The organism is Streptomyces sp. NPDC059874 (genome assembly GCF_042731135.1).
Classification (GTDB): Bacteria; Actinomycetota; Actinomycetes; order Streptomycetales; family Streptomycetaceae; genus Streptomyces.
The window spans coordinates 1-52,327 of sequence record NZ_JBHWJY010000061.1 but is presented as its reverse complement, the minus strand read 5'-3'; the positions used below and the strand labels follow the sequence as shown (position 1 = coordinate 52,327).

Annotated in this window: 51 protein-coding genes, 3 tRNA genes and 2 pseudogenes; 30 read left to right on the top strand and 26 right to left on the bottom strand. The window is 72.0% G+C overall.

Features of this window, described 5'->3' with window-relative positions; all coding sequences use genetic code 11:
- Positions 1 to 193: 193 nt before the first annotated feature.
- The 3 genes from ACFV9H_RS29005 to ACFV9H_RS28995 form a co-directional block, all read right to left on the bottom strand.
- Positions 194 to 565 (bottom strand): hypothetical protein, encoded by a 372-nt coding sequence (locus tag ACFV9H_RS29005; protein ID WP_385403820.1) that lies wholly within the window; start codon positions 563 to 565, stop codon positions 194 to 196.
- A complete protein-coding gene (locus tag ACFV9H_RS29000) occupies positions 529 to 969 on the bottom strand; it encodes a delta-60 repeat domain-containing protein (RefSeq protein WP_385403815.1) in 441 nt (146 codons plus the stop codon). Before ACFV9H_RS29000 ends, ACFV9H_RS29005 begins: the two co-directional genes overlap by 37 nt.
- Before the next feature lie 199 nt (positions 970 to 1,168).
- Positions 1,169 to 1,870: an NAD(P)-dependent oxidoreductase gene (locus tag ACFV9H_RS28995; protein ID WP_385403812.1), complete on the bottom strand. Its 702-nt coding sequence runs from the start codon at positions 1,868 to 1,870 to the stop codon at positions 1,169 to 1,171.
- A gap of 118 nt (positions 1,871 to 1,988) precedes the next feature.
- Here ACFV9H_RS28995 and ACFV9H_RS28990 point away from each other — a divergent pair, with 118 nt between their 5' ends.
- Positions 1,989 to 2,723, top strand: a complete 735-nt coding sequence (locus ACFV9H_RS28990; RefSeq protein ID WP_385403811.1) for a TetR/AcrR family transcriptional regulator — start codon at positions 1,989 to 1,991, stop codon at positions 2,721 to 2,723.
- Positions 2,724 to 2,736: 13 nt separating this feature from the next.
- On the opposite strand, the gene ACFV9H_RS28985 is transcribed toward ACFV9H_RS28990, so the two are convergent.
- Positions 2,737 to 3,117, bottom strand: coding sequence for a DUF6223 family protein (locus ACFV9H_RS28985; RefSeq protein ID WP_385403808.1), 381 nt, complete (start codon positions 3,115 to 3,117; stop codon positions 2,737 to 2,739).
- A 218-nt stretch (positions 3,118 to 3,335) separates the two neighbouring features.
- On the opposite strand from ACFV9H_RS28985, the gene ACFV9H_RS28980 reads away from it, so the two are divergent.
- Both ACFV9H_RS28980 and ACFV9H_RS28975 read left to right on the top strand, forming a co-directional pair.
- The gene (locus tag ACFV9H_RS28980; RefSeq protein ID WP_385403805.1) at positions 3,336 to 4,478 is read left to right on the top strand and encodes a sensor histidine kinase; all 1,143 of its coding nucleotides are present in this window, start codon (positions 3,336 to 3,338) and stop codon (positions 4,476 to 4,478) included.
- Complete coding sequence (locus ACFV9H_RS28975) at positions 4,475 to 5,137, top strand: response regulator (RefSeq protein ID WP_385403802.1); 663 nt, start codon at positions 4,475 to 4,477, stop codon at positions 5,135 to 5,137. The genes ACFV9H_RS28980 and ACFV9H_RS28975 overlap by 4 nt, the downstream gene beginning before the upstream one ends.
- A gap of 19 nt (positions 5,138 to 5,156) precedes the next feature.
- Here the strand turns inward: ACFV9H_RS28975 and ACFV9H_RS28970 are convergent, their stop codons facing one another.
- Positions 5,157 to 6,731 carry a glycosyltransferase family 2 protein gene (locus ACFV9H_RS28970; protein ID WP_385403799.1) on the bottom strand — a complete coding sequence of 525 codons (1,575 nt, stop codon included), beginning with the start codon at positions 6,729 to 6,731 and terminating at the stop codon, positions 5,157 to 5,159.
- A 64-nt stretch (positions 6,732 to 6,795) separates the two neighbouring features.
- Here ACFV9H_RS28970 and ACFV9H_RS28965 point away from each other — a divergent pair.
- The 3 genes and pseudogenes from ACFV9H_RS28965 to ACFV9H_RS28955 all read left to right on the top strand — a co-directional run.
- Positions 6,796 to 7,017, top strand: a pseudogene (locus tag ACFV9H_RS28965) (GNAT family N-acetyltransferase); the annotation flags it as partial.
- 116 nt (positions 7,018 to 7,133) lie between these two features.
- Positions 7,134 to 7,637, top strand: coding sequence for a PLAT/LH2 domain-containing protein (locus ACFV9H_RS28960; RefSeq protein ID WP_385403796.1), 504 nt, complete (start codon positions 7,134 to 7,136; stop codon positions 7,635 to 7,637).
- A 52-nt stretch (positions 7,638 to 7,689) separates the two neighbouring features.
- Complete coding sequence (locus ACFV9H_RS28955) at positions 7,690 to 8,244, top strand: hypothetical protein (RefSeq protein ID WP_385403794.1); 555 nt, start codon at positions 7,690 to 7,692, stop codon at positions 8,242 to 8,244.
- Positions 8,245 to 8,263: 19 nt separating this feature from the next.
- Here the strand turns inward: ACFV9H_RS28955 and ACFV9H_RS28950 are convergent, their stop codons facing one another.
- A complete protein-coding gene (locus ACFV9H_RS28950; RefSeq protein ID WP_385403791.1) occupies positions 8,264 to 9,859 on the bottom strand; it encodes a beta-N-acetylhexosaminidase in 1,596 nt (531 codons plus the stop codon).
- Positions 9,860 to 9,911: 52 nt separating this feature from the next.
- Here ACFV9H_RS28950 and ACFV9H_RS28945 point away from each other — a divergent pair, with 52 nt between their 5' ends.
- The 3 genes from ACFV9H_RS28945 to glmS all read left to right on the top strand — a co-directional run bounded on the left by ACFV9H_RS28945 (position 9,912) and on the right by glmS (position 13,107).
- Positions 9,912 to 10,841, top strand: a complete 930-nt coding sequence (locus ACFV9H_RS28945; RefSeq protein ID WP_385403789.1) for a DUF4429 domain-containing protein — start codon at positions 9,912 to 9,914, stop codon at positions 10,839 to 10,841.
- Positions 10,842 to 10,948: 107 nt separating this feature from the next.
- The gene (locus ACFV9H_RS28940) at positions 10,949 to 11,224 is read left to right on the top strand and encodes a hypothetical protein (protein WP_385403787.1); all 276 of its coding nucleotides are present in this window, start codon (positions 10,949 to 10,951) and stop codon (positions 11,222 to 11,224) included.
- Between the two features lie 65 nt (positions 11,225 to 11,289).
- Entirely contained in the window at positions 11,290 to 13,107 is a 1,818-nt protein-coding gene (gene glmS, locus ACFV9H_RS28935; RefSeq protein ID WP_385403784.1) for a glutamine--fructose-6-phosphate transaminase (isomerizing), read from the top strand.
- Positions 13,108 to 13,178: 71 nt separating this feature from the next.
- Here the strand turns inward: glmS and ACFV9H_RS28930 are convergent, their stop codons facing one another.
- Entirely contained in the window at positions 13,179 to 13,745 is a 567-nt protein-coding gene (locus tag ACFV9H_RS28930) for a GPR1/FUN34/YaaH family transporter (RefSeq protein WP_385403782.1), read from the bottom strand.
- A 98-nt stretch (positions 13,746 to 13,843) separates the two neighbouring features.
- A complete protein-coding gene (locus ACFV9H_RS28925; RefSeq protein WP_329385214.1) occupies positions 13,844 to 14,377 on the bottom strand; it encodes a universal stress protein in 534 nt (177 codons plus the stop codon).
- A 438-nt stretch (positions 14,378 to 14,815) separates the two neighbouring features.
- Here ACFV9H_RS28925 and ACFV9H_RS28920 point away from each other — a divergent pair, with 438 nt between their 5' ends.
- The 4 genes from ACFV9H_RS28920 to ACFV9H_RS28905 all read left to right on the top strand — a co-directional run bounded on the left by ACFV9H_RS28920 (position 14,816) and on the right by ACFV9H_RS28905 (position 17,599).
- Positions 14,816 to 15,136: a hypothetical protein gene (locus tag ACFV9H_RS28920; protein WP_385403817.1), complete on the top strand. Its 321-nt coding sequence runs from the start codon at positions 14,816 to 14,818 to the stop codon at positions 15,134 to 15,136.
- 376 nt (positions 15,137 to 15,512) lie between these two features.
- Positions 15,513 to 16,685: a helix-turn-helix domain-containing protein gene (locus tag ACFV9H_RS28915; RefSeq protein ID WP_385403780.1), complete on the top strand. Its 1,173-nt coding sequence runs from the start codon at positions 15,513 to 15,515 to the stop codon at positions 16,683 to 16,685.
- A gap of 144 nt (positions 16,686 to 16,829) precedes the next feature.
- Complete coding sequence (gene orn, locus ACFV9H_RS28910) at positions 16,830 to 17,432, top strand: oligoribonuclease (RefSeq protein WP_385403777.1); 603 nt, start codon at positions 16,830 to 16,832, stop codon at positions 17,430 to 17,432.
- 94 nt (positions 17,433 to 17,526) lie between these two features.
- Positions 17,527 to 17,599, top strand: a tRNA-His gene (locus ACFV9H_RS28905).
- A gap of 49 nt (positions 17,600 to 17,648) precedes the next feature.
- Here ACFV9H_RS28905 and ACFV9H_RS28900 read toward each other — a convergent pair.
- Positions 17,649 to 18,713: a LacI family DNA-binding transcriptional regulator gene (locus ACFV9H_RS28900; protein WP_385403774.1), complete on the bottom strand. Its 1,065-nt coding sequence runs from the start codon at positions 18,711 to 18,713 to the stop codon at positions 17,649 to 17,651.
- A gap of 103 nt (positions 18,714 to 18,816) precedes the next feature.
- On the opposite strand from ACFV9H_RS28900, the gene ACFV9H_RS28895 reads away from it, so the two are divergent.
- The 4 genes from ACFV9H_RS28895 (at position 18,817) to ACFV9H_RS28880 (ending at position 23,558) form a co-directional block, all read left to right on the top strand.
- A complete protein-coding gene (locus tag ACFV9H_RS28895) occupies positions 18,817 to 20,148 on the top strand; it encodes an ABC transporter substrate-binding protein (RefSeq protein ID WP_385403771.1) in 1,332 nt (443 codons plus the stop codon).
- Between the two features lie 214 nt (positions 20,149 to 20,362).
- Positions 20,363 to 21,355, top strand: a complete 993-nt coding sequence (locus tag ACFV9H_RS28890) for a carbohydrate ABC transporter permease (protein WP_385403768.1) — start codon at positions 20,363 to 20,365, stop codon at positions 21,353 to 21,355.
- Positions 21,352 to 22,176 (top strand): carbohydrate ABC transporter permease, encoded by an 825-nt coding sequence (locus ACFV9H_RS28885; RefSeq protein WP_385403766.1) that lies wholly within the window; start codon positions 21,352 to 21,354, stop codon positions 22,174 to 22,176. The genes ACFV9H_RS28890 and ACFV9H_RS28885 overlap by 4 nt, the downstream gene beginning before the upstream one ends.
- Complete coding sequence (locus tag ACFV9H_RS28880) at positions 22,173 to 23,558, top strand: GH1 family beta-glucosidase (protein WP_385403763.1); 1,386 nt, start codon at positions 22,173 to 22,175, stop codon at positions 23,556 to 23,558. The genes ACFV9H_RS28885 and ACFV9H_RS28880 overlap by 4 nt, the downstream gene beginning before the upstream one ends.
- On the opposite strand, the gene ACFV9H_RS28875 is transcribed toward ACFV9H_RS28880, so the two are convergent.
- From ACFV9H_RS28875 to ACFV9H_RS28850, 6 genes are all read right to left on the bottom strand, one after another.
- Positions 23,506 to 23,802, bottom strand: a complete 297-nt coding sequence (locus tag ACFV9H_RS28875) for a DUF3303 family protein (RefSeq protein WP_385403761.1) — start codon at positions 23,800 to 23,802, stop codon at positions 23,506 to 23,508. The two genes, ACFV9H_RS28880 and ACFV9H_RS28875, sit on opposite strands and share 53 nt — an antisense overlap.
- Positions 23,803 to 23,924: 122 nt before the next feature.
- Entirely contained in the window at positions 23,925 to 24,629 is a 705-nt protein-coding gene (locus ACFV9H_RS28870) for an NADPH-dependent F420 reductase (protein ID WP_385403759.1), read from the bottom strand.
- A gap of 109 nt (positions 24,630 to 24,738) precedes the next feature.
- Positions 24,739 to 25,380 (bottom strand): disulfide bond formation protein B, encoded by a 642-nt coding sequence (locus ACFV9H_RS28865; RefSeq protein ID WP_385403757.1) that lies wholly within the window; start codon positions 25,378 to 25,380, stop codon positions 24,739 to 24,741.
- Between the two features lie 11 nt (positions 25,381 to 25,391).
- Positions 25,392 to 25,556: a DUF5993 family protein gene (locus ACFV9H_RS28860; protein ID WP_365171527.1), complete on the bottom strand. Its 165-nt coding sequence runs from the start codon at positions 25,554 to 25,556 to the stop codon at positions 25,392 to 25,394.
- Positions 25,557 to 25,608: 52 nt separating this feature from the next.
- The gene (locus ACFV9H_RS28855; RefSeq protein ID WP_385403754.1) at positions 25,609 to 27,012 is read right to left on the bottom strand and encodes a sensor histidine kinase; all 1,404 of its coding nucleotides are present in this window, start codon (positions 27,010 to 27,012) and stop codon (positions 25,609 to 25,611) included.
- A gap of 10 nt (positions 27,013 to 27,022) precedes the next feature.
- Positions 27,023 to 27,712: a response regulator transcription factor gene (locus tag ACFV9H_RS28850; RefSeq protein WP_385403751.1), complete on the bottom strand. Its 690-nt coding sequence runs from the start codon at positions 27,710 to 27,712 to the stop codon at positions 27,023 to 27,025.
- A gap of 79 nt (positions 27,713 to 27,791) precedes the next feature.
- Between ACFV9H_RS28850 and ACFV9H_RS28845 the strand changes: the two genes are divergently transcribed.
- On the top strand, positions 27,792 to 28,328 hold the full coding sequence (locus ACFV9H_RS28845; protein ID WP_385403749.1) for a hypothetical protein: 537 nt from the start codon (positions 27,792 to 27,794) through the stop codon (positions 28,326 to 28,328).
- 61 nt (positions 28,329 to 28,389) lie between these two features.
- Here ACFV9H_RS28845 and ACFV9H_RS28840 read toward each other — a convergent pair whose 3' ends face one another.
- From ACFV9H_RS28840 to ACFV9H_RS28830, 3 genes are all read right to left on the bottom strand, one after another.
- Positions 28,390 to 29,016 carry a class I SAM-dependent methyltransferase gene (locus tag ACFV9H_RS28840; protein ID WP_385403747.1) on the bottom strand — a complete coding sequence of 209 codons (627 nt, stop codon included), beginning with the start codon at positions 29,014 to 29,016 and terminating at the stop codon, positions 28,390 to 28,392.
- Between the two features lie 140 nt (positions 29,017 to 29,156).
- Complete coding sequence (locus tag ACFV9H_RS28835; RefSeq protein ID WP_385403745.1) at positions 29,157 to 30,047, bottom strand: spermidine synthase; 891 nt, start codon at positions 30,045 to 30,047, stop codon at positions 29,157 to 29,159.
- 17 nt (positions 30,048 to 30,064) lie between these two features.
- Entirely contained in the window at positions 30,065 to 30,496 is a 432-nt protein-coding gene (locus ACFV9H_RS28830) for a hypothetical protein (RefSeq protein WP_385403744.1), read from the bottom strand.
- 249 nt (positions 30,497 to 30,745) lie between these two features.
- Here ACFV9H_RS28830 and ACFV9H_RS28825 point away from each other — a divergent pair, with 249 nt between their 5' ends.
- Positions 30,746 to 32,092, top strand: coding sequence for a tetratricopeptide repeat protein (locus ACFV9H_RS28825; protein ID WP_385403742.1), 1,347 nt, complete (start codon positions 30,746 to 30,748; stop codon positions 32,090 to 32,092).
- A gap of 313 nt (positions 32,093 to 32,405) precedes the next feature.
- Positions 32,406 to 34,013: a collagen binding domain-containing protein gene (locus tag ACFV9H_RS28820; RefSeq protein WP_385403739.1), complete on the top strand. Its 1,608-nt coding sequence runs from the start codon at positions 32,406 to 32,408 to the stop codon at positions 34,011 to 34,013.
- A 94-nt stretch (positions 34,014 to 34,107) separates the two neighbouring features.
- On the opposite strand, the gene ACFV9H_RS28815 is transcribed toward ACFV9H_RS28820, so the two are convergent.
- Positions 34,108 to 34,716, bottom strand: a complete 609-nt coding sequence (locus ACFV9H_RS28815; RefSeq protein WP_385403737.1) for a histidine phosphatase family protein — start codon at positions 34,714 to 34,716, stop codon at positions 34,108 to 34,110.
- Between the two features lie 149 nt (positions 34,717 to 34,865).
- Between ACFV9H_RS28815 and ACFV9H_RS28810 the strand changes: the two genes are divergently transcribed.
- Genes ACFV9H_RS28810 through ACFV9H_RS28800 form a run of 3 tightly spaced genes read left to right on the top strand, consistent with a single transcriptional unit; the run spans position 34,866 to position 38,901 of the window.
- On the top strand, positions 34,866 to 36,011 hold the full coding sequence (locus ACFV9H_RS28810; protein ID WP_385403735.1) for a hypothetical protein: 1,146 nt from the start codon (positions 34,866 to 34,868) through the stop codon (positions 36,009 to 36,011).
- Positions 35,999 to 37,570 (top strand): hypothetical protein, encoded by a 1,572-nt coding sequence (locus ACFV9H_RS28805; protein ID WP_385403733.1) that lies wholly within the window; start codon positions 35,999 to 36,001, stop codon positions 37,568 to 37,570. Before ACFV9H_RS28810 ends, ACFV9H_RS28805 begins: the two co-directional genes overlap by 13 nt.
- Positions 37,567 to 38,901, top strand: a complete 1,335-nt coding sequence (locus ACFV9H_RS28800; RefSeq protein ID WP_385403732.1) for an AAA domain-containing protein — start codon at positions 37,567 to 37,569, stop codon at positions 38,899 to 38,901. Before ACFV9H_RS28805 ends, ACFV9H_RS28800 begins: the two co-directional genes overlap by 4 nt.
- Before the next feature lie 3 nt (positions 38,902 to 38,904).
- On the opposite strand, the gene ACFV9H_RS28795 is transcribed toward ACFV9H_RS28800, so the two are convergent.
- A complete protein-coding gene (locus ACFV9H_RS28795) occupies positions 38,905 to 39,390 on the bottom strand; it encodes a MarR family winged helix-turn-helix transcriptional regulator (RefSeq protein WP_385403730.1) in 486 nt (161 codons plus the stop codon).
- A 121-nt stretch (positions 39,391 to 39,511) separates the two neighbouring features.
- Between ACFV9H_RS28795 and ACFV9H_RS28790 the strand changes: the two genes are divergently transcribed.
- The 4 genes and pseudogenes from ACFV9H_RS28790 (at position 39,512) to ACFV9H_RS28775 (ending at position 41,411) form a co-directional block, all read left to right on the top strand.
- Positions 39,512 to 40,081 (top strand): NADPH-dependent FMN reductase, encoded by a 570-nt coding sequence (locus tag ACFV9H_RS28790; protein WP_385403728.1) that lies wholly within the window; start codon positions 39,512 to 39,514, stop codon positions 40,079 to 40,081.
- A gap of 79 nt (positions 40,082 to 40,160) precedes the next feature.
- A complete protein-coding gene (locus tag ACFV9H_RS28785; protein WP_385403726.1) occupies positions 40,161 to 40,502 on the top strand; it encodes a hypothetical protein in 342 nt (113 codons plus the stop codon).
- Between the two features lie 268 nt (positions 40,503 to 40,770).
- Positions 40,771 to 41,347 (top strand): annotated as a pseudogene (locus tag ACFV9H_RS28780) (hypothetical protein).
- Positions 41,338 to 41,411 (top strand) — tRNA-Lys (locus tag ACFV9H_RS28775). Before ACFV9H_RS28780 ends, ACFV9H_RS28775 begins: the two are co-directional and overlap by 10 nt.
- Positions 41,412 to 41,476: 65 nt before the next feature.
- Here the strand turns inward: ACFV9H_RS28775 and ACFV9H_RS28770 are convergent.
- Positions 41,477 to 42,712, bottom strand: a complete 1,236-nt coding sequence (locus ACFV9H_RS28770) for a M6 family metalloprotease domain-containing protein (protein WP_385403724.1) — start codon at positions 42,710 to 42,712, stop codon at positions 41,477 to 41,479.
- Between the two features lie 346 nt (positions 42,713 to 43,058).
- Here ACFV9H_RS28770 and ACFV9H_RS28765 point away from each other — a divergent pair, with 346 nt between their 5' ends.
- Both ACFV9H_RS28765 and ACFV9H_RS28760 read left to right on the top strand, forming a co-directional pair.
- Entirely contained in the window at positions 43,059 to 44,957 is a 1,899-nt protein-coding gene (locus ACFV9H_RS28765) for a putative bifunctional diguanylate cyclase/phosphodiesterase (protein ID WP_385403722.1), read from the top strand.
- A 137-nt stretch (positions 44,958 to 45,094) separates the two neighbouring features.
- Complete coding sequence (locus ACFV9H_RS28760) at positions 45,095 to 45,658, top strand: ALF repeat-containing protein (protein WP_385403719.1); 564 nt, start codon at positions 45,095 to 45,097, stop codon at positions 45,656 to 45,658.
- Between the two features lie 79 nt (positions 45,659 to 45,737).
- On the opposite strand, the gene ACFV9H_RS28755 is transcribed toward ACFV9H_RS28760, so the two are convergent.
- Together ACFV9H_RS28755 and ACFV9H_RS28750 are read right to left on the bottom strand one after the other, a co-directional pair.
- Positions 45,738 to 47,435 (bottom strand): glycosyl hydrolase family 18 protein, encoded by a 1,698-nt coding sequence (locus tag ACFV9H_RS28755; protein ID WP_385403717.1) that lies wholly within the window; start codon positions 47,433 to 47,435, stop codon positions 45,738 to 45,740.
- Positions 47,436 to 47,689: 254 nt separating this feature from the next.
- Positions 47,690 to 48,823 (bottom strand): LLM class flavin-dependent oxidoreductase, encoded by a 1,134-nt coding sequence (locus ACFV9H_RS28750; protein WP_385403714.1) that lies wholly within the window; start codon positions 48,821 to 48,823, stop codon positions 47,690 to 47,692.
- Positions 48,824 to 49,051: 228 nt separating this feature from the next.
- Between ACFV9H_RS28750 and ACFV9H_RS28745 the strand changes: the two genes are divergently transcribed.
- Positions 49,052 to 49,810: an IclR family transcriptional regulator gene (locus ACFV9H_RS28745; protein WP_385403712.1), complete on the top strand. Its 759-nt coding sequence runs from the start codon at positions 49,052 to 49,054 to the stop codon at positions 49,808 to 49,810.
- An 86-nt stretch (positions 49,811 to 49,896) separates the two neighbouring features.
- On the opposite strand, the gene ACFV9H_RS28740 is transcribed toward ACFV9H_RS28745, so the two are convergent.
- The 3 genes from ACFV9H_RS28740 to ACFV9H_RS28730 all read right to left on the bottom strand — a co-directional run bounded on the left by ACFV9H_RS28740 (position 49,897) and on the right by ACFV9H_RS28730 (position 51,945).
- A tRNA-Lys gene (locus ACFV9H_RS28740) sits at positions 49,897 to 49,970 on the bottom strand.
- 56 nt (positions 49,971 to 50,026) lie between these two features.
- Positions 50,027 to 50,677 carry a LuxR C-terminal-related transcriptional regulator gene (locus tag ACFV9H_RS28735; RefSeq protein WP_385403710.1) on the bottom strand — a complete coding sequence of 217 codons (651 nt, stop codon included), beginning with the start codon at positions 50,675 to 50,677 and terminating at the stop codon, positions 50,027 to 50,029.
- Positions 50,665 to 51,945: a sensor domain-containing protein gene (locus ACFV9H_RS28730; RefSeq protein ID WP_385403708.1), complete on the bottom strand. Its 1,281-nt coding sequence runs from the start codon at positions 51,943 to 51,945 to the stop codon at positions 50,665 to 50,667. Before ACFV9H_RS28730 ends, ACFV9H_RS28735 begins: the two co-directional genes overlap by 13 nt.
- Between the last annotated feature and the right edge of the window lie 382 nt (positions 51,946 to 52,327).

The window sequence follows — 52,327 nt, the reverse complement described above, 5'->3', positions numbered from 1 at the left end:
GCTCTCCTCGGCGGACCAGCTCCGCCACGACGTGCCGGCCGGTGTTCCCGGTGGCACCCGTAACCAATGTCGTCACGTCGAACCCCTTTCGTCCCGTCCGACGCTAGGAGCTCAACCGGGCTTGAGGTCAAGGACCCCCGCCTGCACCGGCCGGCGGGGGTCCTGTCCACGCTCAGGGACGACCAGAGGACTGCTAGGGGCAGCTCAGGCGGGTGTCGCCCGGGTCGGTCGTGCAGGTGTCGGTGCCGGGGCCGCCGTTGGCGGTGTCGTTGCCGGGGCCGGCGTGGACGGTGTCGTTGCCGTAGCCGGGCCTGATGGTGTCGTTGCCGCTGAGCCCGCAGATGACGTCGGTCAAGTAGCCCCCGGTCAGGGTGTCCGCGCCGCTGGTGCCGATGATCGTGCAGCCGCGCGCGTTGTTGACCGTGGTCGCCGTCGCGGTGTTGTTGCCGGGCGCCGGGTCGGTTTGCGCGGCGTTGGCCGTGGCCCGGTCGGTCAGGGCGCCCGTGGCCCGGGGTTCGGCGACCAGCGTCACCGTCGCCTGGGCGCCGGGGGCGAGGGAGCCCAGCGCGCAGTTCGCGCTGGTGGCGGTGACGGTGCAGGAGCCCTGTTGGCGGTGCCGCCGACGGCGACGATCTTGCCGTCGGGCTGCAGGGCGACGGCCACGCCCTCGTCGTTGCCGAAGTCGAAGTCGGTGGTGACGATGCCGTCACCGCCACCGAAACCCGTGTCGGGGCTGCCATCGGTGTTGTAGCGCACCAGCGCGAAGTCGGTGGAGGTCTCTTCGAAGTTGGCCCTGCCGACGGTGACGATCTTGCCGTCCGGCTGTACGGCCATGCCCCCGGTGGTCTCGTATCCGGTCACGTCCGTGATGACCTTGCCGTCGCCGCCGAACGTGGGATCCAGGTCGCCTGGGGCGGCCGTGGCCACGCCGGGCAGGCTCAGTACGAGCGCCAGCCCGGCGGCGGTCACCGCGCCGATGCGCCCGGCCCGGCGCCGTGGGAGTACAGGGGCATGTGGGAACACTCCATCCGTCGGTGCTGGGCCCCACCACCTTTCGGGAACGCCGGCCCTGCCGGCTCACGGCGGGGCCGGGGGCTGCGCCCCCTGGACTCCCGGGTTCCACCCCCAGGGGTGACGGCCCGTCCGCCCGACGCGGTCGCGGTCCCGGTCAGTAGCCGATCGTGAAGCGGCGTTGGACGAAGCGCGGCAGCTCCGCCTCGTCGACGAGGGCGACGGCGGCGTCCTCCATCGAGATCCGGCTGCGCCCTTCGGCGTCGAGGACCGGCTGGTCACCGCCGATCCGGAACCGGCCCGTACGTTCACCGGGCGCGATGTCCTCCGCCGGGCTGAAGTAGGTCCACAGCCTGTTGGAGGTGCGCAGGACGTTCAGGGCGTCCCGGTGGCCGCGCACCGCGGCGGCGTACTCCCTCGGCAGGCCGATCGCGTCGAGCGTCTCGTACAGGAGTTCGTCGGAGTCGGCCCGTACGACTCCGGGCGCGATCTCGAGGCTGCCGGCGCCGCCGATGACGATGAGCCGGGTCCGCGGGTGGCTCGCCAGCGCCTTCAAGAGTGCGCGCGCGGCGGTGGCGTACACGGTGGGATCGGCGATCGAGCGGGCCACCGTGTCGGCGATGTCCCTGGCGGCGTTTCCGGGCTGAAATCCGCTGATCAGCACGTCGAGGCCGGGTATGACGGCGGCGATGGAGGCGGCGTCGAGGACGTCGACGCTCTTCCAGACCACATGGGCCCGGTCCTCCTCGATCCGGGTGGCGTCGCGGCTGAAGGCCGTGACGTGGTGCCCTCGGTCAAGGGCCTCCGTGACGACGCGACTTCCGATGCCGCCGGCGGCCCCGATGACTCCGATGTGCATGGCTCTCCCCCTTGATGGCTGCTCATACCGCGCCGCGGAACTTCACGGCACGCAGAGACTATACGCCGTGCAGTTTTGATACGGCCCCAAATTTAGTGACGCTGTAGAGTGCGGAGCCATGGGAACCGTGGGAAGCACCAAGGGGCGCCGGGAGCGGCTGCGGGCCGAGACGACCGCCGAAATCAAGAAGGTCGCGCTGGAGTTGATGGCCTCGGGCGGGCCCGACGCGATCACGCTGCGGGCGATCGCACGTGAGATGGGCATGACGGCCAACGCCATCTACGGCTACTTCGCCACCCGTGACGACCTGGTCACCACGCTGATCGACAACGTCTACACCTCGCTGGCCGACACCGTGGACGCCGCCTGGGACGCCGCCCCCGCGCAGGACCCGGCCGCCCGGATCCAGGCATGGGCCCGCGCGTTCAGGAACTGGGCGCTGGCCAACGCCGAGGGATTCCGCCTCATCTACGGTGACCCCGTGCCCGGCTACCGACCTCCCGAGGGCGGCGCCGCCCCGGACGCCGCCCACCGCGTATGCACCGGCATCACCGCACTCGCGTCCGCCGCCTGGCCGTACGCCGAACCCCGCTACGCGGACGGCGACTTCGACTGGTCCGACTTCGACCCCGGCCTGCTGGACAAGGTCCGCCCGGCCTTCCCCGACCTGCCACCGGCCGCCGTGGCCCTTGCCCTGCGCATGTGGAGCCACCTGCACGGCCTGGTGTCACTGGAGATCTACGGCCACCTGCGCTCCCAGACCCCCAACCCGGAAAAGCTCTTCCGCGAGGAACTGACCCAGCTCATCCGCTCCTTGGGCATCCCTCCACAGAGCCGAACCACCCCGCGGTGACACGGCCGCACGGTCAGCCGGTGCGGCGGCGGGTCAGGGCGAGCCCGCCGAGGGCCGTCCCGATCAGGCCCACCAGCAGGGCCACGTACGCCCCGCCGAGACCGTTCCCGGTGCCGAGGCCGCCCTCTGCCGTGGCAGCGACGACCCCGCCGAGGACCATCCCGATCGGCCCGGCCACCACGGCCGCGACCGCCCCGCCGCGCCTGAAGCGGTTGCCGATGCGGCCGGCGGAGCGGGCCAGGGCCATCCCGCCGAGGACCACGGCGGTCAGCCCCAGCAGCCCGCCCACGATGGACCCGAGTCGCCCGGCACTCATGGTGTAGACACTGGCGGCGGCCGGCTGGACCGAGACGATCGCCGCCGCGGGCTCGGCAAGTACCGATCGAACTGACATGGGTGCTCCTTCTGCGACTTCCACGACTTCCACGACTTCCACAACTGGACTTCGCCCCGAGCATGTCCGCCGACCCCACCCCTGGTCGTCCCTCAGACGCAGTCACTTCGGGCTGCCGCAGGCGCGGCAGGAACCGCGGAAGTACTGCGTGCGTGGTAGTCGGCCGCTCATCCGCCGGTGGGACGCCCCCGCGCCGGCAACGGGCTAGTTTTACGGGCATGATCAAAAGGCGGTTCGTGGTTCCGGCCGGTGTCAGGGACTGGGCGGTCGCCGTCGGCGTGGCGGCGGCGCTGCTGGTCACCGGGCTGTCCGGGCAGCACTCCACCTCGAACCTCGACCTGCTCGGCTACGCGCTGCTGACGGTCGGCGGCCTGGCGCTGGCGGCCGGCCGGCGGGCGCCGGTCGCCGTGCTGGTCGTCACCGGGCTGTGCGCGGTCGGCTACCAGGCGGCGGGTTTCGACGTGGCCGCCGTCGCCTACCTGTTCGCGGTGTACGCGGCCATGCGGGCGGGGCACCGCATCGTCACGGTGGCGACGAGCGTGGCCGTGCTCGCCGCCCTCCCCCTCGCGGCCCTGGCCTCGGGCCTGCACGACACGGGCGAGGCGTTCGCGCAGGCCCGCGGCGCCCTGGAGATCGCCTGGCTGATCGCCGCCGGCGCGGCGGGGGAAGCCCTGCGGCAGGCCGAGCGGCGGGCGGACGAAGCCGAGCGGACCCGGGAGGAGACCGCGCGGCGCCGCGCCGACGAGGAGCGGCTGCGCATCGCGCGGGAGCTGCACGATTCGCTCACCCACCAGATCTCGATCATCAAGGTGCAGGCCGAGGTCGCGGTCCACGTGGCCCGCAAGCGGGGTGAACGGGTACCGGATTCCCTCCTGGCGATCCAGGGGGCCGGTCGTGAGGCGACCCGGGAGCTGCGCGCGACCCTGGAGGCGCTCCGCGACGACGACAACACGTCCCCGCCGCGTGGCCTCGACGAGGTCCCGGAACTGGTGGAACAGACCCGTGGCATCGGCCTGGACGCGCGGCTGACCATCGAGGGACCGCGACAGGACATACCGGCCGCGGTGGGCCGGACCGTCTACCGGGTCGTCCAGGAGGCGCTCACCAACGTCGCCCGGCACGCGGATGCCGGCACGGCGTCGGTCCGTATCGACTGCCGTCCGGACGCCGTGACCGTACGCGTCGACGACGACGGCAAGGCCACCCCGGACACCACCCCCGACACCGCCCCGGTACCCGGCGTCGGGCTGCTCGGGATGCGCGAACGCGTCACCGCCCTCGGAGGACGACTGCGGGCCGAACCCCGCAGCGAGGGCGGCTTCACCGTGCTGGCCGAACTCCCCGTGGAGCGAACCTCGTGATCCGTGTCCTGCTGGTCGACGACCAGCCGCTCATCCGCAGCGGGTTCCGCGCGTTCCTCGACCTCGAAGACGACATCGAGGTGGTGGCCGAGGCCGCCAACGGCAGCGAGGGCGTGGAGCTGGCCAGGATCCACCTGCCCGACATCGCGCTCATCGACATCCAGATGCCGGTCGTCGACGGCATCGAGGCCACCAGGCGCATCGCCGCGGACCCGACCCTGGCCGGGGTGCACGTCGTCATACTGACCAACTACGGCCTGGACGAGTACGTCTTCGACGCGCTGCGCGCCGGCGCGGCCGGTTTCCTCGTCAAGGACATCGTGCCGGAGGACTTCCTGCACGCCGTACGCGTCGCGGCGCGCGGCGACGCGCTCCTCGCCCCCTCGATCACCCGCAAGCTGATCAACCGGTACGTCACCCAGCCGCCCCCCACCTCCGCCGGCGCGGGCCTGGAGGAGCTGACCGGCCGCGAGCGCGAGGCCGTCGTCCTGGTCGCGCAGGGCCTGTCCAACGACGAGATCGCGGACCGCATGGTGATCAGCCCGCTGACCGCGAAGACCCACGTCAACCGGGCCATGACCAAACTTCACGCCCGCGACCGCGCCCAACTCGTGGTCCTCGCCTACGAGTCCGGCCTGGTCACCCCGCGCACCGCCTGACCGGCGTGCCGGCTCCGCCTCACCCGGCTTCGGGTGGAAAGCGGCGTACCACCTCGATGGTGAGGTTGTCGTGGATCGTGAAGTAGGGCGACGCGGCCAGCTCCGTGCCACTCGCCGCGTCCTTGGCCACGACCCGGGCTCGCCGCGCCGTGCGGTCCAGCTCCGGCGCGTGCTTGCGGCCCAGCCGTGCCCGGCGGGCCACGCCGTCGGCCCGTATGTCCAGGAACGCGTCCCAGGTGCCCGGCGTGATCGGCCCTCCCCCGTCCACCGCGGCCAGGTTCATCTCCGCACGGAAGCCGGCCATGCCCAAGCCCTCCCCCAGGTCCGGCGAGGCGACCGGCGTGGCCACGGCCGCATGCTCCCGGCCGCTCTCCCGTTCCCGCAGCACGAGTTCGTGCACCAGCCGCTGCGTTCCCAGGGACTCCACGTACGCGTGGCCCGTCAGCCCGACTCTGCCGCCCTTCCACGTCATCGACGCGAGTTGGTGCTGCGCCCGGAGCTTCGCCGTGACGTCGAACAGGACGTCCGGCAGGCCCGCGACCGGATCACGGAACAGCGGGTAGCACCGGTACACCCTGCCGTTGTCGGCCAGGTCCTTCGGCGGCTCCTTCGCCGGGTCGTACTCCATCAGTTGCTCGAAGGCTCCCGGCAGGCAGCTGACGAACGCGTACAGCCGGATCCAGTCGATCCGTGACAGCTCCTGCCCCATGTCCGGTGTCCAGTACGCCTGGACGAGGGCCCGGCCCCGGGCGTAGACCTCCGCGGTGAACGCCGGGTGCTCGTGGCGGGCGTTCACCGCCGGACGCAGCGCCGTGCGGATCAGGCTGCGGAAGTGGCGGCCCATCATCCGGCGGCGCCCGACGGGGTCCTGCACCCGCTCGGCCACGAGCGCCATGACGCGCTCGATGTGCTGCACGGTTTCGTTCGCCGACCGGCTGCGGGACGTGAGGTTCTGCCCGTCCTCTCGGAGGCGCAGAAAGTAGCAGTCGTAGTCGCCGACCACGGAGATCTTGCGCGCGGCCAGGTAGACGGCGGTGACGAAGACCTGGTCCTCGCCGTACCAGAGGTCGTCCGGGTAGCGGAGGCGCTCGTCCTCGATGATCGCGCGCCGGACGAGCTTGGCGCTGTGCAGCGACCGGTAGACCTCCGAGGTGTAGAGATCCGCCTCCCGCGCGTGCTGGTAGGCCTTGTCGGCAACGTTCCGTCCGAGGCCCACCTGCCGGGCCAGCACGACATCGCCGCCGTGTGTGTCGGCCATCCGCAGCAGACGCTCCAGGGCTTCCGGGCCGAGGTAGTCGTCGGCGTCCAGGACGAAGACGTACCGGCCCCGGGCCAGGTCGAGAGCTCTGTTGCGCGGGCCACCCGGGCCGCCGGAGTTCGCCTGGTGAATCACGTTGATCTGCGGGTGGAGGGCGGCGAACCGGTCCAGCTCCGCGCCACTGCCGTCCGTCGACCCGTCGTCGACCGCGATGACCTCGAGCCGGGCGATGCCCAGCGTCTGGCCCACGACCGAGTCCAGACACTCGGTCAGGTAAGGCATCCCGTTGCAGACAGCGATGATCACGGATATGTCGGGTACACGTTCGCGGAGCATGAGGAAGATTATGAACTCCGCTCCAACCGGACCACTCGGCTGACGCCCGACCCGGCCTTCACCTGCACCTATCCCACGCGGCCACGGGATCGGCGCGCTGCTGACGGCCCGCGCGGTCGGCGCGGCGCGGGAGCGCGGGCTGCATCCGGTGCTCGACGTCGGCGCGTCCGACACCGCCGCGGCGGCCCTGTACGAGCGGCTGGGGTGGGAACTGCCGGGCACCGTCGATCAGCGGTGGAGCCCCGAGCGGAGGGTGACCATCCGCTGCTACGCGGCGCCCGCCTGACCCCGTATCGGTGTCCGAGTGGCGATCTCCAAGATCATGACGGGGTGGCGCCGGCCTAGGGTGCCCGACTGTCTACAGGTGCGAGCAGTGGGGAGTCACGGCGGTGTGGGATCCGGATGCGACGGAGGTCCTGCCGGAAGCAGCCCTCCGTCCCCCCGCCGCCGACGCGGGCCCCGAGCGCGACCCCGAGCGCACCCGCACCGACCGGCCCGGCCGACTACCGGGTCACCCTGCGGACGGCCGATGTCGCGCAGGGCGGCACGGACAATGATGTCCAGGGACGGCTCACCGACGAGGCCGGCCGCACCTCCGCGTGGACGGTGCTGGACACGCGCGACCACAACGACTTCGAAGCCGGGGTCAGCGACACCTACGTGATCGCCGTTCCGGCCGGCTTCGGCCGCCCGGCCTCCTTCCAACTGTGGAAGGGCGGCAAGGACGCCTTGGCCGTCGAGGCCGACATACGCCTCACCGGTCCCGCGGGGTACGCGGCGGTCTGGCGCTCGGCCGGCGGCCCGTCCCGGCTCTGGATCACCGGCGGCGAGCCCGCCCCGGCCGACGGCGCCCCGGTGTTCACCGCGTACAGCCCGGACGGGACACTCTCCCGGAGCTCGCCGTGACGTCGCCCCGTCGTCGCCCGGTCCCCGCTCACGAACCCAGGTGGGAGCCTGCATGATGCCCTTCCGGATCCGCCCCGGCCGAGTGACCGCCCTCCTCCTCTCGACCGTGCTCGTCGCCGGCGGGCTGACCGGCTGTTCGTTGCTGTCCCCCTTCACCACCTGCGAGGGGACCGAAGCCCTCATGCGGGAGCTGGAGTCGCTCCCGCTCCTCGCCTCGCCCCCGCCCGGCGCGACGCCCCCCACGAAGAGTGACGCCGTCTTCTCCGAGTGCGCGGACGACAGCGGCGACGCCTATCTGACGGCCGGTCGCACCTACGTGTACGCCGGAACCCGCCAGGAGGTTCTCGACCATTACGGCAAGGCCGCGGAGGCCGACGGCTGGCGGTACGAGCCCAACCCACTGCCGGCAATGCGGCAGTTCGATTCGTGCTTCACGAAGGGCGGGGACGGCGAGGCGAAGGAGCTCTGGGTCTCCTTCGTCACAGCGGATCGGCTCACGGAGTTCTACGGGCCGGACGCCGTCCTGGAGTTCACCACCGGCGCCGGTTTCGAGATAACGGTCGGCGCGGACGTCGAGGGGACCAGGACCAGCTGCTGGGGCCCCTGACCACCACGCGCCCCACCCGTCACTCCCACGGCACGTCCGGCGCCCGGTGGTAGGTGATGTCCTGCGCGTCCAGGAAGGGCCCTTGCGCCGCCAGGCGTTGGCGGTACGCGTCCCAGTCCAGGGAGCCGGCCGGCGACCAGCCCAGTTCCGCCAGGCTCAGGAGCCGGGGGAAGGCCATGAACTCCCAGTCGGCGCGCGTCGCGATGGTCTCCGTCCACAGCGGGGCCTCCACGCCCAGGACCGCGGATTCCGGCACGCCGGACAGGTAGGCGCCCGGGTTCCAGGAGTACGAGCGCCGCACCGGGACGAGGCCCGCCCAGGCCAGGCCGGGCTTCGTGCTCTGGTCGTACTTCATGTCCAGGTAGAGCCGGTCCGCCGGGGACAGGATCAGCCGGTGGCCCGCCTCGGCCGCCGCCGCCACCCTGGTCTTCTCCGTCGCCGAGGTGCGGTCGTGGCCCCAGTACTGGAGCACCGCGCCCGGCGCCGGACGGGCCGCCGACAGCTGGTGCCAGGCCACCACCGTCTTGCCGTGGCGGGCCACGACCGCCTGGGCGCGGTCCATGAAGGCCGCGTAGTCGGCCTCCGGGGTGGAGTGGGCCTCGTCGCCGCCGATGTGCAGGTAGCGGCCCGGGGTGAGTTCCGCGAGCTCGCCGAGGACCTGGTCGATGAACTCGTACGTCCGCTCCTTGCCGACGCACAGCGAGCTGAAGCCGACCTTGACGCCGGTGTAGCGGGCGGGGGCCTTCCCGTCGCAGTTGAGTTCGGCGTAGGAGGCGAGCGCCGCGTTCACGTGGCCCGGCATGTCGATCTCCGGGACCAGCTCGATGTAGCGGTCCCCCGCGTAGGCGACGAGCTCCCGGTACTCGTCCTTCGTCCAGTGGCCGCCGGGCCCGCCGCCGACCTCGCTGCCGCCCCCGTACTCCGCAAGCCGCGGCCAGGAGTCGATCGCGAGACGCCAGCCCTGGTCGTCGGTCAGGTGCACGTGCAGGGTGTTGACCTTGTACCGGGCGAGCTGGTCCACGTACCTCTTGACCTGCTCCACCGTGAAGAAGTGGCGGGCGATGTCGACCATCGCGCCCCGGTACGCGAACCGGGGCGCGTCGGTGATCTCCCCGCCCGGCACGGTCCCCGGGCCGGCCACCGGCAGCAGCTGCCGCAGCGTCTGGCCCGCGTGGAAGAGCCCCGCGGGAGTGCGGGCGGTGAGGGTGACCCCGTCCGGGCGGGACTCCAGCCGGTAGCCCTCCTCGCCCACTCCCTCCGCGTCCTCGTCGATCCGCAGCCGGATCCCGTCGCCCTGCGCCCGTTCGACCACCGGCAGCGGCAGCCCGGTGGGGCGGCGCAGCTCCTCCGCGAGGAGCTCGCCGACCCGGCGGACCTCCTCGTCCGCGCCCCGGGACGTACGGACGACCGTGCCCGGGCCGACGGCATACCCGGGGCCTTGGGCGCGCGCGGAGACCGGCGCGGGCAGGAGCCGTTCGAAGGGGGTCGGGGCGGCCCGGCGCTCGCCGCGCGGTCTGGCGTCGTCGCCGTGGGCGGCGGTGCAGGAGGCGGAGCCCCCGAGGACGCCGAGGGCGAGGAGGGTTCCGAGTGCGCGTCGCAGTCGCAGGACTCTCATGGACCCAGGTATAGGCCAATTGGCCCGTCCAGGTGAGTGGGAGAATCATCGGATGGCGGAAATCATCCAGAAGGACGGCACTTGGACCTTCGACGGGGACGCGGTGCGCATCGTGCCGGGACGCGACAAGGGGGTCTCGCTGCTGCGGCAGACCCTCGGCGAGGTGCTCGTACCGCTCCGCGCGCTCGCGGGGATCTCGTACGAACCCGGCCGCAAGGCGGGCCGGCTGCGGCTGCGGCTGCGTGACGGCGCGGACCCGCTGCTCCAGGTGACGGGCGGGCGGCTGCCGGAGGCCTCGGACCCGTACCGGCTGACCGTGGAGGCGGACCGCAGCGGGGTCGCGGAGTATTTCGTGGACGAGGTGCGCAACGCCCTGCTGCTGGAGCAGGTGGACCCGGGCCCGACGGCCGCGTACCTGCTGCCGGGGCCCTCGGTGCCGATCACGGTGGGCGCGGGCGACGGGACGGCGGCCTTCGACGGCGACCGGGTGGCATTGGAGTGGAACTGGACGACGGAGGAGGCCAAGCGCTCCGGCGGGCCGCGCGACTTCCGAGTCGCCGATCTGCGGTCGGTGGAGTGGTCCCCGTCGAAGGGCCTGGAGAACGGCTGGCTGCGCTTCACCCTGGCGGGCGCCCCGCAGGCTCCGGCGCCCAAGTACGACCCGCACACGGTCGAGCTCTTCGGCTTCAAGAAGGACCCGCTGATGGCCCTGGTCGCGGCGGCCGTGGCGGTACGGATGCCCCACCCGGCCGCGCCGCGGGACACCCCGCCGCAGGACACCCCACCGGCGGCGGCCACGGCGATCACGGCGGCCGCGGCGGTCGAACCGCGCAAGGCCCTCGACCAGGAGGCGGCGGCCCCGGCCGAGGACCACGACGCCTTGCTGCGGCGGCTGCGCGAGCTGGGCGAACTGCACCAGGCGGGCGTTCTGACCGCCGAGGAGTTCACGGCGGCCAAGCAGGCCGTTCTGCGTCGTTTCTAGCCGATTTACATCCGGAAGAACGCATTCCCTGGTCCAGACCAGCGAGATCCTGCCCGTTTTCGGGCAGGATCTTTGCGTTCGACGCTTGAAGCCGCCAGTATCTACGGGTGCTCGATCGCCGCCCGTCGCATGACGACCTCGTCGAACACCTGGTGCGCAGCACCTCGCTCCAGCGAGGCGAGGCCGCCCGGGTGGTACTCGACGTGCTCGCCTATTTCGACGAGACGACCGAGGAGTTCGTCCGCCGCCGCCACCGGGAGCTACAGGCCGGCGGAGCGGTGAACGCGGAGATCTTCGAGCGGATCGCGGCCGAGCTGCCGCACCGCGCCGTGGCGCCTCCGGAGCTCTCGCTCCGGCAGCTGCGCCGCATCGTCTACGGCTGAGCCGCCGCCGCATCAGCGGCCGCGAACGAGCATCGGGAACCGAACTTCAGGAGGGGCTAAACCGTATGTGCGGAATCGTCGGTTACATCGGCAAGCGTGACGTGGCACCGCTGCTGCTCGAAGGCCTGCAGCGACTGGAATACCGCGGATACGACTCCGCGGGCATCGTCGTGAACAGCCCGAAGGCCGCCGCCCTCAAGGTGGTCAAGGCCAAGGGTCGGGTCCGCGAGCTGGAGTCCCGCGTCCCCAAGCGCTTCGCCGGCACCACCGGCATCGCCCACACCCGCTGGGCCACGCACGGCGCCCCGAGCGACATCAACTCGCACCCGCACCTCGACGCCGAGAACAAGGTCGCCGTCGTCCACAACGGCATCGTCGACAACGCCTCCGAGCTGCGCGCGAAGCTGGAGGCCGAGGGCGTCGTCTTCGTCTCGGAGACCGACACCGAGGTCATCGTCCACCTCATCGCCCGCTCCGCGGCCGACTCCCTGGAGGAGAAGGTCCGCGAGGCCGTCAAGGCGATCGAGGGCACCTACGGCATCGCCGTCATGCACGCCGACTTCGCCGACCGCATCGTCGTCGCCCGCAACGGCTCCCCGGTGGTCCTGGGCATAGGCGAGAAGGAGATGTTCGTCGCCTCGGACGTCGCCGCGCTGGTCGCCCACACCCGCCAGATCGTCACCCTCGACGACGGCGAGATGGCCACCCTCAAGGCCGACGACTTCCGCACCTACACCACCAGTGGCGCCTCCACCACCGCCACCCCGGAGACCGTGGAGTGGGAGGCCGCCTCGTACGACATGGGCGGTCACGACACCTACATGCACAAGGAGATCTCCGAGCAGCCCGACGCGGTCGACCGCGTGCTGCGCGGCCGGATCGACGACCGCTTCAACACCGTCCACCTGGGCGGCCTGAACCTGGACCCGCGCGAGGCGCGCGGCATCCGCCGGGTCAAGATCCTGGGCTGCGGCACCTCGTACCACGCGGGCCTCATCGGCGCCGGCCTCATCGAGGGCATGGCCCGCATCCCCGCGGACGCCGAGCCGGCCTCCGAGTTCCGCTACCGCAACCCGGTCGTGGACCCCGACACCCTGTACATCGCCGTCTCCCAGTCCGGTGAGACGTACGACGTGCTCGCGGCCGTCCAGGAGCTCAAGCGCAAGGGCGCCCGCGTCCTCGGCGTGGTCAACGTGGTCGGCTCGGCCATCGCCCGCGAGGCCGACGGCGGCGTGTACGTGCACGCCGGCCCCGAGGTCTGCGTCGTGTCCACCAAGTGCTTCACCAACACGGTCGTGGCCTTCGCGCTGCTCGCCGTGCACCTGGGCCGCATCCGGGACCTGTCGGTCACCGACGGCAAGCGGATCATCGAGGGCCTGCGCAAGCTGCCCGCGCAGATCCAGGAGATCCTCGAAGGCGAAGAGGACATCAAGAAGCTGGCGGCCGAGTTCGCCGAGGCCAAGTCGATGATGTTCATCGGCCGGGTCCGCGGCTACCCGGTGGCGCTGGAGGCCTCCCTGAAGCTCAAGGAGATCTCCTACATCCACGCCGAGGCCTACCCGGCCTCCGAGCTCAAGCACGGCCCGCTGGCCCTGATCGAGCCCTCGCTGCCGACGGTCGCGATCGTCCCGGACGACGACCTGCTGGAGAAGAACCGCGCGGCGCTGGAGGAGATCAAGGCCCGCAGCGGCCGGATCCTCGCGGTCGCCCACCGCGAGCAGGAGAAGGCGGACCACACCATCGTCGTCCCGAAGAACGAGGACGAGCTGGACCCGATCCTGATGGGCATCCCGCTCCAGCTGCTGGCGTACCACACGGCCCTGGCCATGGGCCGCGACATCGACAAGCCGCGCAACCTGGCGAAGTCCGTCACGGTCGAGTAGTCGCTGCGGCGAGAACACACGAGAGAACCCCCGTGCGCACCGCGCACGGGGGTTCTCGCATCCGGCTTCGTTCAGCTCGCGGCGACCGCGCCCCTCCTGGACTTGCCGACGGCCATCGGCCAGTTCGCCAGGGCCGCCGTGGCCCCGTACCAGGCCAGCAGGCCGGAGACGGCGGCGACCCAGCCGCCGGCCTTGGCGAGCCCGCCGTTGTCCGCGAAGGCGGCTATCGCCAGCAGGACGAGGGACAGGGTCAGCAGGCCGTAGACGCCCTGGCTGAACAGCCCGCTCGCGGCGGCGACCGTGAGGGTCAGCGCGAGCAGTGCGAAGAGGACAAGAAACGTTCCGGCGGCTTCACCGGAGGCCGCGGCACCCGCGCCCTTGGCCCAGGTGAACCAGAAGATTCCGAGGCCCGCGAACGCGGTGCCATTCGATCCGTTGCCGCCGCGGTACTCCAGGAGTCCGAGGAGGAACAGGGCGACGCCGCCGACGTACATCGCGAGCGACACGGAACTGGCAGCGGTGACACCGTCGATGACGCCGGTGTGGCCGATACCGAATGCGAGAAGGGTGAGACCCAGGGCGATGTTCCCGAGGGTCGAAGTCGAGGCCGTGCTTCCCGCAGAGACACCATTGTCCACGGCGGGCTCCCTTCGATCTGCAGTTGTTTGCTGCGTCCCAGCAGCACTTATCTACCCTTTACACGGGTGCACAACCGCACAATCGGCTTAACAACCGGTCACGGAATGACAACGACCGGTCGCTGTGCGCGTTTGGCCAGCCGGCCGGCCACGGAACCGAAGATCCGGCCCACGATCCCGTGGGTGGAACCCACCACGATGGCGTCGGCCGAATACTCCCGGCCGACCTCCTCCAGTTCATGGCAGATGTCACCACCGCGCTCGACCAGGATCCACGGCACTTCGGCCAGATAGTCCGCGCAGGCGAGCTCCAGCCCGAGCACCTCGGTGCGGTGGTCCGGAACGTCGACGAAGACCGGGGGCTCGCAACCGGCCCACACGGTGGTGGGCAGCCGGTTGGCGACATGGACGATGATCAGACCGGATCCGGAGCGGCGGGCCATGCCGATCGCATAGGCCAGGGCCCGCTCACTGGAAGTGGATCCGTCGAATCCCACAACGACCCCGTGCCGGAAGGCCGGGTCGCAGGCAAGGCGCGGCTGTTCCGCCGGGCGCAGATCGGCGGCCGACTCGGGGTCGGCGAGCCGCTTGCGCTTGCGGTCCGCGGGTTCGGAGAATTCGTGACCGGCCATGGGTGTCTCGGCGAAGAGGTCCTTGGAGGAAGCAACAGGGGAAATTGGCGACGCTGGGTGACGGAGCTCTGTCCGGGAAGCATCTTCCCAAGCCCATACCCACCAGGGTACGGCGACACTCCTGTCCTGCACAGGGCTTGCCGCCCTTGGAGAGCGTCCCAGGGAGCATGCCGGAGCGAGCGCTCCTTGGCAATGGCCGCTGTCCCCTACAGCCAGTGACGAGGTCGGGTCCGCGCCACCCGTGCGCGCAGTGACCGAGGCCCGCCGCGCGGCGTTGGTCATGCGTCCGACCTTCAGGTAAGAGCCCGCAGGGAGTACGCCGTGCCCGGCCGTCCGGTCCACCCCGTCCAACCCGTCCAGCCCGCTCAGCCGACCCAGTCCGTCCCGTCCGCCCGCCCGTCCGCCCGCCAGTCCGCCCGCCCGTCCCTTCACTCGTCCGTGCACCCCGCCGGACGGCACCACGACGACCCGGCGGGTGACGTCGTGCGCTGGGCCGCCTTCAGCTGCCTGCTCGTCCCCGTGGTCCTCGTCGTCTACGGAACCTCCTTCGGCGGGGCCGCGGTCGCGACCCTCGGCCTGCTCGCCGTCACGGCCGCCTGCCGGGTGCTGCTGCGCCACTCGGAGAAGACGCAGCGGGCCGCGGCCAGGGTGCTGTCGGAGGAGCATCTTCCGCCCGCTCGCCGTCGCCGGCACTCGCGCGGAGGGGCCGGTGGCCGCCGCGGCTGCCACGCTTCCGAGTCCCCGAACCCGCAGGACTGACTGATTCGCACACCCACACCCGCATGTTTTCAGCCAACTTCCCGGCAGAGTGGCCCCCTTGCCGGAATGTCCCCCCAACCCCCCTACCACCAGGGACGACAGAGCCGGAGGGGCGTCACGACCCCATGGGTACTGGCCACGAGCGGACGGAACCCTTCCCTCGCCGGTAGCGGAGCGGAACGGTTCCTGATCGAATGCTTTTCGCCAAGTTGAGAAGTCGACATAGCGCTGCGTGCTGAACTTGTCACGCCGACACCACGGGACGCAGTAGATTCGATCATGTATTTACGGCGGGGGATCCACGTGCGAGGCCGAGGGGAAACGTGCAGGTGCGACCAGACCAAGGAGTCGCGACACCCAAGGGGGGCTTAGCGCCATGAGCCAGGATTCCACCGCAGTCGTCGCTGACGCGGGCCGGAAGCTCGCGGGGCGTCGCCGCAGGGAGATCGTCGCGGTGCTGCTGTTCAGCGGCGGGCCGATCTTCGAGAGCTCCATTCCACTTTCCGTGTTCGGCATTGACCGGCAGGACGCGGGAGTTCCACGCTATCGACTGCTCGTGTGCGCCGGGGAGGACGGTCCGCTGCGGACCACCGGCGGACTCGAACTGACCGCGCCATACGGGTTGGAGGCGATCGCCCGGGCAGGCACGGTCGTCGTGCCCGCGTGGCGTTCCATCACTTCACCACCGCCTCCGGAGGCGCTCGACGCACTGCGTCTGGCGCACGAGGAGGGAGCCCGGATCGTCGGACTGTGCACGGGGGCCTTCGTGCTCGCCGCCGCCGGTCTGCTGGACGGCCGGCCCGCGACGACGCACTGGATGTACGCGCCGACGCTGGCCAAGCGCTACCCGTCCGTCCACGTCGATCCGCGCGAGCTGTTCGTCGACGACGGCGACGTGCTCACGTCCGCGGGCACCGCGGCCGGAATCGATCTGTGCCTGCACATCGTGCGCTCGGACCACGGCAGCGAGGCGGCCGGGGCTCTGGCCCGCCGACTCGTCGTACCGCCGCGCCGCACCGGTGGCCAGGAGCGCTACCTCGACCGGTCGCTGCCGGAGGAGATCGGCGCCGACCCGCTGGCCGAGGTCGTCGCCTGGGCGCTGGAGCACCTCCACGAGCAGTTCGACGTGGAGACCCTGGCGGCCCGCGCCTACATGAGCAGGCGCACCTTCGACCGCCGGTTCCGCTCGCTGACCGGCAGCGCGCCGCTGCAGTGGCTGATCACCCAGCGGGTGCTCCAGGCACAGCGGCTGCTGGAGACCTCCGACTACTCGGTCGACGAGGTCGCCGGGCGCTGCGGGTTCCGCTCGCCGGTCGCCCTGCGCGGTCACTTCCGCCGGCAGCTGGGGTCCTCCCCGGCCGCCTACCGCTCGGCCTACCGGGCACGCCGGCCGCAGGCCGACGTGGCACAGGTGTCCGACCTCCAGTCGGCTCCGGTGCCCCACCAGCGCACCCCGCAGCCCCAGCGGGCCGCGGCGGCGCTGGCCGCTACCGGCCCGACGGTGACGGAGCTCTACGCTCCGGGTCGGGTCCTGCGGGAGCACGCGTAACCCTCACAACGGGTACGGCATGTGGAGGTCCCTCACCGGTCACCCCCGGTGGGGGACCTTCCGCGTCCGCAGCGCGTCCGTTCCGCGCCGTTCCCCGTTCCGCATATGCGGTCCGGCCCCGGGCGACCGCATAAGGTGGGACACATGAACGATCGCATGGTGTGGATCGACTGCGAGATGACCGGGCTCTCGTTGACGGACGACGCACTTATCGAGGTGGCCGCACTGGTCACCGACTCGGAGCTCAACGTGCTCGGCGAAGGCGTGGACATCGTGATCCGCCCGCCGGACGCGGCCCTGGAGACCATGCCCGACGTGGTGCGCGAGATGCACACCTCGTCCGGACTGCTCGAGGAGCTGGCCGGCGGGACCACCCTCGCGGACGCCGAGGCGCAGGTCCTGGCCTACGTACGGGAGCACGTGAAGGAACCCCGCAAGGCGCCGCTCTGCGGAAACACGGTCGGCACCGACCGCGGCTTCCTGCTGCGCGACATGCCCGCGCTGGAGAGCCACCTGCACTACCGGATCGTGGACGTGTCCTCGATCAAGGAGCTGGCGCGCCGCTGGTACCCGCGGGCGTACTTCAACAGCCCGCCGAAGAACGGCAACCACCGGGCGCTCGCGGACATCAAGGAGTCCATCGCCGAGCTGCGCTACTACCGGGAGGCGGTCTTCGTGCCGCAGCCCGGGCCCGACACGGACACCGCGCGGACCATCGCCGCCAAGCACGTGGTGCCCGCCGAATAGCGGTCCCGGAGCGGGCGCGGGGAAAGGGGGGAGCGAGCACCCTCCCGGACCCTGTACCCTTTTCTTCGGCCGGTCGGTTCTCCGACCGGACATGGTGGGTGTAGCTCAGTTGGTAGAGCACCTGGTTGTGGTCCAGGTGGCCGCGGGTTCAAGTCCCGTCACTCACCCTGCGGGAAGGCCCCGGTTCGCGGAAGCGGACCGGGGCCTTCTGCGTTCTCAGGAGGATTCGCGGACCACCAGCCGGTTCGGCAGCACGACGCACGTCTCACCTGTCTCACCCTTCTCCCTCGCCTCACCCGTCTCCCCCGCCTCGCCGCCGCCGATCCGCTCCAGCAGCATCCGCGCCATCGTCCGGCCCATCTCCTCGATCGGCTGCCGGACGCTGGTCAGCGGCGGGTCCATGTGCCGGGCCACCACCGAGTCGTCGAAGCCGACGAGCGCCACGTCCTGCGGGATCCGGCGCCCGGCCGCGCGCAGCTCGCGGCGGGCGCCGGCCGCCATGACGTCCGAGGAGGCGAAGACCGCGTCCAGCGCGGGACGGCGGTCCAGCAGCTCGCGCATGGCCCGGCGGCCGCCGTCCTCGGTGAAGTCGCCGATCGCGATCAGCCCCTCGTCGACGGGGTGTCCGGCGGCCGCCAGGGCCTGCCGGTAGCCGTCGAGGCGGCACTGGGCCCCGTACACGTCCAGCGGGCCGGTGATGGTGGCTATCGCGCGCCGGCCCCGGTCGAGGAGGTGGCGTACGGCCTCGGCGGCGCCCGCCAGGTTGTCGGAGTCCACGCAGGGCAGCGGCTCGTCGGCGGAGCGGCGGCCGCTGATCACCGTCGGGATGCCGAGCTCGGCCAGCATCTCCGGCAGCGGGTCGCCCGCGTGGACGGAGACGAGAAGCACCCCGTCGACGCGGTGCCCGGTCAGGTACTGGGCGAGGCGACGCCGCTCGCGGTCGCCGCCCGCGAGGGTGAGGACGAGTTGGACGTCGGTCTCGGCGAGGGCGGCGCCGACCCCGCGGACCACGTCGGAGAAGTACGGCTCGGCGAAGAAGCGCGACTCGGGCTCGGGGATCACGAGCGCAATGGCGTCCGTCCGGTTGGCGGCGAGCGCCCTGGCCGCGCGGTTGGGCACGTACCCGAGCTCGGCGACGGCCCGCTCGACGGCGGCCCTGGTCTGCTCGCTGACCTTGGAGGAGCCGTTGACGACCCGGGAGACCGTACCGCGACCGACTCCGGCCCGCGCCGCGACCTCCTCGAGGGTCGGCCGTCCCCCACCGCGCGCATGCCCGTTCATGGCTTCCTCCCGGATGCGAATCTACCTCTTGACGGCCGTGGGAGCGCTCCCACATTGTGACACGCGACACCCGGCACGTTCCCGTCCTTCAGGGAGGACCCAGATGCGAGCCCGAAGAAGCCTTGTCACCACGGCCGGTCTGCTCGGCGCGACGGCCCTGCTGCTCGCCGGATGCGCAGAGGATCCCGCCGACAAGTCCGGCCCGAGCGCCCCGGCGGCCGGCGACGGCAAGGCCAAGACCACCCTCACCGTCGGGGTCTTCGGGGCCTTCGGCCTCAAGGAGGCCGGGCTCTACGACGAGTACATGGCGCAGAATCCCGGGATCCGCATCGAGCAGACCTCCATCGAGCGGAACGAGAACTACTACCCCCAGCTCCTCACCCACCTCGGTACGGGCAGCGGGCTCGCCGACATCCAGGCCGTCGAGGTCAACAACATCGCGGAGATCACCGCCACCCAGGCCGACAAGCTGGTCGACCTGGCCAAGGCGCCGGGCGTGGACAAGGCCGCGTACCTGCCCTGGAAGTGGGCGCAGGGCACGGCGAGCGCGGCCAAGGGCGGGGCCACGGTCGGTCTGGGCACCGACATCGGACCGCAGGGCATCTGCTACCGCAAGGACCTCTTCGAGGCGGCCGGGCTGCCCACGGACCGGGCGGCGGTCGGCGCGCTGTGGGCGGGTGACTGGAACAAGTACCTGGAGGCCGGCAAGGCCTACAAGGCGAAGGCCGGCGACGGGAAGGCCTTCGTGGACTCCGCCTCGGGCGTGATGGCGGCGGTGACCGGCAGCAGCGCGCAGCGGTTCTACGACGACCAGGGCAAGGTCGTCTACAAGACCAACCCGGCGGTGCGGGGGGCCTTCGACCTGGCCGCCTCCTTCGCCACCGAGGGGCTGAGCGCGAAGCTCCAGCAGTTCACCCCGACCTGGGACCAGGGCTTCGCCAACGGCTCGTTCGCCACCGTCTCCTGCCCGGCCTGGATGCTCGGCTACATCCAGGACAAGGCGGGTCCGGCGGGCAAGGACAAGTGGGACGTGGCGCAGGCTCCGAAGCCGAGCAACTGGGGCGGGTCCTTCCTGGTGGTACCGAAGGCGGGCAAGCACGCCGAGGAGGCCGCGAAGCTGGCGGCCTGGCTGACGGCCCCGGCGCAGCAGGCGAAGCTGTTCGAGAAGCGGGGCAGTTTCCCGAGCGCGAGCGCCACGTACAAGCTGGCGGCGGTGTCGGGCGCCAAGCACGAGTACTTCGGCGGGGCCCCGATCGGCGAGATCTTCGCGAAGGCGGCGGAGGGCGTGCCGGTGGCGGTGGTCGGCCCCAAGGACCTGGTGATCGCACAGAACCTGGCGGACATCGGGATGCTCCAGGTCGACCAGAAGGGGCGCAGCCCGCAGGAGGGCTGGGAGTCCGCGGTGAAGGCCATCGACAACGCGCTCGACCGGTGAGCGGACCGGTTGCCTGGCCGGCGGCACAGGCGAGGAAACGGCCCCTGGCGCGCCCCGGGGCCCGGGCGGTAGCGCCGCCCGAAACCCTGCCCGGGGCGCGGCCCAAGGCCCGGACCGGGGCTCGGCCGGAAGTGCGGCCCATGGCGCGGCCCGGGGTGCAGTGCCCGGCGGCTGGGTTCTCTGGAACAGCCGCGCGCTGCGGGGCGGTGTGCCGGTGAGCGACGAGACCGCCCTGCATGCCCCTTCCGCCTCCCGCCCCGCAGGGAAGGCGGAGGGGGGCGGCCGGGGCCGGCGGAGCCAGGCGTGGCGTTCGCGCCGCTACCGGTGGGACCTGCGCTGGAGCCCGTACGCCTTCGTGGCGCCCTTCTTCCTCTTCTTCGCCGCCTTCGGGCTGTTCCCGCTGCTGTACACGGGCTGGGCGGCGCTGCACCAGGTGGAGCTGACCGATCCGGACTCCATGACGTGGGTGGGCCTGAAGAACTTCACCCGCCTGTGGGACGACGAGTTCTTCTGGAACGCGCTGCGCAACACCGTCACCATCGGGCTGCTGTCCACCGTGCCGCAGCTGGCGATCGCGCTAGGCCTGGCCCACCTGCTCAACTACAAGCTGCGGGGCTCGGCCTTCTTCCGGGTCGCGGTGCTCACCCCGTACGCGACCTCGGTGGCGGCGGCCACGCTGGTCTTCGTCCTGCTCTTCGGCCGCGACCACGGCATGGTCAACTGGGCCTTGTCGGCGGTCGGGTTCGACGCGGTGGACTGGCAGAACGGCACCTTCGCCTCGCAGTTGGCGGTCTCCACCATCGTGATCTGGCGGTGGACCGGCTACAACGCGCTGATCTACCTGGCGGCCATGCAGGCCGTGCCGGGCGAGCTGTACGAATCGGCGGCCCTGGACGGCGCCTCGCGGTGGCAGCAGTTCCGCCACGTGACCGTGCCCTCCCTCCGGCCGACGATCTTCTTCACCTGCGTGGTGTCGACGATCGGGGCGACCCAGCTCTTCGGCGAGCCGCTGCTGTTCAACGGTGGGTCGGGTGCGACGGGCGGCTCGGACCACCAGTTCCAGACCCTCGGGCTGTACCTGTACGAGCAGGGCTGGGTGAACCTGCACCTCGGGCGGGCCTCGGCGATCGCCTGGGCGATGTTCCTGATCCTGCTGGTCGTCGCCGGCGCGGCGCGGCTGCTGCGCGGACGGGAGGCTTCCCGATGAGGTCACTGCGCGCGGGCAGGTTCACGTACCTGGTGCTCGCCCTCTTCACGGCGGGCTCCCTCTTTCCCCTCCTGTGGACGGCGATCGCGGCCTCCCGGAGCAATACGCGCCTCGCGCAGACCCCGCCGCCGTTCTGGTTCGGCGGGAACCTGGGGCGCAACCTCCAGGTCGCCTGGACCGACGCGAACATGGGCACGGCCCTGCTCAACACGGTGGTCGTGGCGGGCACGGTGGCGGTCGGGACGGTGCTCTTCTCCACCCTGGCCGGCTTCGCCTTCGCCAAGCTCCGCTTCCGGGGCCGCCGGCTGCTGATGTCCCTCGTCGTGGGGACGATGCTGATCCCGCCGCAGCTGAGCGTGGTCCCGCTGTACATGCTGATCGCCGAGCTGTCGTGGACGGACCGGCTCCAGGCGGTGATCCTGCCGACCCTGGTCTCCGCCTTCGGGGTCTTCTTCATGCGGCAGTACCTGGCCCAGGCGCTGCCGTCGGAGCTGGTGGAGGCGGCGCGCACGGACGGGGCGAGTTCGCTGCGGGTCGTGTGGCACGTGGTGTTCCCGGCGGCCCGGCCGGCGATGGCGGTGCTGGCCATGCTGACCTTCGTCATGGCCTGGAACGACTTCTTCTGGCCGATCGTCGCGCTGACCCAGAACGGCAGCCCGACGGTGCAGGTGGCCCTGACCGGTTTGGGCCGGGGTTACATCCCCGACCAGTCGGTGATCATGGCGGGCGCGCTGCTGGGCACGCTCCCGCTGCTGCTGGTGTTCCTCGTCTTCGGCCGCCAGATCGTCGGCGGCATCATGCAGGGAGCGGTCAAGGGATGACAGACATTCGTTTCCCGGAGGGATTCCTCTGGGGCACCGCCACGGCGGCCTTCCAGATCGAGGGCGCGGCCGGCCTGCGCGGGCCGTCCATCTGGGACACCTTCTGCGATACGCCGGGCAAGGTGTACGGCGGCCACACCGGCGAGGTGGCCGTGGACCACCACCGGCTGTGGCGGGACGACGTCCGGATGATGGCCGAACTGGGGCTGGGCGCCTACCGGTTCTCGGTGTCCTGGCCGCGGGTGCTGGCCGGCGGGATCGGCTTCTACGACGCGCTCGTCGACGAGCTGCTCTCGTACGGGATCAAGCCCTGCGTGACCCTGTACCACTGGGACCTCCCGCAGGAGCTGGAGGGCGCGGGGGGCTGGCCCGAGCGGGAGACGGCGTACGCCTTCGCCGAGTACGCCTCCCTGGTCTCGGCGGCGCTGGCCGACCGGGTGGAGCTGTGGACCACCCTCAACGAGCCCTGGTGCAGCGCGTTCCTCGGCTACGCCTCCGGGGTCCACGCCCCCGGGCGCACCTCGCCCGGGGACTCGCTGCGCGCCGCGCACCACCTCAACCTGGCGCACGGCCTCGCGGCCGCGGTGCTGCCCGCCTCGGCGCGGACGGGCATCGCGCTGAACCTCAGCGCGGTACGGCCGCTGACCGGCTCGGCGGCCGACCAGGACGCCGGGCGCCGCATCGACGCCCTGGCGAACCGGATCTTCACCGGCCCGCTGCTGCACGGGGCCTACCCGCAGGACCTCCTCGCGGACACGGCCGCCCTGACGGACTGGTCCTTCGTACGCCCCGGCGACGAGGCGCTGATCCACCAGCCGCTCGGCTTCCTGGGCGTGAACTACTACACGCCGGCGGTGGTCTCGGCGGCCCCCGAGGGCGCGCCCGGCCCCCGCGACGACGGCCACGGCGGCGGGGAGCACTCCCCCTGGCCGGCCGCGGACGGGGTGGCCTTCCACCAACCCCCGGGCGAGCGCACCGAGATGGGCTGGTCGATCGACCCCACGGGGCTGTACGACCTCCTCACGCACTGCGCCCGCGAAGCCCCCGGCCTACCGCTCCTGGTCACCGAGAACGGCGCGGCGTACGGCCCGGACGTGCACGACCCGGCCCGCATCGACTATCTGGAGTCCCACCTCGCCGAGGTCCACCGCGCCCTGGTGGACGGCGCCCCGGTGGAGGGCTACTTCCTGTGGTCGCTGATGGACAACTTCGAATGGTCCTACGGCTACAGCAAGCGCTTCGGCATCGTCCACGTCGACTACGAGACCCAGACGCGTACGCCCCGCTCCAGCGCGCACTGGTACGCGAAGGTGGCCCGGAGCGGCGCTGTCACGAGGACTGCAGCCCCGCCATGGCCTTCGCCAGCTCCTCGGGCCTCATGACCGGAGCGACCTCGATCTCGGCGTGGTAGTCACGGAACAGTTCCCACGTCAGCGACGGCATCATCGTGCTGTCCTGCAGGTCGAAGACGATCCAGCAGGACCGCACGCCCTCGTGCAGCCCGAAGTAGGCCGATTCCGGCTTGACCGTGTCCATCATCTTCTTCACCGCCTGGGGCAGGGCGCCGGTCGCGATGCCCTCATTGGTGGCGGCCGTGTCGAAGTGGGCCCTGAGCATGACTCTCATGCGTGACTCCTCTCGTCACGCCCACCCTGGGCGGACCCGCCCGGCGCGGCAACATCTCCGCGACCGTCCGGGCGGGGGCCGTCCGGGCGGGGCCCGTCCGTGTGCCCACACCGCCGGCCTGCCTACGCCTTCGGCTGCGCGCCCTGGATGTGGAAGTTGAAGTCGACGTGGCCGAGCTTGCCCATCAGCTGGAGCCAGATCGGCAGCAGCATCTCGGGGCCCCGCGCGGTCTGGATCCCACCGAGGTCGAGCACGCTCGCCTCGGGCCACCCGAAGGAATACAGCAGCTCGCGCACCGTCTTCTTGGCGTCCTCGTCGTCGCCGGACAGGAAGACGTTGTGGTCCCCGGCGACCCGGGTCGGGTCCACCATCACGGCGGCCGTCATGGTGTTGAGGGTCTTGACGACCCGCAGCTGGGGGAAGGTCCGCTGGATGAGCTCGCCGAGGCTGTCGGTGTTGGCCGGGTCGAGCACGGGCGGCCATCCCTGCGAGAAGTCCAGCGGGTTGGCGATGTCGATCAGCACCTTGCCGTCGAGGTGCCCGGCGTCGGCGGCGTTCAACGCGTCGACGCTGACCCGGCCCCCGGTGGCGTTGACGAGGACCTCGCCGGTGCGGGCGGCGTCGGCGAACGGCAGGAGCTCCACCTCGGGGTGCCGTGCCTGCCACTCGGCGTAGGGCGCGGCCGGGGCTCCGGTCGCGGCCGGCTCGGTCCGGGACAGCGTGGTGGCGGGGTCACGGGTGCCGATCACGACGTCGTGCCCGAGGGAGAGGAGCCGTTCGGCGACCGTACGGCCCACGATCCCGGTGCCGAGGATTGCGTAGCGCATTGCGGATATCCCTTCACGCGGAAGCGCGGACAGTCCGGCTTCCCGATCGGCCAACCACGCCTGCGCGCACGGCATTCCGGCCTTCCGGCATTCGGTACGCCGCAGCGCGTCAGTCCAGGATCCCCACGTCGTAGAAGAAGCGGTAGCGGTTCGGGTCGTCCGGCAGGAACCAGTGGAAGCCCTCCTCGAAGAAGACGGCCACGATGTTGACGGCGATCACCAGGCCGAGGAACGCCAGCGTGAAGGTCCCGGCCGTCCGCAGCGGTCCCGGGGCGGTGGCCGGGACGGTGCGGGCCGCCGTCGTGTGGGCGAAGGCCATGGCGATGCCGATGGCGACCACGGAGGCCTGGAAGAGGATCCAGGCCCAGACGTACAGGTGCAGCCCGAAGGCCTCGCTCCCGTACCCCTTGTCGCCCGGCAGGATGTGCAGCATGGTCTGCCGCCAGGACGCGAAGGAGCCGGCGATCACCGCGACCAGGGACAGCCCCCAGCCCATCATGTAGTCGCGGCCGGTCAGCACGCCGTGCGACATCGCCGTGCGGACGATGTACGCCGCCCCCATCGCGGCCAGCAGCATGAACATCCGCTGGACGATGCAGAGCGGGCAGGGGTACTCCCACATCCCGAACTGGTAGAAGAGGCCTCCGCAGACGACTCCCGTCCAGCCGACGGCGAAGAAGCAGGCGAACCAGTACTGGACGCGGCCGAGCAGGCCGCTGGTCGGCGCCGCCTCCGGCAGGAGGCTGTGCATCGCGGCCACCGTCAGTAGCTCAGGTTCAGGGCGAGGCTGCTGGTGATGTGGTGCGCCATCAGCAGGATCACGGCGATCAACATGACCCACCACGCTCCGAGCACGACCATCCGGGACGACTCCCGGTACATGGCGATCAGCGTGGCGAGGAGGCCGCCGAAGATGAGGGTGTCCATGAACCGGACGGTATCGATTTACGGACAAACCGCCCGCAAGGCGCGCCCCCGGTTACTTCGCTTGCCCCCGCCTCTTGCGTCGGCCGCGCCGCACCCGCACCCCGCCCGCGCCGCCCCGGCTCCGGCCCCGGCCGTCCAGGGCGATCCAGACCCGGACCTCGGTCCCGCCGAGCACCGAGCGGCCCAGCCGGACGTCGCCGCCGGTCGATTCCGCGACCCGGCGCACGATGTCCAGGCCGAGGCCCGTGGAGCCGTCGCGGGCGCCGTCGTTGCCGCGCCGCAGGGCGGCGTCCGGGTCGTCGATGCCGGGGCCCGCGTCGGAGACGAGCACGATGACCGCGTCCGAGGCGTCGTGGACGTCCACCGCGAAGGGGGTGCCCTCGGGGGTGTGCCGGAAGACGTTGCCGAGCATGGCGTCGAGGGCGGCGGCGAGTTCGGGGCGGGCCACGGGGATCCGTACCGTACGGTCCACGCCCGCGAGGCGCACCTCGCGGCCCTCGTCCTCCGCGAGCGCCGACCAGAACGCCATCCGGTCGCGGATCACCTCGGAGGCGTCGCACCCGGCGTTCCCGCCCGCCCCGGCGGCCAGGCCGGTCGCGGGGCGCTGCTCGCGGGCCGTGCGGATGATCGTGTCGACCTCGCGTTCCAGCTGCTCCACCGCCGCCCGGGTCTGGTCGGCTGCCGGACCGTCCCCGAGGGAGGCCGCGTTGAGCCGGAGCACCGTCAGCGGGGTCCGCAGCCGGTGCGAGAGGTCGGCGGCCAGCTCCCGCTCGTTGGCGAGGAGTTCCACCACCTGGTCCGCCATCGCGTTGAACGCGAGGGCCGCCGAGCGCAGTTCCTTCGGCCCGGCCTCGGGGACCCGCGCGCCGAGCTTGCCCTCGCCCAGCTGGTGGGCCGCGTCCGCGAGCCGCTCGGCGGGCCGGACCAGCCGGGCGCCGAGCCGGTCGGCGACGCCGACGGAGCCCACGATCAGTGCCAGGGCGACGCCCGCGAGGATCAGCCAGGCCGTCGTGACGCCGTTGCTGACCTCGCTCTCCGGTACGAGGATCTCCACCACGGCGATGTCCCCCGAGCCGAGGGCGGTCGGCTGGAGCAGCGCCGAGCCCCCGCCCGCCACGGAGGCCGTCGTGGCCCGCCCCATCCGCCGGGTCTGCGCGACGGCCTGCTCACCGGCCCAGCCCCCGCCGATCTCCACGGGGGCGCTCGTGCCGATCGCCGGCACGTGCACGGCCATCCGCCGGGCGGCGCCCATCTGCGTGGACTCCACCGCCTTGCGCAGCTGCACCGGGTCGGTGGTGATGGACAGGGTGGGCCCGATGGTGGCGGCCTGCCGCTCCGCGTTGGAGAAGGCACGGTCGCTGGCCATCTCCTGGACGACCAGCCCGAGCGGCACGGCGAAGGCCACGACCACCATGGCGGTGACCGCGAGGCACACCTTGACCAGCGCCCACCTCACGCCGGACCCCTCACTGCGGCGGCTCCAGCTTGACCCCGACACCCCGCAGGGTGTGCAGGTAGCGCGGCCGGGCGGCGGTCTCGCCGAGTTTGCGGCGCAGCCAGGACAGGTGGACGTCGATGGTCTGGTCGTCCCCGTACGACTGCTGCCAGACCTCGGCGAGCAGCTCGCGGCGGGCCACGACCACCCCGGGCCGCCCGGCGAGGAAGGCCAGCAGGTCGAACTCCCGGCGGGTGAGGTCCAGTACCGTCCCGTCCAGCTCGGCCTGGCGGCGCAGCGGGTCGATGGCGAGCCCGCCGACGCGCAGCACGCGGGAGGGCGGTTCGGCGCCGGCGGCCGCGCGGGAGCGGCGCAGGACTGCGGCCATCCGGGCGGAGAGGTGCTCGACGGAGAAAGGTTTGGTCAGGTAGTCGTCGGCGCCGTCGTTGAGCAGCCGGACGATCTCCGTCTCGTCGTCGCGCGCGGTCGCGATGATCACGGGTACGTCGGTGATGCCGCGCAGCATCTTCAGCGCTTCCGACCCGTCCAGGTCGGGCAGTCCGAGGTCGAGGATGACCACGTCGAAGCGGTGGTGGGCGACCTCGCGCAGGGCCTCGAGGGCCGTGCCGACGCTCCGCACGGTGTGCGAGGCCTCGGTCAGGTGCCGGATGAGGGCGGAACGTACGAACTGGTCGTCCTCGACCACGAGCACACTTGCCATGGCCCGCACCGTAGCCCATACGGGGGACCCACCGGGGTGTCGGGACACTGTTGTGGCGGGTGGTGCAGTATGTGCCCTGATGCGAAGAGGATTTGTACATGCCATGGCATGGTTGCTGGCGACCGGGGCGGCGGTGACCCTGTCGTGGTGGGGCGTGCACACGGTCATGTCGGGCACGGCCTACGATCCGCCGCTCGCGGTGCCGCTGGCCACCCAGCCGCTGTCCTCCTCGACCCACCGGACGATGGCGGAGCAGTCGCCTTCCCCGTCCGGGTCCCCGACGCCCACCGGCTCGTCGCCGGCCACGCCGTCCTCGGCCGCTCCCTCGACGGGGAAGCCGTCCTCGAAGCCGCCGGCTTCCCCCCGCCCCGGCCAGCAGGCGGAGGGGGACACGGGCAAGGTGCAGGCCTATCCGGTGTCCGGCGGCCGGGTCGTCTTCTCCCTCGGCGCCTCGTCCGCCGAGCTGGTTTCCGCGACCCCGGCAGCCGGCTGGCGGATGCAGGTGTGGAAGCAGGACATGTGGATCCGGGTCACCTTCACCAAGGACGGCCGTGAGGTGTCGGTGTTCTGCACCTGGCACGACCACCCGCCGCTGGTGGAGATCGTCGATCCCTGAGGAACCCCTGAGGAACCCCTGAGGAACCCCTGCGGGAACCGCTGCGGGAACCGCTGATCCGCTACGCGGGGACGGTGCCCACCAGCACGAACTCGTTGTACGGGAAGACCTTGCCCATCGGGCGCGGGAAGGGGAAGGAGTAGGCGCGCCGCACGGCGAGCCCGGCCCGCCCCGCGTGGCTGCGCAGCTCCTCGAAGCCGACCCAGCGGACGTGGGTGGCGTCGGTGCGGTAACCGACCTCCTGCGGGGTGATCATGACGACCGAGCCGCCCGGCTTGACCAGCGGGAGGTACTGCTCCAGCAGCGCCGCCGCCGTTTCCTCGTCCACGTGCTCCAGCACGTGCGCGACGAGCATGCTGTCGAAGGAGCCGGGCCCGCAGTCCTGGGCGGCGGCCAGCTCGTCGGGGGTGTAGGCGGTCAGTCCGCGCTTGCGGCAGGTCTGCACCGAGTGCGGGTTGTGGTCGACGCCGATGCTGTCGGGTCCGCAGTTCAGCAGGTTGCGCCCGATCCCGCAGCCGACGTCCAGGACCCGGCCGAGCTGCAGCCGCCGCAGGTTCCACCGGTACGGGGCCTGCGTGGGCAGCAGCCGCTTGATCCCCGACTGCTCCAGGCGGGCGAGCCTCCGGGTGTAGTCCGAGCCGGCGGTGCTCGGAGTGGACGCACCGGGGGTTGCGGGGGAATCAGCCATCGTTCGCCGTCTCCTGAAACGTGTCGCAGGAGGGCGTGCCCTCCCGGGGACTGACAGGTTACGCAGGCTCCGCCTCCGGAGGGAAACCCCCGAGATCATTAGCTGACCAGCACTCTTCCGCATCCCGGGCGAAGCCGCACCTATCGGAAGACCGACGGCGGCGGCTGCGGCGAGGCCACCGCCGAGGCGTCGGCGACCGGGGCCGCGCCACCCGCGAAGTCCGCCAGGGCCCGGCCGTGCTCGACCCGTCCCGGGTGCGGGTCGCTCGCGACCCGGCGGGTGAACTCCGCGACCGGGAGTTCGCGGTCGGAGGCCACCAGCACGGCATTGCCGAACCGTTTCCCCCGCCACACCACCGGATCCGCGGCCAGCGCCAACTGCGCGAAGCGGGACGCGGCCGTCGCGATCTGGCCCCGCAGATGCGTCAGCGGCGGGCCGTCCGCGAGGTTGGCCACGTACCAGCCGGTGGGCGCCAGGGCACGGCGTACGTCGTCCAGGAACTCGGCGCTCGTCAGGTGCGCCGGTGTGCGCGCCCCGCTGAACACGTCCGCGATCACCAGGTCCGCCCAGCCGTCCGGCACCTTGGCGAGCCCGGCCCGCGCGTCCACCGCCCGGACCCGGACCCGCGCCTGCGGGTCCAGCGGCAGGTGTTCCCGTACGAAGGCCACCAGCGCGGCGTCGATCTCCACGACCTGCTGGGTGGAGCGGGGGCGGGAGGCGGCGGTGTAGCGGGCCAGGGTGAAGGCACCGCCGCCCAGGTGCACCACGTTCAGCGGCCGGCGGGCGGGCGCGACGAGGTCGATCAGGTGGCCTATCCGCCGCTGGTACGAGAAGTCCAGGTACTCGGGATCACCCAGGTCGACGTGCGACTGCGGGGCCCCGTCGATCAGCAGCGTCCAGGCGTCCGGACGCTCCCGGTCCGGCTCCAGCTCCGCCCGGCCGCCGTCCACCTGCCCGACGACCGCCTCGGCGCCGCCGCGTCCGCCGCCCGAGCCGCGCTGCCTGCCCTTACCTCTGTCCCTGCCTGCCACCAGCCCATTATCGCTGGTCAGCGACAGTTGTCGGCGGCCTCGATCAGTCGGGCCGCCTCCCCGAGCGCCGCGCGCAGCACCTCCGGGTCGGTGACCGGCCCGACGGCTTCCGGCGGGAGCAGCCAGCCGGTGGCGCCCGCGATGGGCGAGACGGCGTCGCCGAACCGCACTCCGCGCCCGTTGGTCTGCGTACACGCGCTGCCCGGCAGGTCCCAGGCGTCGGCGGTGCCGGGCGGGACGAGGAAGCCGAGGGTGTCGCCCGACCCGTCGTGCAGGACCGGCCCGACCCCGCCGGCGGGGCTGGCGGCACGGCGGATGATGTCCACCGCCTCCAGCCCCTGCCGGGTGGGCACCGTCACCAGGTCCAGATCCAGGGCCGGAGCCGAGACCGCGACCGGTCCCGGGGCCCTTCCGGGCTCGGGCGCGGTGTTCGTTCCAGTGCTCTCCATGCCGCCCTCCACCAAGGGAACCCCTCCTCGATCCGTATCCGCATGGGTTCAACGCACGGGAACGTCAACGGGTGCGGCGGCAAGACGCCGCAAAGGATGGCAGTTCATGGCGGATCGCGGGTGAGATATCCGTTTTGTAGCCAAACACCGCATGAACGCCCCTGCGCTGGCGGTACGTTCATGCGCGCCGGGCCCCACCTCACACGTCACAGCACCGGCGCTGGGTTCCTTGCCAGAGAGGCCACGTCCATGGCGGCGTCCCCCCACTCACCCAACTCCACGTTCCGGCGGCTGCGCGGGCAGCACTCCCCGGCCGAGTTCGCCGCCCTGGTGCGTCGGGCCGCGAAGGAAATCGGCGAAACGGTTTCCTGCGATGCCCGCTACATCGGCCGGGTCGAGTCCGGCGAGATCCGATGTCCCAACTACGCGTACGAGCGGGTGTTCCTCCACATGTTCCCCGGCCGCGCCCTGGCCGACCTCGGCTTCTCCCCCCGGGAGGCGGTCCGCGGCCGCTCGGCGCAGCGCGACGCGGACCCCGACCCCGCCTCCTCCTTCACCCTCACCAACCGTTCCGGTCCCAGTTCATCCAAGGAGAGCGACGTGCTGCGTCGCGCGTTCATGGCGGGCGGCTCCGCGACCGTGGCGGCCGCGACCCTCAGCCTCACCCTGCTCGGCGACAGCCGCCGCTTCCCCTCCCGTGCCGGCGAGTCCGAGGCGGCCGCCGTCGAGGACGCCGTCCGCCAGATCCGGCTGCTGGACGACCGGCACGGGGCCGACGCCCTCTACCGCCGGGCCGCGGAACCGTTGCGGACGGCCTACGCGCTCCTCGACGCGGGAGCCACCCGGCAGTCCACCGAGGACCGGTTGCACGCGGGCGCCGGGGAACTGGCCGTGTCCGTCGGCTGGCTGGCCCACGACTCCGGCCGCTTCGACGACGCCCGCTCGCACTACGCGGAGGCCCTCGCCACGGCCCGGGTGTCCGGGGACGCGGGCCTGGAGGCGCACGCCTTCAGCAACATGGCCTTCCTGGCCCGGGACTGCGGCCGCTCCCGCGAGGCGGTACGGGCGGCCCAGGCGGGCCGCCGCGCCGCCCGCTCCCTCGGCTCCCCGCGGCTGCTCTCCCTCCTGGCCCTCCGGGAGGCCGGCGGCTGGGCGGGGCTGGCCGACCGCAAAGCCTGCGAGGAGGCGCTGACCCGGGCGCACACGGAGTTCTCCCGAGGCGCGGCGGCCGCCGACCCCGAGTGGATGTCCTTCTTCGGCGAGGCCGAGCTGGAATCCCTGGAGTCCCGCTGCTGGGCCGCCCTCGGGGAACACGCCCGCGCGGCCCGGCACGCACGCCGCGCCGCCGACCTCCAGGACCCGCACTTCGCCCGGAACGTGGCCCTCTACACCGCCGAACTGGCCGGAGACCTGGCCCGCGCCGGCGCACCCGACGAGGCCGCCTGGGCGGGCGGCCGGGTGATGGACCTGCTGACCGAGGTCCACTCCACCCGCATCCGCTCGATGCTCTCGGAAACGGCCCGAGCCCTGGTCCCCCACCAACGCTCCCCCCGCGTGGGGGCGTTCCTGACCCGGCACGCGCACGTAGAGGCGTAATAGAGCGATTAACACAAGGATGAAAAGCGCCCGCGGATCATCTGAATAACATGCCGATAATCCGCCGGGAAATGATTGATGCGGTCGAGTCGCCATGCTGGATGAATGCCCGAAAACGTCCCCTTCCGTGTGTTATCTCTGATGCGCAGCAACCGCCGACCGACTTTGTCGTTCGCCCGGTTCCTGAATTCAGAAGCGGCTGGTACCCACGGGAGGACCCGCAGTGATGGAATCCGTGCAACCACTCAGGCAAACGGGAAAGCGTCACAAGAGCAGAGCGTCCGTAGGCATTCGAGTGGCGGCGGCAGCCGCAATGATCTCGGTGGGCCTGGTTCCGGCGCTCGCGTCGGCCCAGGCGCCGGCGCCCAGCCTGCTGGGCAGCAACTTCGAGATCGACACTGACGCCAACCTGCGCGTCGACCGCCCCGATCTCGCCGGAGAGCTCGACTGGGCGAACGTCACGCAGGTGAGAAGGGCCGACACCCCGTCCGGCCAGACGGACAACGCGTTCGGTGGGGGCAGCAAGGAAGACGACGTCAACACGACCGTCGGATTCGGCGGCGTCCCGGACAAGAGCGACCTGAAGAACTTCGGCGTCTTCCAGGAGGGCGGCGCCAACGGTGGCTTTCTCCACATGTACTGGACGCGGGGCCAGGACAACGACACGGGCACGACGAACTACGACTTCGAGTTCAACAAGAGCCAGACGCCCAGCAACAACGGCGTCACGCCGCTGCGCTCGGCCGGCGACCTGCTGATCAGCTACGACCTGTCCAAGGGCGGAACTCATCCGGTCCTCCGCCTGCGCAGGTGGGTGGGCAACTCGACGTCCGGCCAATGGGGTACGTCCGTCGACCTGACCAGCGCGGGCCTGGCCACGGGTTCGATCAACACCAGCGCCATCCCCGCCTCCGAGTCCGACGGCCTGGGCGCGCTCAACCCGCGTACCTTCGGCGAGGCCTCGGTCGACCTGAGGGCGATCTTCGGCTCGAACGGCTGCACCTCGCTCGGCTCGGCCTTCGTCAAGAGCCGCGCCTCGGACTCGTTCACGTCGACGATGAAGGACTTCATCGCGCCCGCGAACATCTCCATCAGCAACTGCGGCAGCGTCGAGATCATCAAGACCAACGATGCCGACAGGCCGCTTGCCGACGCGACCTTCACGCTCTACACCGACGGCACTCCCGTCGGCGGTACGCGTGGTCCCGCCTCGGAAGACCCAATCACCACCTTCACGTGCACGACCGCCGCCGACGGCAAATGCACCATCACCGCCGTCCCGAAGGGCTTCTACTGGGTCGTCGAGACCGGTGTCCCGGCGGGCCACACCGCGGCGCCCGAGACGGCCATCGAGGTCGTGGCCAGCGAGAAGGTCCAGGTCCCGCTCATCAATCCCCGCCAGACGGGCGCGATCCTGGTCACCAAGAACAAGCTGCGCCACCCGAGCATGGGTGAGAAGAAAATTTCGGAGCCCCACGTGGGTGTCGAGTTCACGGTCAACGGCGTGACGAAGGTGACCGACTCCCACGGCCAGGCCTGCTTCGACGGCCTGCTGTTCGGGGACTACACGGTGACCGAGACCACCCCCGCCAACTACACGTCCGTGAGCGACCGTGCCGACAACAAGCTCACGGTGGACAACGCGGCGTCGTGCCCGGCGCCCAACGGCCCGATCAACGGCTTCGAGGGCGAGACGATCGACTTCATCAACACGCCCCTGTCGCGCATCACGGTCGACTTCGACTCTCAGGTGACCAACCCGAACCAAACCCCCCAGGACGCAACCGCCTCCAAGATCAGCTGCACCGGACAGACTGCGGACACGCCCGACACCACGCCGACCGCGTTCGACGACGACAGCGAGACGTTCTCGGACCTCCTTCCGGGTACGTACACGTGCACCGTCATCATCGACCCGTGAGCCTGACGCTCCGCTGAACTGACCCACCGCGCACAGCACACGGCGCCCGACGCGAACCACGCGTCGGGCGCCGTGTCGTTGCCCCGCCGCCGGGTCAGGCGCTACCGGTCCCGTCCAGGTGACCCGTGTCGTTCCAGCGTTCCAGCGCCGGCGCGCCGTACGCCCAGCCCAGGACCGACAGGGAGGTCGGGTCCAGGCGGATGCGGGCCCCGAAGGACACGTCGAGGCCGAGCCAGCGGGCGGCCAGCGTCCGCAGGATGTGCCCGTGCGCGAAGACCAGGACGTCCCGCTCCGCGGAACGGGCCCACGCGACCACCTCGTCCGCCCGCGCCCCGACGTCCGCGACGGACTCGCCTCCCGGGACGCCGTCGCGCCAGATCAGCCAGCCCGGGCGGATCGCCTGGATCTCGGCCGGGGTCATTCCCTCGTAGTCGCCGTAGTCCCACTCCATCAGCGCGTGCCACGGATCGGCCTGCGCGCCGAAGCCCGCCAGGTCGCAGCTCTCGCTCGCGCGGACCAGCGGGCTGGTGCGCACCTCCACGCCCGGCAGGCCCTTCCACGGGTCACGGGCCAGCCGCTCGCCCAGCAGCTTCGCGCCCCGCCGGCCCTCCTCCAGCATCGGCACGTCCGTGCGTCCGGTGTGCTTGCCGAGCTTGGACCACGCCGTCTGGCCGTGACGGGCCAGCAGGATGCGGGGGGCCATGTGTGTTCTCCCGGTGGGTGAGAGTTTGTGAGGTTTTAGGGCGATTCCATCGTCCGTACATCATCCAACACGTGAACGGGCGGTGAGCCCAACCGCCGTTTCCCGGACGAAGCCCGCGATTGTCAGTGGCGGATGGGACACTTCCGCGGGTGAGCTCTTACCCGCCCAGCAGCCCTGCGCAGCCGACCACGCTGCGGCAGCGGCTCGCCGGCCTGCGCGGCCCCGCCGTACCCCCGCGCCCGCTCGACGCCCGGGCGCTGGCCGCGCTCGCCGCCAATCCCGGCTGCGGCAGACGCGCCCTGCTCGACGGCGCCGGCGTGGACAAGACCGCCCTCGCCTCGGCCCTCGGCTCGCCCGCCGCGTTCGGGCAGTCGCAGTTCGCCATCGTGCGCGGCAACTCCTTCGAGGCCAAGGTCAAGGGCGACGGCGGCGCCGAGCTGCTGCGGCTGGTGTACGAGCGCCTCGGCGCCGGCGCCGAACCGCCCGGCCCCGACGCCCGCGTCCCCGACCTGGCCGCCGCCGGGCCCGAGGGCCGCGCCGCCCGGACCGCGCTCGCCCTGCGCGAGGCCACCGCGGCGCGGGCGTGGACGCTGCTGGACCATCCGATGCTGGCCCTGGAGGTGGCGGGCTCCCCCGCCTACCTGGAGCCGGACGCCGTCGTCGTGCATCCTGACGGCCGCTGGACCGTCGTGGAGATCAAGTCGTTCCCGATGATCGACGGGTCCGCCGACGCCGCGAAGGTGGGCGCCGCCGCCCGCCAGGCCGCCGTGTACGTCCTCGCCCTGGAGAAGACCGCCGAGAAGCTGACCGGCGCCGAGGTCGGGCACACCGTGCTGCTGGTCTGCCCGAAGGACTTCTCCAACCTGCCCACCGCCTCCGCCGTGGACATCCGCCGCGAGCGCTCCGTGACCCGACGCCAGCTGGATCGGCTGACCCGGGTCGAGGAGCTGGCCGCCGCGCTCCCCGAGGGTCTGACCTTCGACCCCGCGCGGACCGGCGAGGAACTCGCCGAAGCCGTGGCCGCGGTGGACGCCGCCTACGCCCCCGAGTGCCTCGCCGCCTGCGAGCTGGCCTTCCACTGCCGGGACCGGGCCCGCGCCGCCGGCGAGGTGACCGCGCTGGGCCGTTCCGTACGCGGCGAGCTGGGCACGCTGACCACCGTCGAATCGGCCCTCGCGGCGGCCTCCGGAGCCGGCCCCGAGGGTGATCCCACGGCCGAAGCCCTGCACCACGCGGCCCGGTTGCGCGCCGAGGCCCTCCGCTCGGCCGGGGAGGGCGTCGCATGTCCCTGCTGACCACCCTGGCCCGGCTGGAGGCCCTGCGCGCGGGTCGCGCCCAGCCGCTCGCGACCGTGCGGCACCGGCATCTGAGCGAGCGCCCGCTGGTTCTCGTACCACTGACCACGGCCGGTGAGGCGGGGGCTCCGCTCGGCGCGCTCGTCGGCACGGATCCCGCCGAGCCGCGGCTGCTGGTGGTGCCGCAGCCGCGCGACCGGGACCTGCGGTGGGGCTTCCTGGCCGCCCTCGCCGACGAGGTGCTGCCGTACGTGGACGCGTACGCGGACGACGTCGAGCCGGTCGAGCGCACCGAGACCGACCCGGAGACCGGGAAGCGGGCCAAGGTCGAGGCCGAGCTGTGCCTGGACGCGCCGCAGCTGATCGTGCCCAGCCGGGCGGGTATCGAGTACGTGCGCCTGCTGGGGCGGTCGATGCGGTTTCGGCGGACGGCCGAGGAGGATCCGGAGAACCCGTATCCGGCGCCCGCGCGGGTGCCGCTGCTGGGGCGCTGGTTCACGCACCTCGGCGAGCGTGCGCGGGTGCCCGGCTCCTCGATGCTGCTGTCGGCGACCGACCTGCTGTCCCGGCACTGGGCGAGCGGCCAGAGCAACCTGGAGGACCAGCACCTGGCCGCGCTGCTGGCCTGGATAGCTCCCCCTGAGGGCGAATCCGGCGCCCGGGCGGCGGAGCGGGCCGAGCTGGCGCGGGACCGCGACGGCCAACTGCTGGTCCCGCCCGCCGGACCGGCCACCGACCCGGCCTTCGACAACAAGCTGCTGGCCCCGGCGATGGCCCGCTACGACGCGGCGCGTACGGCGGAGCCGTTCGACGAGCGGGCACTGGCCCGCGCCGAGGAGGGCGTACGGGCCCTCGTGGCGGCGCAGACGCGGCCCACCTGGGACGCGGTGTGGCGCTCCGTCGAGTTGCTGCGCGCCCTGCCGGCCGGTGAGCGGGCGGAGGAGCGCTGGACCCGTGACCGCTGGTCGTACACCGGCCACCGGGACCGCGTACGGGCGGGCGAGCCGCCGCAGCCGCGCCGCGACGACGCGGTGACGGCCGCTCAGAAGCTGGCCACGCGGGAGACCGAGCAGGTGCGGCTCGACGCGCAGGAGGCGCTGGACGACCCCCTGGTGATGGCGGGCCGGCGGCTCGCGGGCGAGGCCTTCGCCGGTGAGGTCACCGAGGTGGTGATGGAGTGGACGGACTCGAAGCGCCCGAGTCCGCGCCCGCTGGTGACGGTGGCCACCGAGGACCGGCCCGGGCTCGCGGACGGGGGCGGCGGGAAGGTGTTCCGCTCGCTGGACGGGCGGCCGCAGAGCGCCCGGTTCGTCCGCTTCGAGGAGGACGGGCGGCTGGTGTTGCAGCTCCTCGACAAGATGGGCCGCGGCAAGGAGCCGGAACCGGGCTCGGTGCCGGAGAAGGGCGACCGGGTGTGCTGGACGCTCTTCGAACACGACGCGCGCGGCGGCCCGAAGCTGCCGGACCCGGAACAGACCCCGTGGACGCACGGCGGCCCGCCGGGACACCTGACCGCCCCCGTCCTGCCCGACACCGTGACCGACGAGGACCTGCTGTGACCGCGACCTTCGACCCGGGGGCCGCGGCCGCCGAGGCGACCGCCGCCATCCTGTACGACACCCTGCACGGGACCGAGCGGGGTGTGGTCGTCGATTCCCCGCCCGGGGCCGGCAAGTCCACGCTCGTGGTCCGCGCGGCCCGGGAGCTCGCCGCGGCCGGGCGCCGGCTGATGGTGGTGGCGCAGACCAACGCCCAGGTCGACGACCTGGTGCTGCGGCTCGCCGACAAGGACCCGGAGCTGAAGGTCGGCCGGCTGCACAGCAGCGACGGCGACGCGTACGACCCGGCCCTGCGCGAGCTCCCCTCGGTCACCCTCTCGGCCAAGCCCGGCGACCTGGCCGAACTCCCCATCACCATCTCCACGGCGGCGAAGTGGGCCTACGTCAAGGACACGGAGCCCTGGGAGCACGCCATCGTCGACGAGGCGTACCAGATGCGCTCCGACGCCCTGCTGGCCGTGGCCGGCCTGTTCGAGCGGGCGCTGTTCGTGGGCGACCCGGGGCAGTTGGACCCCTTCAGCGTGGTCGGCGCCGAGCAGTGGGCGGGCCTGTCCTACGACCCGTCGGCGTCGGCGGTGTCCACCCTCCTCGCCCACAACCCCCAACTGCCGCAGCACCGGCTGCCGGTGTCCTGGCGGCTCCCGGCGTCGGCCGCGCCGTTGGTCTCGCGCGCCTTCTACCCGTACACGCGGTTCCGCAGCGGTACGGGCCCGGGCGAGCGGCGGCTCTCGTACGGGGTCCCCTCGGACGGCTCCGGTCCGGACCGGGTCCTCGACGAGGCCGCCGAGGCGGGCTGGGGACTGCTGGAACTGCCCGCGCGGCACACGCCGCGCACCGACCCGGAGGCGGTGGCGGCGGTGGCCCTGGTGGTCCGCCGCGCCCTGGATCGCGGCACGGTCACCACGGACGAGCAGTCCCCGACGCCCTCCCCCCTGACCCCCGACCGGATCGCAGTCGGCACCGCCCACCGCGACCAGGCGGCCGCGATCCGCGCCGCGCTGTCCTCCCTCGGCGTCACGGGCGTCACGGTGGACACCGCGAACCGCCTCCAGGGCCGCGAGTACGACCTCACGGTGGTCCTCCACCCCCTGTCGGGCCGCCCGGACGCCACGGCCTTCCATCTGGAAACGGGCCGCCTGTGCGTCCTGGCCTCCCGCCACCGCCACGCCTGTGTGGTGGTGGCCCGCGCGGGCATAGCGGAACTCCTGGACGACCACCCGTCGACGGAGCCGGTGCAGCTGGGGGTGACGGTGAAGTTCCCGGACGGCTGGGAGGCGAACATGTCGGTGCTGGCGCACCTGGCGGAACACCGGGTGCGCTGGAAGCCGTAACGGCTAACGGGGCGACTTGCGTTCGGCGCCGAGGCGGACGCGGAGGAGTTCGCCCACCTCGGCGAAGGTGCGGAGCTGGTCCGGGGTCAGGACGTCGATCAGGTGGCGGCGTACCGACTCGACGTGGAGCGGGGCCGCCGTGTTGATCGTCTCGATGCCGGTGTCCGTGAGGACCACCTCGGCACCGCGGCCGTCGGCGGCGACCTCCTCGCGGCGGACGATGCCGCGCTGCTCCATTCGGGTGAGCTGGTGGGACAGCCGGCTGCGGGACCAGTGCATCAGTTCGGCCAGTGCGCTGATCCGCATGCGGTGGCCGTCCGTGGAGCCGAGCACGGACAGGACGTCGTAGTCCGCCTCGGAGAGGCCGCTGTCCTGGCCGAGGTCCCGCGCGATCTCCGCGTTGATCAGCGGGAACATCCGACGCCAGGCGTACCAGGCGTCCTGTTCGGGTTCCGTGAGCCAGCGCGGCGGTTCGGGTGAGGGGGTCATGTCCGCACTCTAACCAGATCGATGACACATCACCTACCTAGTTGACACGTCACCCACATCTCGGGTTCCATAGGTGACACGTCAACCACCAGAGCCACCCACCGATCGGGAGTGTCTTGCCGTGACCCGTCTCCACGTCATCTCCGCCGCCACCCGCCCCACCTCCTCCGGCCGCCCGCTCGCCCGATGGGTCGCCGAGCAGGCCCGCGCCCGGGGCGACTTCGAGGTCACCCCCGTCGACCTCGCCGAGGTCGCACTGCCCTTCCTGGACGAACCCGAGTACGCCTCCAGCGGCATCTACACCCACCAGCACACCAAGGACTGGAGCGCGCTGGTCGACTCGGCGGACGCCTTCCTCCTCGTGCTGCCGATGTACAACGGCGGCTACACCGCCCCGTTCAAGAACGCCATCGACTTCCTCTACCGGGAGTGGGAGGGCAAGCCGGTCGGCATCGTCAGCTACAGCGCGGGCGACACGGGCGGCGCCCCGGCCGCCGAGATGCTGGTGCCGGTGCTCACCCGGGTCGGCATGGTGCCCGCCGGGCGCTCCGTGGCGATCCCGTTCATCCCGGGGCTGGTCGGCCCGGAGGGTTTCCGGGCTCCGGACGCCCTCGCGGCCGAGGTGGCCGGCGTACTCGACGACGTGGCGGAGCTGGCGGCGCGGCGGGTGGCCGAGCCCGCCTCGGTCTGACCCCGCTGTGCGGTCTTGCGTGGCGTTGGACAATGGACGGTGGCCCGGAAGCATTCGCACGCGCAGCAGGAGGACAGGCATGGCAGAGCCCGAGCGGACCGAGCGGAGGCTGCGGCCCGCACCGTTGCTCTTCGAGCCCTCGGAGGTCGTGGCGGATCCGGAGCACTTCTTCGACCTGGAGTCGATAGAGGACCCTCGCGAGCTGCTGAGCCGCGCGACGGAGCTGACGCTGGCCTTCCGGGCCGCGCAGGAGCGGGCGGTGGAGTTCCAGGCACTGGCCGCGGCGCAGCTGGCGGATCCGCGGCGGTTCGACCGGATGTCGCCGGCGGCGATCGCCGAGCGGGCGGAGTGGACCGAGGACTACGCCCGCAAGATGATCGAATTCGGCGAATCCCTCCAACGCAGCCCCGAGCTCCCGTAGCACCCCGCGCCTCAAACGCCGGCGGGGCTGGATATTGTCGGCCTGCAAGTGCACGCCCCGCGGCGCACATCCAGCCTCGCCGGCGTTTGAGGCGCGGGGGTCCGGGGGCAGCGCCCCCGGCAGTGGTGCCGCCCGCGCATGACCACCGCCCCGCCAAGCGCAGCGGACTGGCATATGCGGGGCGCAACATAACGCAGCAACCCCCCTCCTGTCCCCGTTTCCGGTAACTCCCGGAGAGCGGAACATCACACCGGGTAGACCTGGACGCATGACTCCCGGATGCCCCGCACTCGACACCCGCACCGCGCCCGCCACCCACGTCACCCCGCAGGGCGCGGCCTGGCTCGCCTCCGCCGGGGCGCATCCGGGGCTCACCCTCGCCGCATGGCAGGCGCGACCCACCGCGCCCGCCGCGTTGCCGTGCGGGGTGGCCTTCGACGTCGTCAACGTGCCGCTCGTGCTCGGGCGCCGCATCCTGGACCTGCTCTGGGCCGAGGGGCCCGGCTGCGGCCCGGTCGCCGTGCACCGCGGGCTGATGCTGCTCTTCGCCTCGCCCGGCACCGCCCACCGGCTGCCCGCGCTGCTGGCGTGGGAGGAGTGGGGAGGCGCCCGCACCGTTCCGGCGCCGCTGTGCCACGGTCGGGGCGACGCCGTCACCGTGCCCCCGCTGGCCGCCACGCCCGGGCCCTCCCGGTGGCTGGTGGCCCCCGACTCCCGCACACCCTGGCTCCCCGGGCCCGACGCCCTGCTGTGGGCGTTCGTCCGCGCCGCCCGAACTGCGGATATCGATTTTTAGTTCCGCGGAACCTCCTGGTAATGTCTACGACGTCAGCAGGCGCCGCTAGCTCAGTTGGTTAGAGCAGCTGACTCTTAATCAGCGGGTCCGGGGTTCGAGTCCCTGGCGGCGCACAGACGGTTGAAGGCCCCCACTCCTCGGAGTGGGGGCCTTCTTCGTGTCGTGCCCGCCCGAGCGGCTACGTGGTGACCTTCACCGTGTACGCGCCCGACTGCGTCCGGTCCGCGACCTCGATCTTGATCCGCTCCCCCGGCACCGTGTACGTCTCGCCCACCTCCAGCGGGGCGTCCGCCAGCGGCGGGTACACCGAGCGGTCCCAGCAGGCCTCCGTCAGCGGATGCCCGTCCAGCACCTCGATCGGGCCGCCGCCCGAGGCCGCCTCGTTGCGCACCCGGTAGACGAGGACCCCCTCCGTGCAGGTGTCCCCGTCGTTGCCGGCGGAGCCCCGCGCCTCGATGGCGATCGCGCTGCCGGGGCCCGTACGGATCACCGCGAGCCGGGTGCCGCCCGTGCCGCCGTTCGGCGGGGTCTGGGCGAGGGGTTGGAGGGTGTGCAGCGAGGAGCCGGACTGCACGCAGTCCACCTGGGAGGCGTCCAGCCAGCCCAGCTTCCACTTGTGCCAGGCGAAGAGGTCGGGGGCCATGCCGAACTGGCTGCCCATGACGTCCCAGTCCCCGACGTACGTGTCCCAGTCGCCCTTGCCGTCCGTGGGCCGGTGGTACAGGTCGGGCAGGTCGAACACGTGGCCGGTCTCGTGCGCCAGTACGTTGCGGTCGGGCGGGTGGCGTTCGAAGACGGTGACGATCCGCCGCAGCTCGGCGCCGTCCGCGACGATCGGCTGGTCGAAGTTGACGACCTTCGTGGCGTCGGAGTCCACCCCGGGCGCGTCCGGGTCGGCGACGAAGTAGACGACGTCGTACCGGGCGAAGTCCACCTCGGTGTCGGCGGCGGTGACCGCGTCCCTCAGGTAGGCCGCCCGGTCCTCGGGGGCCCAGTCGCGCCTTATCCCGTACGCGGTGGACGGCTTCGGCATCCGGATCCAGCGCTGCTGCGGGTGCGGGACGAGGCGGAAGCGGCCGTACGAGGCCTGCTCGAAGAAATCGCTGGTGGCGGGGAAGTGGTCGCCGGCGATCTCCGCGGGCGTGAGGGCGGTGCGGTGGTCGGGGAAGGAGAGGAAGACCATGACGGCGTTCAGGGTGCGCTCGGGCTTGGGGTAGGCGCCGTTCCAGGTGTCGAGGCCGAGGGAGTGGTGGGCCGCGGTGCGGGTCAGCGCGCACGGTCCGGCGCCGGAGTCGGCGACGGCGGGGCCCGCGACGAGCGACATGGCGGCGAGCGCCGTCAGGGAAGTGAGCGCCGCTGCGGTACTTCGGATGCGGGAGCGGTCCACTCCCCCGGGTGTCTGCTGTCGCGGCACATGGACCTCCGGTGGTGGATTCGTACCCTCTCGTCCCACCTTGAGGCGATTGTCTTACTAATGCCTTGTTCCGCTGCCCCACACGAGTGAGCGGTACGGCAAGTCGGTGACCCCTGGACTTCACGCCACCACCTACAGAACGTCACGACCGATCACGCGAGATCAGCAGACACCTCCGCATGCTCACAGCCGTGCAGAAACGATCGCCCGAGCTTTGGCCCACGATTCGTCATCACGCCGAACCACCGCCCCCCGCACGGCGACGCCGCTGGATAGGGCCTCCCGGCTGCCTCTATGATCGGCACACTTTCCTGCACGGAACTCACACGCACTGCGGGAGCCAACGGTGAGCGGAACCTCAGAAGGAACCGGTTCGGCGGCCGACAGCATCCGATCGGCCGTCACGGAGTGTCACCCGGCAGTGTCGGAGACGGCGAGCCCGTCCCGTGCCGAGACCGAACGTCGGGACTACCGGGCCGCTTTCAACGCGGCCCACCTCGCCATGGCCGTCGTCGACCGCGACGGCTACGTCGTCACCGCCAACCAGGCCTTCGCCGGCCTGCTCGGCGCCGAGCCGCACGAGCTCGCCCACCGGTGCGCCGCCGACCTCGTCGACCTGGCCGCGGAAGCCCGGACCTGGGCCGCGTACCAAGAGGTGCTGCGCGGGCGCCAAGCCCGACTCCGCTGCACCCGGCGCCTCAAACACCCCGACGGGCACTCGCTTTGGACGGAGGTCACCCTGGGGCCCGTCCCCGGGACCGGCGACGTCCTGCTGTCCGTCGCCGACATCAGCGACCGGCGCGACCTCCAGGCCCGGCTGCGGCACCTCCAGATGCACGACCCCGTCACGCGACTGCCCAACCGGGCCCTGTTCTTCGAACGGCTCTCCGCCGCCCTGGAGGCCTCCTCGTACGAACACGGCGGCGGCACCGGCCGGATCGGGCTCTGCTACCTGGACCTCGACGGCTTCAAGGCCGTCAACGACACCCTCGGCCACCGCGTCGGCGACCGGCTGCTGACCGCCGTCGCCGCCCGCCTGACCCAGTGCGCCGACCAGTCCGGATACGGGCGCACGGGCGGCCACCTCGTGGCGCGGCTCGGCGGCGACGAGTTCGCCCTGCTCGTGGAGGACTCCACCGGCACCGAACAGCTCGCCGAGCTGGCGCGGAGCGTACTGACCGCCGTACAGGAGCCGTTCGACCTGGCCGGGCAGCGGCTGTCGGTCTCCGCGTCCATCGGGGTGGTCGAGCGGGCCACGGCCGGCACCTCGGCGACCTGCCTCATGCAGGCCGCCGACACGACCCTGTACTGGGCCAAGGCCGACGGCAAGGCCCGCTGGACCCTCTTCGACCCGGAGCGCAACGCGCACCGCATGACGAGGCAGGCGCTCTCCTCCACCCTGCGGCCGGCCGTGGAGCGGGGGGAGTTCGCGCTGGAGTACCAGCCGCTGGTCGACCTGGAGAGCGGGGCGCTGCGCGGGGTCGAGGCGCTGGTGCGCTGGAACCACCCGCAGTTCGGCACGCTGACGCCGAATCGGTTCATCGGGATCGCCGAAGAGGACGGTTCCATCGTCCAGTTGGGGCAGTGGGTGCTGCGCACGGCCTGCCGGCAGGCGCGGCGCTGGCAGATCGAGCAGCCCAGCGACGCCCCTGTCTTCGTGTCGGTCAACGTCGCGGTGCGCCAGGTGTGGGACTCGGACCTGGTGGGCGACGTCGCGGAGATCCTCGCCGAGACGGGTCTGGCGCCGCAGCTGCTCCAGCTGGAGCTGACCGAGTCGGCGGTGATGGGCTCGGCGGGCCGGCCGCTCCAAGCGCTGCAGGCGCTCAGCGACATGGGCGTGCGGATCGCCATCGACGACTTCGGCACCGGGTACTCGAACCTCGCCTACCTCAGCCGACTGCCGGTCTCGGTCCTGAAGCTGGACGGCTCCTTCGTCCGGGGCTTCCGCTACGAGGAGGGCACCCACCCGAACCCGGCCGACGAGACCATCGTCGAGGCCCTCGTCCAGCTCGCGCACCGGCTCGGCCTCACCGTCACCGCGGAATGCGTGGAGACCGCCGGCCAGGCGGCCCGGCTGCGCCGCGTCGGCTGCGACACGGGCCAGGGGTGGCTGTACTCACGGGCGGTGCCGCCGGACGCGATCGCGCGGATGATCGGCCGCCAGGCGGCCGCGGCCGCTGCCGCTGCGGCCACGCCCTCCGCGGCGGCCGAACAGGACGGGCCCTCCCCGCACCCCCTGCTCTGATGAAACTCCAGCCACTCCTGTAACAAAACAAAACGAAACGGAATCCTTCAGTCATCAGCGGACAACCGACTTAGGGTGAAAGGGACTTATTCGCTGGGGGAATCGAACAGCGAAGCCTTTTCGACCAAGGGGGAACCATGAACCCGACCCGTGCCGCGCTCATCCTGGCCGCCGCCGCACTCGCTCCGGCCCTGCTGCTGTCCACCCCGTCCTTCGCCGCCGGCACGGCCACCCCGCCGGTCTGCGGGGCCACGGCCGAGGTCGGCGCGAAGGACACGGACAACGCCTTCACCATCGTCAAGCTGCTGACCGACCGCGCCTGCGGCAAGGGCGTGATCCGCGAGGCCAACGCGGCCCTCTCCGGCACCCCGGCCGACCGGGTCGCCTTCCTGACCACGGGCCTCGCCCGCGCCCGGGACGAGGACAACAAGGTCGCCATCCTGCGGATCCTGGCGGGCAAGCCGGGCAGGGGCGTGACCCGCGAGGCCAACAAGGCCCTCGACGGCACCGCCGCCGACCGCGCCGCGTTCCTGGCCACGGGCCTCCGGCCGGCCCAGGCCGAGGACGACCGCGTCACCACCCTGCGCATCCTGGCCCGCCCGGGCATCAGCGACGCCCTGCGTGCGGCGGCCAACAAGGCGCTGGACGGAACCCCGGAGGACCTCCGGTACTTCGTGACGGTCGGCCAGTACCAGGTCTGACCGGCCCCCGGACACGGCCGCCCCCGGCCTCTGAGGAGAGGGCGGGGGCGGCCGGCGCTCGGCGCGGGGTGGGGGGCGATCAGCAGGCGCCGAGGTCCTTCCAGACACCCCATTCACCGGTGGTGCCCGGCGTCTCGTTCTGCGTCCACCACTGGGCCTTGTACTTGCGGCCGTTGTGCGAGACCTCCTGGCCGGCGGTGTAGATCGTCCCCGCGACGTACGCCGGGGTCGAACCGCAGCCGGCGGGCGGCGTGGTGGTCGGAGGCGTCGTGGTCGGCGGGGTCGTGGTGGGCGGAGTGGTCGTCGGCGGGGTGGTGACCGGCGGCTGGGTGGCTCCGCCGAGGGCGTCCGAGATCTGGTTCAGCAGCGTGGTGTTGTTGTCCAGGCCGAGCAGGGAGTACATCATCGCGCCGGCCAGGCCGCGCTGCTTGCCGTAGTCGACCCGGGCCTGGATGGACTTCTGGTTGAGACCGGTGAAGAACTCGCCGTCCTTGTAGAAGTACGAGGCCTTGGCCTGGTCGTCCCAGAAGGTGGTCGCCGGGTTGTCGACGATCCCGCCGAGCTCCTTGTACAGCGCGATGCCGGCCTGCTGGCTGGTGGGCCGGGCGCCGGAGGCCTGGGTCGCGGGCTGGGCGAGGCCGTTGGTGGTGCCGGGCGCGACGCCCTTCCAGCCGCGGTAGTAGAACTCGTAGCCCAGCGTCAGCTTGCCCGCGGGGAAGCCGCCCGCGATGCCGTAGGCCGGGTTGCCGTCGATCCAGGAGTCGATGGCGTTGTCGATGCTGTACTTCTCGGTGCCCGGGGCGATCGGGTCGGTCGGGTCGGCCGCCGAGGGCTGGAGCGGGGACTGGTGGTACGTCGGCCCGTCGCCGTCCCAGGCGCCGTGCATGTCGTAGGTCATGATGTTCGCGTAGTCGAGGTACGCGCCGATCTTGTCCGTCTCGATGTGCTTGATCTTGTCCTGGCCTGCCGGGAGGGCGGCGGTGAGCAGGTACTTCTTGCCGCCGTTGGCCGTGCCGTGGGCGTCGAGCTGCTCGCGGAACTCCTTGAGCAGGAGCGTGAAGTTCTGCTTGTCCTCGGGGGCGTAGTGGTTGCCGAGGTGGCCGTCCTTCGAGCCCGGGTACTCCCAGTCGATGTCGATGCCGTCGAAGATCCCGGCCGCGGCGCCCGCGCCGCCGTAGCCGCCCTCGACCGGCAGGTTGCCCTTGATGTACTGGTCGATGCAGGAGGAGACGAGCTTCTTGCGGGAAGCGTCGGTCTTCGCCGCGTCGCTGAAGTACTTCGAGTACGTCCACCCGCCGAGCGAGATGTTGATCTTCAGGTGGGGGTACTTGGCCTTCAGCTGCTTGAACTGGTTGAAGACGCCGACGATCGGCTGGTCCCACTTGTCGGCGACCCCGCTGACGCTGTCCGCCGCACTGAAGGACTTCTGGTAGTCGGCGTACGAGTCGCCCGCGCCGTCACCGGCGTTCGGGTTGTTGTCGTCGCCCGCGGCCTTGTTCGCCTCGAAACAGGTGAGGTTGGTGGGGTGGATGTTCCCGAAGGAGTAGTTGATGACATCCAGCTTGCCCGCTATGCCGCGCGTGTCGAGGTGCTTGGGATAGAAGGCGTTCCCGTACACGCTCCACTGGTCGTAGTAGGCGATCTTGATGCCGCCGCTGCTCACGGTGGTGGCGGCGCCGGCGGCCTGGGCGGTGCCGAGTCCCGCGAAGGCCGCCAGCGCTCCGGCTGCCAGCGCGGCCGTTGCGGCGGCCGCGACGAGGGGTTTACGGATGTGCATGAACTCTCTCCGTGGGGGTGGGAGGGAAACTCAGGAGATCGGGTGGGAGAAGTGATAGCGATCACCTCATGCCCGAGTCAATGGTTTGGACCAAAGAAGGACTAGACCACTCCCTCCACAAAGGTCCTCGTCAGAGACCTGAGCGCACGTCAAAAACCGCCCGCCACCCCGGGTGACGAGCGGTTTAAGGCTCCCTTCAGGCACCTCCGCGCAAGGTTTCGGCAACAAACCAGCCAAACCCCGTTCGCATACGATCAGCCGACGGCAGGGCCCTGCGGCTCCATGCCGTACGCATCTGCGACGAGTTCGTACGAGCGCAACCGGGCCTCCCCGCCGTGCGCGTTGGCGGTCAGCATCAGCTCGTCCGCGCCCGTCCGCTTCGCCAGGTCGTCGAGCCCGCTCCGGACCTCGTCGGCGGTGCCGTGGACCACGTTCGCGAGCCAACCGTCCACGAACTCCCGCTCCAGCGGGGTGAACGCGTACGCCGCCGCCTCCTCGGGCGTCGGGATCAGACCGGGCCGACCGCTGCGCAGCCGGAGCATCGACAGCGCGCCCGTGAGCACCTGGGCGCGGGCCTCCGCGTCGGTGTCGGCGGCGAGCGCCGAGACCCCGATGACGGCGTACGGGGCGTCCAGCACGGCCGAGGGGCGGAAGCTCTGTCGGTAGAGGTCGAGCGCGGGCAGGGTGCCGGCCGCCGAGAAGTGGTGGGCGTAGGCGAAGGGCAGGCCGAGTTCCCCGGCGAGGCGCGCGCTGAAGCCGGAGGAGCCGAGCAGCCACAGCGGCGGCCGCCCTACCGGGCCCTGGACCGGGCCCGGTACGGCGTGCACCCGGGCGTACGGATGCCCGTCCGGGAAGTCGTCGTCGAGGAAGCGGGTGAGCTCCGCGAGCCGCCGCGGGAACTCGTCCGCGGCCTCGTCGAGGCGGCCGGGCCCGCGCAGCGCGGCGGCCGTGCGCCCGTCGGTGCCGGGGGCCCGGCCGAGCCCGAGGTCGATCCGGCCCGGGGCGAGCGCCTCCAGGGTGCCGAACTGCTCGGCGACGGCGAGCGGAGCGTGGTTGGGCAGCATCACCCCGCCCGAACCGAGGCGGATCCGGGAGGTGTGCGCGGCCAGGTGCGCCAGGATCACGGCCGGGGAGGAGCTGGCGACCCCGGGCATGGAGTGGTGCTCGGCGACCCAGTGGCGGTGGTACCCGCGGGACTCCGCGAGCCGGGATATCGCCACGCTGGTGCGCAGCGCCTCGTGGGCGGTGCGGCCGGCCCCGACGGTGACGAGGTCCAGGACGGAGAGCGGTACGGGCGCCCGCCCGAGGGCGGTGGCGCGGATGGGCCCGCCCGCCGCTTCCCGGCCTCCTCCGCCGTCCTGCCGACGCGCGTCCCCGGTGTCACTCATCGTCGCTCCCGTCCCGTGTCCACGTCCGTACGAGGAGTTCGAACCATCCGCGACGACCGGGCATTCCCGGCACCCGGGACGATGCCCATGACCTTGGCATATGCCAGAGGAGTAGCTACAGGCGAGGCGGCGTGATTGAGCCATCAATCTCCTCAACAGGCGCTCCACATGGGCCTCTTGATGGCTATCGTGGTAGGGCAAGCGGTAACAACCTGGTAGGGGGAAACCGTGGCGCTGAAGCCCGAGCCGACCGCGCCGTTCCACTCGGTGCAGTACGCACTGCGCGTACTCGAAACGATCGCACGGCACACCGGTGGTGTGACCGACGTGCAGATCGCGCGTGAGACCGGCCTGCCCGCAGTCCATCTCGCCCCGATGCTGCTCATGCTGCGCCGGGAGGGATATGTCCTGCAGGTGTCAGACGGCGCCTACGCCATAGGGGATTCCCTCGTCCTGCTCGGCTCCGGCACCGATCGGCAGCAAGCATTGACGGACAAGCTCCAGGACACCCTGGACCGGCTGCGGGACTCCGTCGGCGCGGCCGTCTACATCAGCCGGTACGTGGACGGCGAAGTGCGGATCACGCAGTTCGCGGACAGCCCGCGCACCCCCAAGGTGCACGAGTGGGTCGACTTCCGCTCCGCCGCGCACGCCAGCGCGGTCGGCAAGTGCCTGCTGACCCAGCTCGACCTGAACGGGCGGCGCGACCACCTGTCCCGGCACAAGATCGCCCGGCTCACGTCGAAGACCATCGTGAACGAGCGGATCCTGTTCTCCAAGCTGGACGCCCAGCCGGCCACCGTGCCCGTGCTGGACCTGCAGGAGTACGCCGTGGGCACCGTCTGCGCGGCGGTCCCGATCACGGCCGGTGCCTCGGTGGGCTGCCTGGCCCTGTCGATGCCCGTGGAACACGCGCACCGGCTGCGCGCCGCAGCGGACACCCTGAACCGGAAGGCCGCGCCACTGCTGCTGTCGCTCACCCTCTAGGGGGTGCGGGCTCCCGCCCGGACGGCGTCGGCCCGGAAAACACTTCGGGCGGTTCCCGGTGAACCGGAAACCGCCCGAAGTACAGGTGCGCCGCCAGGGACTCGAACCCCGGACCCGCTGATTAAGAGTCAGCTGCTCTAACCAACTGAGCTAGCGGCGCCTGACAGAGAAAATACTACCTGGTCCCCAGGGGTGCTCAAAACCATTACCCGGCCCTCACCCCCGGAGGTAGGCGAGCACCGCCAGCACCCGGCGGTGCGTCTCCTCGGCGGGCGGGAGGTCCAGCTTTCCCAGGATGTTCCCGATGTGTTTGCCGACGGCCGCCTCGGAGACCACCAGATCCCGGGCGATGGCACCGTTCGACTTCCCCTCGGCCACCAGGCCCAGCACCTCGCGCTCCCTCGGGGTCAGCGCGGAGAGGGGGTCGCGCCGCCGGCGCAGCAGCTGGCGTACGACCTCCGGGTCCACCACCGTGCCGCCGGCCGCCACGGCGACCACCGCGTCGAGGAACTGTTCCACCTGCCCGACCCGGTCCTTGAGGAGGTAGCCGACGCCGCTTCCGTCGCCGGAGTCCAGCAGGTCGGCGGCGTAGGACCGCTGCACGTACTGGCTGAGCACCAGTACGGGCAGGCTCGGGCGGGCCGCCCGGAGCTCGACGGCGGCGCGCAGTCCCTCGTCGGTGAAGCCGGGGGGCATCCGTACGTCGGTGACGACGATGTCCGGGTCGTGCGCGGCGACGGCGGTGCGCAGCTCGTCCGCGTCCCCGACGGCGGCGGCCACCTCGTGGCCGAAACGCGTCAGCAGACCGACGAGCCCTTCGCGCAGCAGGACGCCGTCCTCGGCGAGGACGATCTTCAAACCGGGCAAGGGATCTCCAGGCTCAGGACGGTCGGCCCGCCGGGCGGGCTGGTGATCGTCAGTGTGCCATCGAGGACCGCGATCCGGTCGGCGAGTCCGGTCAGTCCGGATCCGCCGGCCGGATCCGCCCCGCCGCGCCCGTCGTCCCGTACGTCGATCAGCAGCGCGGAGCCGGTGTGCCGGGCGGTGACGGCGGCGCGGGCGGCGCCGCTGTGCTTGCCGGTGTTGGCGAGGGCCTCGCACACGCCGAAGTAGGCGGCTGCCTCGACGGACTCCGGGAGCCGGGGCAGCGCGGTGTCGATGTCGGTGTCGACGGGGATGGCGGACCGCTCGGCGATGTCGGCGAGGGCGCCGGTGAGCCCGTAGTCGGTGAGCACCTGGGGGTGGATGCCGTGGATCAGTTCGCGCAGCTCGGCGAGGACCTTGCCGGCCTCCGCGTGGGCAGCGGCGAGCTGGTCGGCGAGCGGGCCGGGAGGTGCGTCGAGACGGGCGAGGCCGAGGCTCATGGTGAGGGCGACGAGACGCTGCTGGGCGCCGTCGTGGAGGTCGCGTTCGATACGGCGGCGTTCTGCCTCGAAGGCGTCGACGAGCCGGGCGCGGGAACGGGTGACCTCCTCGAGCCGGCCCTTCAGCTCGCGCTCGCGGGGCGCGAGCAGGGCGCGGGTGAGGGCGGCGCGGGCGCCGGCGAGGGCGCCGAGGGGACGGAGGAGCGCGGGCAGGAGCACGGCCCCGGCGGCGGCGCAGGCGAAGGCGGCCGGGTAGGAGGTGACCAGCCACAGCTTGAGCACCTTGACCTCCGCGTCGTAGGCGAGGGCGAGCTGGAGGGGGGTGGTGAGGAGGACGAGGGGCGCGCCGAGGAGGAGCGCGAGGGCGGACAGGTCCACCCACCAGAGCACGAAGCCGTGCAGGAAGGCGTAGGCGAGCTCCCGCCAGGTGGCCTGCTCCCGGAAGCGCAGCCGCGCCCAGGCGGCGAGGCCGGGCTCGGCGGGGGTGCGGTGCGGGGTGGGGGCGGGGTCGAGGTCGACCATCCGCAGCCGGCGGCGCTCCACGGCGCCGGTGGGGACGCCGACGAGGCCGAGCAGGGCGAGGAGGGGCAGGCCGACGAGCACGATGCCGAGGGCCGTGCCGGCGGTGGCGAGGAGGGTGAGGGCGAGGAGGACGGGAATGCCGGTGAGGGCGCTCCCGGCCAGGTAGCCTGCGGCTCGCCAGGGCCATGCGCTGCGGAGGTAGCGGCCGCGGGCCAGGGCCTGCCAGGGGGTGCGGGCGTGATCGTCCATGCGGCCCAAGCTAGCCGGGGCGCCGGGGCGGGCCCATGGTATGGCCGGCCCTACCCCCTCCGGGGCCGGTTGGCGCGGCCGCCGTTCCGGGGGCTCCGTCCCCGCGCCGCGTGCCTCCCGGCGGGGCTGGGTTTGTCCCCTGGCCGGGACCGGCCTGATCGGGGCGGCTTGGCTGCCGGGGCTCCGCCGTGTGCCTCCCGGCGGGGCTGGAGTTGTCCCCTGGCCCGGACCGGCCCGGTCGGGGCGGCTTCGCTGCCGGGGCTCCGCCCCAGACCCCGCGCCTCAAACGCCGGCGAGGCTGGATTTTCCTGGGCCGGGATCGGCCTGGGTTGGGGCGGTGCCCCGCCGGAGCATCTCCTCGTCCTCGCGCACTTGGCAGGTG

Excerpts from the sequence above, each read along its gene's own strand:
- ACFV9H_RS28995 (WP_385403812.1), bottom strand. The coding sequence starts at position 1,870 with ATGCACATCGGAGTCATCGGGGCCGCCGGCGGCATCGGAAGTCGCGTC.
- ACFV9H_RS28990 (WP_385403811.1), top strand. The coding sequence starts at position 1,989 with ATGGGAACCGTGGGAAGCACCAAGGGGCGCCGGGAGCGGCTGCGGGCC.
- ACFV9H_RS28985 (WP_385403808.1), bottom strand. The coding sequence starts at position 3,117 with ATGTCAGTTCGATCGGTACTTGCCGAGCCCGCGGCGGCGATCGTCTCG.
- ACFV9H_RS28980 (WP_385403805.1), top strand. The coding sequence starts at position 3,336 with ATGATCAAAAGGCGGTTCGTGGTTCCGGCCGGTGTCAGGGACTGGGCG.
- ACFV9H_RS28970 (WP_385403799.1), bottom strand. The coding sequence starts at position 6,731 with ATGCTCCGCGAACGTGTACCCGACATATCCGTGATCATCGCTGTCTGC.
- ACFV9H_RS28960 (WP_385403796.1), top strand. The coding sequence starts at position 7,134 with ATGCGACGGAGGTCCTGCCGGAAGCAGCCCTCCGTCCCCCCGCCGCCG.
- ACFV9H_RS28955 (WP_385403794.1), top strand. The coding sequence starts at position 7,690 with ATGATGCCCTTCCGGATCCGCCCCGGCCGAGTGACCGCCCTCCTCCTC.
- ACFV9H_RS28950 (WP_385403791.1), bottom strand. The coding sequence starts at position 9,859 with ATGAGAGTCCTGCGACTGCGACGCGCACTCGGAACCCTCCTCGCCCTC.
- ACFV9H_RS28945 (WP_385403789.1), top strand. The coding sequence starts at position 9,912 with ATGGCGGAAATCATCCAGAAGGACGGCACTTGGACCTTCGACGGGGAC.
- glmS (WP_385403784.1), top strand. The coding sequence starts at position 11,290 with ATGTGCGGAATCGTCGGTTACATCGGCAAGCGTGACGTGGCACCGCTG.
- ACFV9H_RS28925 (WP_329385214.1), bottom strand. The coding sequence starts at position 14,377 with ATGGCCGGTCACGAATTCTCCGAACCCGCGGACCGCAAGCGCAAGCGG.
- ACFV9H_RS28915 (WP_385403780.1), top strand. The coding sequence starts at position 15,513 with ATGAGCCAGGATTCCACCGCAGTCGTCGCTGACGCGGGCCGGAAGCTC.
- orn (WP_385403777.1), top strand. The coding sequence starts at position 16,830 with ATGAACGATCGCATGGTGTGGATCGACTGCGAGATGACCGGGCTCTCG.
- ACFV9H_RS28900 (WP_385403774.1), bottom strand. The coding sequence starts at position 18,713 with ATGAACGGGCATGCGCGCGGTGGGGGACGGCCGACCCTCGAGGAGGTC.
- ACFV9H_RS28895 (WP_385403771.1), top strand. The coding sequence starts at position 18,817 with ATGCGAGCCCGAAGAAGCCTTGTCACCACGGCCGGTCTGCTCGGCGCG.
- ACFV9H_RS28885 (WP_385403766.1), top strand. The coding sequence starts at position 21,352 with ATGAGGTCACTGCGCGCGGGCAGGTTCACGTACCTGGTGCTCGCCCTC.
- ACFV9H_RS28880 (WP_385403763.1), top strand. The coding sequence starts at position 22,173 with ATGACAGACATTCGTTTCCCGGAGGGATTCCTCTGGGGCACCGCCACG.
- ACFV9H_RS28875 (WP_385403761.1), bottom strand. The coding sequence starts at position 23,802 with ATGAGAGTCATGCTCAGGGCCCACTTCGACACGGCCGCCACCAATGAG.
- ACFV9H_RS28870 (WP_385403759.1), bottom strand. The coding sequence starts at position 24,629 with ATGCGCTACGCAATCCTCGGCACCGGGATCGTGGGCCGTACGGTCGCC.
- ACFV9H_RS28865 (WP_385403757.1), bottom strand. The coding sequence starts at position 25,380 with ATGCACAGCCTCCTGCCGGAGGCGGCGCCGACCAGCGGCCTGCTCGGC.
- ACFV9H_RS28860 (WP_365171527.1), bottom strand. The coding sequence starts at position 25,556 with ATGGACACCCTCATCTTCGGCGGCCTCCTCGCCACGCTGATCGCCATG.
- ACFV9H_RS28850 (WP_385403751.1), bottom strand. The coding sequence starts at position 27,712 with ATGGCAAGTGTGCTCGTGGTCGAGGACGACCAGTTCGTACGTTCCGCC.
- ACFV9H_RS28845 (WP_385403749.1), top strand. The coding sequence starts at position 27,792 with ATGCGAAGAGGATTTGTACATGCCATGGCATGGTTGCTGGCGACCGGG.
- ACFV9H_RS28840 (WP_385403747.1), bottom strand. The coding sequence starts at position 29,016 with ATGGCTGATTCCCCCGCAACCCCCGGTGCGTCCACTCCGAGCACCGCC.
- ACFV9H_RS28830 (WP_385403744.1), bottom strand. The coding sequence starts at position 30,496 with ATGGAGAGCACTGGAACGAACACCGCGCCCGAGCCCGGAAGGGCCCCG.
- ACFV9H_RS28825 (WP_385403742.1), top strand. The coding sequence starts at position 30,746 with ATGGCGGCGTCCCCCCACTCACCCAACTCCACGTTCCGGCGGCTGCGC.
- ACFV9H_RS28820 (WP_385403739.1), top strand. The coding sequence starts at position 32,406 with ATGATCTCGGTGGGCCTGGTTCCGGCGCTCGCGTCGGCCCAGGCGCCG.
- ACFV9H_RS28815 (WP_385403737.1), bottom strand. The coding sequence starts at position 34,716 with ATGGCCCCCCGCATCCTGCTGGCCCGTCACGGCCAGACGGCGTGGTCC.
- ACFV9H_RS28805 (WP_385403733.1), top strand. The coding sequence starts at position 35,999 with ATGTCCCTGCTGACCACCCTGGCCCGGCTGGAGGCCCTGCGCGCGGGT.
- ACFV9H_RS28795 (WP_385403730.1), bottom strand. The coding sequence starts at position 39,390 with ATGACCCCCTCACCCGAACCGCCGCGCTGGCTCACGGAACCCGAACAG.
- ACFV9H_RS28785 (WP_385403726.1), top strand. The coding sequence starts at position 40,161 with ATGGCAGAGCCCGAGCGGACCGAGCGGAGGCTGCGGCCCGCACCGTTG.
- ACFV9H_RS28760 (WP_385403719.1), top strand. The coding sequence starts at position 45,095 with ATGAACCCGACCCGTGCCGCGCTCATCCTGGCCGCCGCCGCACTCGCT.
- ACFV9H_RS28755 (WP_385403717.1), bottom strand. The coding sequence starts at position 47,435 with ATGCACATCCGTAAACCCCTCGTCGCGGCCGCCGCAACGGCCGCGCTG.
- ACFV9H_RS28750 (WP_385403714.1), bottom strand. The coding sequence starts at position 48,823 with ATGAGTGACACCGGGGACGCGCGTCGGCAGGACGGCGGAGGAGGCCGG.
- ACFV9H_RS28730 (WP_385403708.1), bottom strand. The coding sequence starts at position 51,945 with ATGGACGATCACGCCCGCACCCCCTGGCAGGCCCTGGCCCGCGGCCGC.